General features: G+C 33.9%; 53 protein-coding genes and 4 tRNA genes (1 of these 57 running past the window's edge). 26 read left to right on the forward strand and 31 right to left on the reverse strand.

The annotated features are described in order from the left end of the window. Positions 1 to 17: 17 nt before the first annotated feature. The 5 genes from OM075_RS13535 to OM075_RS13555 form a co-directional block, all read right to left on the reverse strand. Positions 18 to 93: transfer RNA gene (locus tag OM075_RS13535), tRNA-Gly, on the reverse strand. A gap of 41 nt (positions 94 to 134) precedes the next feature. Next, positions 135 to 209, reverse strand: a tRNA-Val gene (locus OM075_RS13540). 25 nt (positions 210 to 234) lie between these two features. After that, positions 235 to 309: transfer RNA gene (locus OM075_RS13545), tRNA-Val, on the reverse strand. Between the two features lie 25 nt (positions 310 to 334). Next, positions 335 to 409 (reverse strand) — tRNA-Val (locus tag OM075_RS13550). Between the two features lie 117 nt (positions 410 to 526). Continuing rightward, positions 527 to 1,816, reverse strand: a complete 1,290-nt coding sequence (locus tag OM075_RS13555) for a bifunctional folylpolyglutamate synthase/dihydrofolate synthase (RefSeq protein WP_301191061.1) — start codon at positions 1,814 to 1,816, stop codon at positions 527 to 529. 100 nt (positions 1,817 to 1,916) lie between these two features. Here OM075_RS13555 and OM075_RS13560 point away from each other — a divergent pair, with 100 nt between their 5' ends. From OM075_RS13560 to OM075_RS13580, 5 genes are all read left to right on the forward strand, one after another. After that, on the forward strand, positions 1,917 to 3,239 hold the full coding sequence (locus OM075_RS13560; protein WP_301191062.1) for a PhoH family protein: 1,323 nt from the start codon (positions 1,917 to 1,919) through the stop codon (positions 3,237 to 3,239). 158 nt (positions 3,240 to 3,397) lie between these two features. Beyond that, positions 3,398 to 4,717 carry a tRNA (N(6)-L-threonylcarbamoyladenosine(37)-C(2))-methylthiotransferase MtaB gene (mtaB, locus tag OM075_RS13565; RefSeq protein ID WP_301191063.1) on the forward strand — a complete coding sequence of 440 codons (1,320 nt, stop codon included), beginning with the start codon at positions 3,398 to 3,400 and terminating at the stop codon, positions 4,715 to 4,717. 19 nt (positions 4,718 to 4,736) lie between these two features. Then, a complete protein-coding gene (locus OM075_RS13570) occupies positions 4,737 to 5,525 on the forward strand; it encodes an inositol monophosphatase family protein (protein WP_301191064.1) in 789 nt (262 codons plus the stop codon). A 94-nt stretch (positions 5,526 to 5,619) separates the two neighbouring features. Further along, positions 5,620 to 6,504: a lysophospholipid acyltransferase family protein gene (locus tag OM075_RS13575; RefSeq protein ID WP_301191065.1), complete on the forward strand. Its 885-nt coding sequence runs from the start codon at positions 5,620 to 5,622 to the stop codon at positions 6,502 to 6,504. Then, positions 6,504 to 7,541: a glycosyltransferase family 2 protein gene (locus tag OM075_RS13580; RefSeq protein WP_301191066.1), complete on the forward strand. Its 1,038-nt coding sequence runs from the start codon at positions 6,504 to 6,506 to the stop codon at positions 7,539 to 7,541. The genes OM075_RS13575 and OM075_RS13580 overlap by 1 nt, the downstream gene beginning before the upstream one ends. A gap of 6 nt (positions 7,542 to 7,547) precedes the next feature. Here the strand turns inward: OM075_RS13580 and OM075_RS13585 are convergent, their stop codons facing one another. Together OM075_RS13585 and gldJ are read right to left on the reverse strand one after the other, a co-directional pair. Next, the gene (locus OM075_RS13585) at positions 7,548 to 8,837 is read right to left on the reverse strand and encodes a UDP-N-acetylmuramoyl-tripeptide--D-alanyl-D-alanine ligase (RefSeq protein WP_301191067.1); all 1,290 of its coding nucleotides are present in this window, start codon (positions 8,835 to 8,837) and stop codon (positions 7,548 to 7,550) included. A 165-nt stretch (positions 8,838 to 9,002) separates the two neighbouring features. Continuing rightward, the gene (gldJ, locus tag OM075_RS13590) at positions 9,003 to 10,490 is read right to left on the reverse strand and encodes a gliding motility lipoprotein GldJ (RefSeq protein WP_301191068.1); all 1,488 of its coding nucleotides are present in this window, start codon (positions 10,488 to 10,490) and stop codon (positions 9,003 to 9,005) included. 317 nt (positions 10,491 to 10,807) lie between these two features. Between gldJ and porU the strand changes: the two genes are divergently transcribed. The 5 genes from porU (at position 10,808) to OM075_RS13615 (ending at position 17,101) form a co-directional block, all read left to right on the forward strand. Next, on the forward strand, positions 10,808 to 14,590 hold the full coding sequence (porU, locus tag OM075_RS13595; RefSeq protein WP_301191069.1) for a type IX secretion system sortase PorU: 3,783 nt from the start codon (positions 10,808 to 10,810) through the stop codon (positions 14,588 to 14,590). A 61-nt stretch (positions 14,591 to 14,651) separates the two neighbouring features. Beyond that, positions 14,652 to 15,761 carry a type IX secretion system outer membrane channel protein PorV gene (gene porV / locus OM075_RS13600; protein WP_301191070.1) on the forward strand — a complete coding sequence of 370 codons (1,110 nt, stop codon included), beginning with the start codon at positions 14,652 to 14,654 and terminating at the stop codon, positions 15,759 to 15,761. A gap of 85 nt (positions 15,762 to 15,846) precedes the next feature. Beyond that, complete coding sequence (gene ispF, locus OM075_RS13605; protein WP_301191071.1) at positions 15,847 to 16,323, forward strand: 2-C-methyl-D-erythritol 2,4-cyclodiphosphate synthase; 477 nt, start codon at positions 15,847 to 15,849, stop codon at positions 16,321 to 16,323. A 78-nt stretch (positions 16,324 to 16,401) separates the two neighbouring features. Then, on the forward strand, positions 16,402 to 16,767 hold the full coding sequence (locus tag OM075_RS13610; protein ID WP_301191072.1) for a CoA-binding protein: 366 nt from the start codon (positions 16,402 to 16,404) through the stop codon (positions 16,765 to 16,767). A 4-nt stretch (positions 16,768 to 16,771) separates the two neighbouring features. Further along, positions 16,772 to 17,101, forward strand: a complete 330-nt coding sequence (locus OM075_RS13615) for a thioredoxin family protein (protein ID WP_301191073.1) — start codon at positions 16,772 to 16,774, stop codon at positions 17,099 to 17,101. A gap of 43 nt (positions 17,102 to 17,144) precedes the next feature. Here the strand turns inward: OM075_RS13615 and OM075_RS13620 are convergent, their stop codons facing one another. Continuing rightward, on the reverse strand, positions 17,145 to 18,467 hold the full coding sequence (locus OM075_RS13620; RefSeq protein WP_301191074.1) for a sensor histidine kinase: 1,323 nt from the start codon (positions 18,465 to 18,467) through the stop codon (positions 17,145 to 17,147). 238 nt (positions 18,468 to 18,705) lie between these two features. Here OM075_RS13620 and OM075_RS13625 point away from each other — a divergent pair, with 238 nt between their 5' ends. Next, on the forward strand, positions 18,706 to 20,541 hold the full coding sequence (locus OM075_RS13625; RefSeq protein WP_301191075.1) for a sensor histidine kinase: 1,836 nt from the start codon (positions 18,706 to 18,708) through the stop codon (positions 20,539 to 20,541). A 1-nt stretch (position 20,542) separates the two neighbouring features. Beyond that, a complete protein-coding gene (locus OM075_RS13630; RefSeq protein WP_301191076.1) occupies positions 20,543 to 21,307 on the forward strand; it encodes a LytR/AlgR family response regulator transcription factor in 765 nt (254 codons plus the stop codon). 78 nt (positions 21,308 to 21,385) lie between these two features. Here OM075_RS13630 and rsgA read toward each other — a convergent pair whose 3' ends face one another. Next, a complete protein-coding gene (rsgA, locus tag OM075_RS13635) occupies positions 21,386 to 22,462 on the reverse strand; it encodes a ribosome small subunit-dependent GTPase A (RefSeq protein WP_301191077.1) in 1,077 nt (358 codons plus the stop codon). A 352-nt stretch (positions 22,463 to 22,814) separates the two neighbouring features. Between rsgA and OM075_RS13640 the strand changes: the two genes are divergently transcribed. After that, on the forward strand, positions 22,815 to 23,966 hold the full coding sequence (locus OM075_RS13640) for a WD40 repeat domain-containing protein (protein ID WP_301191078.1): 1,152 nt from the start codon (positions 22,815 to 22,817) through the stop codon (positions 23,964 to 23,966). 65 nt (positions 23,967 to 24,031) lie between these two features. Here OM075_RS13640 and OM075_RS13645 read toward each other — a convergent pair whose 3' ends face one another. Then, positions 24,032 to 24,274, reverse strand: coding sequence for a hypothetical protein (locus OM075_RS13645; RefSeq protein ID WP_301191079.1), 243 nt, complete (start codon positions 24,272 to 24,274; stop codon positions 24,032 to 24,034). A gap of 216 nt (positions 24,275 to 24,490) precedes the next feature. Between OM075_RS13645 and OM075_RS13650 the strand changes: the two genes are divergently transcribed. Beyond that, complete coding sequence (locus tag OM075_RS13650) at positions 24,491 to 26,911, forward strand: alpha-ketoacid dehydrogenase subunit alpha/beta (RefSeq protein ID WP_301191080.1); 2,421 nt, start codon at positions 24,491 to 24,493, stop codon at positions 26,909 to 26,911. An 80-nt stretch (positions 26,912 to 26,991) separates the two neighbouring features. On the opposite strand, the gene OM075_RS13655 is transcribed toward OM075_RS13650, so the two are convergent. The 10 genes from OM075_RS13655 to OM075_RS13700 form a co-directional block, all read right to left on the reverse strand. Further along, positions 26,992 to 28,017 carry a potassium channel family protein gene (locus OM075_RS13655; RefSeq protein ID WP_301191081.1) on the reverse strand — a complete coding sequence of 342 codons (1,026 nt, stop codon included), beginning with the start codon at positions 28,015 to 28,017 and terminating at the stop codon, positions 26,992 to 26,994. A gap of 13 nt (positions 28,018 to 28,030) precedes the next feature. Continuing rightward, a complete protein-coding gene (locus OM075_RS13660; RefSeq protein ID WP_301191082.1) occupies positions 28,031 to 28,411 on the reverse strand; it encodes a PH domain-containing protein in 381 nt (126 codons plus the stop codon). Positions 28,412 to 28,445: 34 nt separating this feature from the next. After that, entirely contained in the window at positions 28,446 to 28,811 is a 366-nt protein-coding gene (gene speD / locus OM075_RS13665) for an S-adenosylmethionine decarboxylase (protein WP_301191083.1), read from the reverse strand. Between the two features lie 18 nt (positions 28,812 to 28,829). Beyond that, positions 28,830 to 30,383: a polyamine aminopropyltransferase gene (locus OM075_RS13670; RefSeq protein ID WP_301191084.1), complete on the reverse strand. Its 1,554-nt coding sequence runs from the start codon at positions 30,381 to 30,383 to the stop codon at positions 28,830 to 28,832. Between the two features lie 113 nt (positions 30,384 to 30,496). Continuing rightward, a complete protein-coding gene (locus tag OM075_RS13675) occupies positions 30,497 to 31,372 on the reverse strand; it encodes a DUF350 domain-containing protein (protein WP_301191085.1) in 876 nt (291 codons plus the stop codon). Between the two features lie 21 nt (positions 31,373 to 31,393). Beyond that, positions 31,394 to 32,209, reverse strand: coding sequence for a hypothetical protein (locus OM075_RS13680; protein ID WP_301191086.1), 816 nt, complete (start codon positions 32,207 to 32,209; stop codon positions 31,394 to 31,396). Positions 32,210 to 32,227: 18 nt separating this feature from the next. Then, positions 32,228 to 32,770, reverse strand: a complete 543-nt coding sequence (locus OM075_RS13685; RefSeq protein WP_301191087.1) for a DUF4178 domain-containing protein — start codon at positions 32,768 to 32,770, stop codon at positions 32,228 to 32,230. Between the two features lie 12 nt (positions 32,771 to 32,782). Further along, on the reverse strand, positions 32,783 to 33,484 hold the full coding sequence (locus OM075_RS13690) for a PspA/IM30 family protein (RefSeq protein WP_301191088.1): 702 nt from the start codon (positions 33,482 to 33,484) through the stop codon (positions 32,783 to 32,785). Positions 33,485 to 33,496: 12 nt separating this feature from the next. After that, a complete protein-coding gene (locus tag OM075_RS13695; protein ID WP_301191089.1) occupies positions 33,497 to 33,892 on the reverse strand; it encodes a YbjN domain-containing protein in 396 nt (131 codons plus the stop codon). Between the two features lie 179 nt (positions 33,893 to 34,071). Further along, positions 34,072 to 35,526: a sodium:solute symporter gene (locus OM075_RS13700; protein WP_301191090.1), complete on the reverse strand. Its 1,455-nt coding sequence runs from the start codon at positions 35,524 to 35,526 to the stop codon at positions 34,072 to 34,074. A gap of 110 nt (positions 35,527 to 35,636) precedes the next feature. On the opposite strand from OM075_RS13700, the gene recR reads away from it, so the two are divergent. The 7 genes from recR (at position 35,637) to OM075_RS13735 (ending at position 42,629) form a co-directional block, all read left to right on the forward strand. Further along, a complete protein-coding gene (gene recR, locus OM075_RS13705) occupies positions 35,637 to 36,263 on the forward strand; it encodes a recombination mediator RecR (RefSeq protein WP_301191091.1) in 627 nt (208 codons plus the stop codon). A gap of 37 nt (positions 36,264 to 36,300) precedes the next feature. Then, positions 36,301 to 36,774, forward strand: coding sequence for a hypothetical protein (locus tag OM075_RS13710; protein ID WP_301191092.1), 474 nt, complete (start codon positions 36,301 to 36,303; stop codon positions 36,772 to 36,774). Between the two features lie 32 nt (positions 36,775 to 36,806). After that, complete coding sequence (locus OM075_RS13715; RefSeq protein WP_301191093.1) at positions 36,807 to 37,241, forward strand: BT0820 family HAD-type phosphatase; 435 nt, start codon at positions 36,807 to 36,809, stop codon at positions 37,239 to 37,241. A 21-nt stretch (positions 37,242 to 37,262) separates the two neighbouring features. Next, complete coding sequence (locus OM075_RS13720; protein ID WP_301191094.1) at positions 37,263 to 38,405, forward strand: glycosyltransferase family 2 protein; 1,143 nt, start codon at positions 37,263 to 37,265, stop codon at positions 38,403 to 38,405. A gap of 71 nt (positions 38,406 to 38,476) precedes the next feature. Beyond that, a complete protein-coding gene (locus OM075_RS13725) occupies positions 38,477 to 40,066 on the forward strand; it encodes a tetratricopeptide repeat protein (protein ID WP_301191095.1) in 1,590 nt (529 codons plus the stop codon). A 111-nt stretch (positions 40,067 to 40,177) separates the two neighbouring features. Beyond that, a complete protein-coding gene (locus OM075_RS13730; protein ID WP_301191096.1) occupies positions 40,178 to 42,109 on the forward strand; it encodes a tetratricopeptide repeat protein in 1,932 nt (643 codons plus the stop codon). Between the two features lie 4 nt (positions 42,110 to 42,113). Then, entirely contained in the window at positions 42,114 to 42,629 is a 516-nt protein-coding gene (locus OM075_RS13735) for a GNAT family N-acetyltransferase (RefSeq protein ID WP_301191097.1), read from the forward strand. 13 nt (positions 42,630 to 42,642) lie between these two features. On the opposite strand, the gene OM075_RS13740 is transcribed toward OM075_RS13735, so the two are convergent. After that, positions 42,643 to 43,092 (reverse strand): type I restriction enzyme HsdR N-terminal domain-containing protein, encoded by a 450-nt coding sequence (locus OM075_RS13740; protein WP_301191098.1) that lies wholly within the window; start codon positions 43,090 to 43,092, stop codon positions 42,643 to 42,645. Between the two features lie 177 nt (positions 43,093 to 43,269). Between OM075_RS13740 and OM075_RS13745 the strand changes: the two genes are divergently transcribed. Genes OM075_RS13745 through OM075_RS13765 form a run of 5 tightly spaced genes read left to right on the forward strand, consistent with a single transcriptional unit; the run spans position 43,270 to position 47,106 of the window. After that, complete coding sequence (locus tag OM075_RS13745) at positions 43,270 to 44,046, forward strand: AMP nucleosidase (protein ID WP_301191099.1); 777 nt, start codon at positions 43,270 to 43,272, stop codon at positions 44,044 to 44,046. A 36-nt stretch (positions 44,047 to 44,082) separates the two neighbouring features. After that, positions 44,083 to 45,087, forward strand: coding sequence for a DNA polymerase III subunit delta (gene holA / locus OM075_RS13750; protein WP_301191100.1), 1,005 nt, complete (start codon positions 44,083 to 44,085; stop codon positions 45,085 to 45,087). 29 nt (positions 45,088 to 45,116) lie between these two features. After that, positions 45,117 to 45,731, forward strand: coding sequence for a rhomboid family intramembrane serine protease (locus OM075_RS13755; RefSeq protein WP_301191101.1), 615 nt, complete (start codon positions 45,117 to 45,119; stop codon positions 45,729 to 45,731). Between the two features lie 27 nt (positions 45,732 to 45,758). After that, on the forward strand, positions 45,759 to 46,253 hold the full coding sequence (locus OM075_RS13760; protein WP_301191102.1) for a D-glycero-alpha-D-manno-heptose-1,7-bisphosphate 7-phosphatase: 495 nt from the start codon (positions 45,759 to 45,761) through the stop codon (positions 46,251 to 46,253). Positions 46,254 to 46,257: 4 nt separating this feature from the next. Further along, positions 46,258 to 47,106 (forward strand): aminotransferase class IV, encoded by an 849-nt coding sequence (locus OM075_RS13765; protein ID WP_301191103.1) that lies wholly within the window; start codon positions 46,258 to 46,260, stop codon positions 47,104 to 47,106. Between the two features lie 4 nt (positions 47,107 to 47,110). Here OM075_RS13765 and OM075_RS13770 read toward each other — a convergent pair whose 3' ends face one another. The 10 genes from OM075_RS13770 to OM075_RS13815 form a co-directional block, all read right to left on the reverse strand. Next, positions 47,111 to 48,112, reverse strand: coding sequence for an FAD:protein FMN transferase (locus OM075_RS13770; RefSeq protein WP_301191104.1), 1,002 nt, complete (start codon positions 48,110 to 48,112; stop codon positions 47,111 to 47,113). 320 nt (positions 48,113 to 48,432) lie between these two features. Further along, positions 48,433 to 48,831: a hypothetical protein gene (locus OM075_RS13775; protein WP_301191105.1), complete on the reverse strand. Its 399-nt coding sequence runs from the start codon at positions 48,829 to 48,831 to the stop codon at positions 48,433 to 48,435. 2 nt (positions 48,832 to 48,833) lie between these two features. Then, on the reverse strand, positions 48,834 to 49,400 hold the full coding sequence (locus OM075_RS13780; protein ID WP_301191106.1) for a thioredoxin domain-containing protein: 567 nt from the start codon (positions 49,398 to 49,400) through the stop codon (positions 48,834 to 48,836). 87 nt (positions 49,401 to 49,487) lie between these two features. After that, positions 49,488 to 52,520 carry an AsmA family protein gene (locus OM075_RS13785; RefSeq protein ID WP_301191107.1) on the reverse strand — a complete coding sequence of 1,011 codons (3,033 nt, stop codon included), beginning with the start codon at positions 52,518 to 52,520 and terminating at the stop codon, positions 49,488 to 49,490. 153 nt (positions 52,521 to 52,673) lie between these two features. Next, entirely contained in the window at positions 52,674 to 53,933 is a 1,260-nt protein-coding gene (nqrF, locus tag OM075_RS13790; RefSeq protein WP_301191108.1) for an NADH:ubiquinone reductase (Na(+)-transporting) subunit F, read from the reverse strand. Positions 53,934 to 53,955: 22 nt separating this feature from the next. Continuing rightward, on the reverse strand, positions 53,956 to 54,573 hold the full coding sequence (gene nqrE, locus OM075_RS13795) for an NADH:ubiquinone reductase (Na(+)-transporting) subunit E (protein WP_301191109.1): 618 nt from the start codon (positions 54,571 to 54,573) through the stop codon (positions 53,956 to 53,958). Between the two features lie 26 nt (positions 54,574 to 54,599). Continuing rightward, positions 54,600 to 55,256 (reverse strand): NADH:ubiquinone reductase (Na(+)-transporting) subunit D, encoded by a 657-nt coding sequence (locus OM075_RS13800; protein WP_301191110.1) that lies wholly within the window; start codon positions 55,254 to 55,256, stop codon positions 54,600 to 54,602. 11 nt (positions 55,257 to 55,267) lie between these two features. Further along, positions 55,268 to 55,963 (reverse strand): NADH:ubiquinone reductase (Na(+)-transporting) subunit C, encoded by a 696-nt coding sequence (gene nqrC / locus OM075_RS13805; protein WP_301191111.1) that lies wholly within the window; start codon positions 55,961 to 55,963, stop codon positions 55,268 to 55,270. A 12-nt stretch (positions 55,964 to 55,975) separates the two neighbouring features. Then, positions 55,976 to 57,139, reverse strand: coding sequence for an NADH:ubiquinone reductase (Na(+)-transporting) subunit B (locus tag OM075_RS13810; RefSeq protein WP_301191112.1), 1,164 nt, complete (start codon positions 57,137 to 57,139; stop codon positions 55,976 to 55,978). A gap of 39 nt (positions 57,140 to 57,178) precedes the next feature. Then, positions 57,179 to 57,671, reverse strand: the 3' end of a protein-coding gene (locus OM075_RS13815; protein ID WP_301191113.1) for a Na(+)-translocating NADH-quinone reductase subunit A. It continues 857 nt past the right edge of the window; the window shows 493 of its 1,350 coding nt (coding positions 858-1,350); its start codon lies beyond the right edge, outside the window; it ends in the stop codon at positions 57,179 to 57,181.

A 57,671-nucleotide genomic window follows, 5' to 3' on the forward strand; every position in this document is an offset into this window, starting at 1 on the left:
CACCACTCGAGCATCCTTGGAGCGAAAGACGGGGCTCGAACCCGCGACCCCGACCTTGGCAAGGTCGTGCTCTACCAACTGAGCTACTTTCGCATTCTTTCAAAAAAAAACCTCACTACTTTTGTAAGGTTGAGTGGGCGATGAGGGAGTCGAACCCCCGACCCCTTGGGTGTAAACCAAGTGCTCTGAACCAACTGAGCTAATCGCCCGATATATATTTGTTTTCCTTTAAAGTGGGCGATGAGGGAGTCGAACCCCCGACCCCTTGGGTGTAAACCAAGTGCTCTGAACCAACTGAGCTAATCGCCCGATATATATCGGTGTTCCTTTAAAGTGGGCGGTGAGGGAGTCGAACCCCCGACCCCTTGGGTGTAAACCAAGTGCTCTGAACCAACTGAGCTAACCGCCCCACAAAACTACTTTTAACGAAAACTTAACGGCTAACCTTTGTTAGTGTTACTTCTGTTTTCAAAAGCGATGCAAATGTACAGGTCTTTTTTGTATTTGCAAATTTTTTTTGAAAAAATTATACAACATCAGCTACAACAAAGGTGCTTCCACCTATGAATATCAAATCATTAGACGATGCATTTTTTTTTGATTTTTTTATGGCTTCAGATATATCTATGTAATCATTTCCCGATAATCCATATTTTTCGGCTACCTTTTTTAGTTCTTTTGCTTCGAGCCCTCGAGGAATATTTGGCTTCACAAAATAGTATTGTGCATTTTTTGGCAGCAATGCTAATACTGAATTAATATCCTTATCGTTTACCATACCCCAAATAATATGTAGTTTTTTGAATGCAGTATTGCTTAATTGCGCTACAATTTCTTTTACTCCATCTTCATTATGTCCCGTATCACAAATTATTGCCGGATTTGCTCCCAAAATCTGCCATCTACCCAGTAATCCAGTATTTTTTACTACATTTTTCAGCCCTTTAAAAATATCATCCTTTGAAATTGCAAATTTCTTTTCTTTCAACACTTCAATGGTTTGAAGAATCGTTTTTAAGTTCTTTTTTTGATAAATACCCAACAAATCCAACTGCAAATTTTCATATACACACTGATCGTTTTTATAAACCTGAAAAACCTGTTTGTTATCAACACTTCTCATTGCAACAGGAATATCAAACTCATCCGAAGCAAAATAAATGGGTGCATTATTGTTTATCGCAACACTTTCAAATATGGGTTTGGTTACATCATTATGTTCACCAATTACGACATGCACTCCCGCCTTGATAATTCCAGCTTTTTCTCTGGCAATTAAATCTATTGTATTACCTAACAAAGCAATATGATCCAGGCCTATATTTGTAATAACCGAACATTCCGGAAGTATAATATTTGTTGAATCCAACCTCCCTCCTAATCCAACTTCTATCACAGCTATATCAACATTACTTTTAGCAAAATAATCAAATGCCATAGCTACAGTCATTTCAAAAAAAGATGGCTTAACATCTTCTATCATCTTTTGATTTTCTGAAATAAAAGCAATAACATCCGGCTCCGGAATACATGTTCCATTAATTTTTATCCGCTCTCTGAAATCTTTTAAATGAGGCGAAGTATACAATCCTACTTTATAGCCTGCTGTGTGTAAAACTGAAGCCAGTGAATGCGAAACAGAACCTTTTCCATTGGTTCCTGCCACATGAATGGTTTTAAATTTTTGGTGGGGATGGTTAAAATACTCATCAAGTTTTAGCGTATTATCCAGGTTAGCTTTATAGGCAGCTTTACCTGATCGCTGATACATTGGAAGTTGCGAAAACATAAACTCTAAAACCTCTTGATATGTCATATTCTGTTCACTTTAATTTTTTACATAATATTAGTCAAACACTAAGTTTTTTATTTAAAAATAAATAACTTTAAGAATGTTGAACTAAAAACCTCTGAGTATGCCTAAAAAACGTAAGATCTTTATTTTAGATACTAACGTGATTTTACACGATCACAAATGTATATACAACTTCGAAAATAACGATGTGATTTTACCAATTGTTGTACTCGAAGAATTAGATAAATTTAAAAAAGGTAATGACCAGATTAACTATCAGGCCAGAGAATTTGTTCGCGATTTAAATAATATTTCAGGGGAGCAATTATTTAAAGAAGGTGTTTCTCTTGGTAATAAACATGGAAAATTATTTGTTGCTACAGGTAAACCTTTTACGCAAACAATGCAGGATTCTTTTTTTGAAAAATCTCCTGACCACAGAATACTTGCCATCGCACTTCATATTAAAGAAGAGTTTAAAACAAGAATTGTTACTCTGGTTACCAAGGACATTAACCTCAGAATGAAAGCCAAGTCCTTAGGTTTAAACAGTGAAGACTATGAAACTGATAAAGTAAAAAACATTGATGTTCTTGAAAAAGGCGTTCGTATTTATGAAGAGTTTGATGCCGGAACCATAGATAAGCTTTACAATTCCAACGGTATTGCTAAAAATGATTTTCCGATACAGGATATGCCTGCAAATCAATATTTTGTTTTACGAAATGCAAATCAAAGTGTATTGGCAAAATATGATCCGTTTCAGGAAATGATTGTTAGAGTTGAAAAACACAGTTGCTTTGGTATTGACCCCCGTAATGCAGAACAAACTTTTTCATTGGATGCCTTAACAAATCCCGAAATCAAATTGGTTTCTTTAACAGGAAAAGCAGGTACCGGTAAAACATTATTAGCCCTTGCAGCAGCCCTTCAACAAAACAAAAGTTTTAAACAGATATTATTAGCCCGGCCTATAGTTCCTTTATCTAATCGTGATTTAGGTTTTCTTCCTGGCGATGTTAACGATAAGATTGGTCCGTACATGCAACCTTTGTTTGATAATTTAACGGTTATTAAAGGCAGCCATGGAAACAAAAGTCGCGAGAACATTTTAATTGAGGAAATGCAAAGAGATGGTATGCTCATTATAACACCACTGGCATATATCAGAGGACGAAGTTTGTCGGATGTGTATTTCATTGTTGACGAAGCTCAGAACCTTACTCCTCACGAAGTAAAAACCATCATCACCAGAGCCGGTGACGGAACAAAAATTATCTTTACAGGTGATATAGAGCAAATTGATTCACCTTATTTGGATAAAACATCCAACGGACTGGCTTATCTGACTGAAAAAATGAAGGGTCAGGATGTATTTGCACATGTAAATCTGGTTAAAGGAGAACGAAGCTATTTAGCTGAACTTGCAAGTGATTTGTTATAGAACTATTTAAATAATCTTAAATAGAGGGTTGGAATAAGGCATTTCAACCCTTTTCTTTTTAGGGTTAAACTCTTTTAACTATCTTTGAGCGCTTTTTGCAAGACAAACAAACAAGACGAATTACCCCGACATTTATTTTAAAATTTATTAGAGGAGAAATGATCGATAAATCATTGTTTTTAGAGAAGAAGGTGGCCTTTCATACACTGGGGTGTAAATTAAATTTTAGTGAAACATCCACTATTGCAAGGTCTTTGATTAGTGAAGGATTTATAAAGGTTAAATACGATGACTTTGCAGATGTTTATGTAATTAACACTTGTTCTGTTACAGAAATTGCAGATAAAAAATGTCGCCAGGCCATAAAAAAGGCAATAAAGCAAAATCCAAATGCCTTTGTTGTGGTTACAGGTTGTTTTGCACAGCTTAAACCCAAAACAATATCTGAAATGCCAGGTGTTGATTTGGTTTTAGGTTCAAACGAAAAATTCAGAATGTCCGATTACCTGGGAGATCTACAAAAGAAAGCTTCCGGAGAAATTCATGCAGGAAAAATAACTACCAACAAGGAGTTTTTTCCTTCCTATTCCATTGGAGACAGAACACGAACTTTCCTTAAAGTTCAGGATGGTTGTGATTATTTCTGTTCGTATTGTACGATTCCATTAGCCAGAGGAAAGAGTAGAAATGCCGATGTAAAAACTACTGTTGAATTAGCTAAGAAAGCTGTAGCCGAGGGTGCCCAGGAAATTATTCTTACTGGAGTTAACATTGGTGATTTTGGAAAGAGTACAAACGAAACTTTTTTTGATTTAATTAAGGAGCTTGAAAAAGTAGAAGGTGTTAAAAGATACAGAATATCAAGTATAGAGCCCAATCTTTTAACCAATGAGATTATTGATTTTGTTGCAAAATCTGAAAAAATTATGCCGCATTTTCATATACCCCTTCAATCAGGATCAAACAAGGTTTTGGCTCTAATGAAAAGAAAGTACACTCGTGAACTATTTGCTGACAGAATAAAAACAATTAAATCATTAATGCCACATGCTTTTATTGGTGTTGATGTTATTGTTGGTGTTCGTGGAGAAACAGAAGAGCATTTTAACGATGCCATGAACTTTATTAAGGAGCAGGATATTTCACAACTGCATGTGTTTACATATTCTGAACGTCCAAACACCAAAGCGCTTACTATTGAGCATATTGTTCCTGTTAATGATCGCAAAACCCGAAGCCAGATCTTACATGAAGTATCCGATAAAAAGACCAGATTCTTTTATTCAAAATTTGAAGGTACTGAAGGTAAGGTTCTTTTTGAAGGTAGTAACAACAATGGCTTTATGAATGGTTATACCGAAAACTATTTAAAAGTAAGAGTTCCTTATCGTGAAGAATTAAAAAATCAAATTCATTCAGTAAAATTAAATGCATTTATTGCAGATGAATTTGTTTTTGATGCAACTATAATAAACTAGAATTTAAACTATTACTAATATGGATCTTTCAACCCTTTGTCAATCAGTAATCGACCTGGCTAAAAGCACAGGAAAATATATTCTTGAAGAATCATCTAAAAGCAAGAGAATAGAAGCTAAAGGAAAAAACGATTTTGTTACTCACATTGACAAAGGCAGCGAAGAGCGCTTAGTGAAAGGTTTGTCTGAAATGCTTCCTGAAGCAGGTTTTGTTGCCGAAGAAGGAACTTCTGAAAAGGTTGGAGAAGAATACAACTGGATTGTTGATCCTATTGATGGTACCACTAATTTTATTCATGGACTCTCTCCTTTTGCCATTAGTATTGCGCTGGAATACAAAAAAGAGATGGTTCTGGGTGTGGTTTACGAGTTAGGTTTAAACGAGTGCTTTTATAGTTGGAAAGGCGCTCCTGCCTATTTAAACGGCAAGGAAATTGTAACTTCTGAAGCACCTACCATTAGTGATAGTTTAATTGCAACAGGATTTCCTTATTCAAACTTTAGTAAGATTGAAGGGTTCAATAAAACCATGGATTATTTCATGAGAAATTCTCATGGTTTGCGCAGATTAGGTTCTGCAGCAACAGACTTAGCCTATGTTGCCTGCGGCAGATTCGATGGTTTTTACGAGTATGATTTAAAACCTTACGATGTGGCAGCCGGTGCTTTTATTGTTCAACAAGCCGGTGGAAAAAACTGCGATTTAAAGGGTGGTGATGATTATATTTACGGACGTGGTATTATTTCCGGCAATTCGTTAATGTTTGATGAATTTAAAGATGTTGTTACCTCACTCATGAATGAATAAATCTGTCAAACCTTCACACAAATATTTCAGGCTACAAGACACAAATTCTTAAACACATTAAGATCTCTGTCTTATTTAACAAGCAAATTAATAGATGAATAACATAGGTACAAAAATTGGTCTGTTTTTTATTAAACAGTTAGGCTTCTTACCTTTCTGGTTTCTATATCTTTTATCAGATCTGTTTTATTATATCGTATTAGCAATCGGATATCGAAAAAAGCTGGTATACAAAAACCTTCGTAATGCCTTCCCTGAAAAATCAGATCAGGAAATAAAAGATATTGCCCACAAGTTCTATCATAATTTTTGCGATGCGTTTTTTGAAACCTTTAAGCTTTACAGAATAAGTGAAAAGCAAATTCGAAAAAGAATAAGCGTTAAAAACGGTGAGTTGCTCGACAAATATTACGATGAAGGGAAAGACGTTTACGCCATCATGGCTCACTATGGCACATGGGAATGGGTTCCTTCCATCAATTTATTCGTTAAACTCCATGGATGTGCAATTTATCATCCTTTAAAAAGCAAACCTTACGATGAGTTTATGCTTAAACTGAGGTCTAGATGGGGATCCTATAACTTCCCTATGAAAACTTCATTCAGATCAGTAATTCAAATGAAAAAAGAAGGAACACGATTTCTTCTTGGTTTATTAGCTGACCAATCTCCCAGCAAATCAAAAATACAATACCAAACCATGTTTTTAAACCAGATGACTCCAGTTCATTTAGGTGGAGAAAAAATGCCTGCAAAAACCAACGACCCGATTGTTTTTTTAAGGTTTGATAAGATTAAAAGAGGACATTACTGCATTGTTGTGGAACCATTAATCGAAAATCCTAAAGAGTGCAAGGAATATGAAATAACTAAAACACATGTGAAGCACTTGGAAAATATCATCAAGGAAAAACCTGAATACTGGCTTTGGACACACAATCGTTGGAAACACTCTGATCCTAATTTTAAAGTGAAATAATGTCCAAAACAGCCATTGTAATATTAAACTGGAATGGAGAAAAACTCCTGCAAAAATTCCTTCCTCAGGTAGTTGAAAACTCAGCTTATCCGGGAGTAGAAGTAATTGTAGCTGATAATGCATCTTCAGATCAGTCACTCCAACTCATAAAAAGAGATTTCCCTACGGTAAAAACCATAGTTCTGGATAAAAACTATGGTTTTACAGGTGGTTATAACAGAGCATTAAAACAAGTTGATGCAGACTATCTGGTTCTTTTAAATTCTGATGTTGCCCCTGCCAAAAACTGGATAGAGCCATTAATAAAAGAAATGGATGAAAATCCTCAAACCGCAGTTTGTGTACCCAAGATAAAAAGCTATCGTAAACCTGAATTATTTGAGTATGCAGGTGCTGCCGGAGGTTATATTGACAGATATGGATATCCTTTTTGCAAAGGAAGAATCTTCAATGAAGTAGAAGAGGACAATGGACAATACAATCAATCTGCAGATATTTTTTGGGCCAGCGGTGCGGCCATGATGATTAGAAAAGAGCTTTATTTTAACCTCGGAGGTTTAGATGAAGACTTCTTTGCTCATATGGAAGAGATTGATTTATGCTGGCGATTAAAAAACCGTGGATGGAATATTCGCTATGTAGCAAACAGTGAAGTCTTCCATTTAGGAGGAGCCACGCTTGATTACAACAATCCAAGAAAAGTATATTTAAACTTTAGAAACAACTTATATTTACTTACAAAAAACCTGTCTCCTAATCAATTATTTATAAAATTACTTCAGCGTTTATTGTTAGATGGTATTGCTGCTGCTAAATTTCTTATTTCCGGTGAATTCAGAAACTTTTATTCTGTACTAATGGCCCACTTTGTATTTTACAGCAATTTCAGGATAATGTATCACAAGCGAAAAGAGAACCAAAAACTTGCTACAATCTACAATCATAAAGAAATATATCCCCATTCAATTGTAGCACAGTTTTTCATGCATAAAAAGCATCAATTTTCAGACCTTGCGGAATTGAATAAACTGGATTAAAAATAATCACAGCAATTCTTTAATCTTCTCTAAACGATTACTTCTTGAACCTTTAACCAAAATAAATGATTTCAAAAGTGGCTTCTGAGTTAAAAATTCACTAAGCTCATCCACATTTGCCAAATATGTAAATGGTGTACCATCAATTAATTCTTTATAACTCTCACCAACCAAAATAACTTTCAATTGCTTATGATGTAAAAAATTAACCAGTTTTTTATGTTCCTTTACACTATCCTCCCCCAACTCCTTCATTTCACCTAAAATGACCACTTTTTTATCTCCGGCCATTGAAATAAAGTTTCTTAAAGCTACCTCCATACTACTTGGATTTGCATTATATGCATCAAACAACACCTTATTTTTTGAGGTAATTTCCAACTGCGACCTGTTGTTTGTTGGTTTATAATTTGCCAGTGCCTTAGCTATATTTCCTCTGGTAACCTTAAAAAAAGAACCAATGGTTATTGCTGCCAAAACATTTTCAACATTATAATTCCCAACCAAATTGGTATTTATTTCAAGTTCGCTGCAATTAATACTACAAGCGAAAGCTAAAAAATCACTTTGAAACAGTTCGCACAAAACTACTTTATTAAAACTTTCTCTGCCGTAAGTATATAAAGTAGCACCGGTTTTTAACATCTCTTTTAAATGCAGATTATCAGAGTTAACAAACAAACCACCTCGCTTAGCTTCTATATGCCTGTATAGTTCAGATTTGGTACGTTTAACACCATCAAAAGAACCAAAACCCTCTAAATGAGCTTTTCCTACATTGGTAATGATACCATAATCAGGATCAGCTATATTACATAAAAATTCAATCTCACCCGGATGGTTAGCTCCCATTTCCACAATGCCAATCTCAGTATTTTCATCCATTGACAGCAGGGTTAGAGGAACCCCAATATGATTATTCAAATTCCCCTGGGTTGCAAATACTTTATGAGTTGTTTCTAAAACGGCTTTTATAAGTTCTTTTGTAGTTGTTTTCCCGTTTGTACCGGTTATCCCTAAAATAGGTATATTTAATTGTTTTCGATGGTAATGAGCCAATTTCTGAAGCGTTTTAAGCACATCATCAACAACTATTATTTTATCACTCTTATCCCCCTCTATTTCATCAACAATAGCATATGATGCTCCTTGCTCTATGGCCTGGCGGGCAAATGTATTTCCATTAAAATTTGCTCCCTTTAATGCAAAAAATAGGCTATTCTTACTAATAGAACGCGTATCTGTACAAACTCCTGTTGAATTCAGGAATAAACTATATATATCTGAAATATGCATCTGCCTAAAATTTATTTTTCAAAGATATGCTTGAACTCACCTGTTAATGCTATGCTTAATATAAAAGGTGAATTCTTATATACTTGATTCATTCATCATGAAACAAAAATAAAAAAAGGCTAACTTAAAAAGTTAGCCTTCTTGAAAATATTTAATAATTCGCTATTATTTTCCTTGAATCGGACTTCCTACACGAGTCATTGCACATCTAAATCCTAAATCATCTCTTGATTCACGCTCATCTAAATATCTGCGAGTACCAGGACTTAACCAATATGCTCTGTCTCTCCAAGAACCTCCTTTGTAAACACGAGTTCTATCTGAGATAAGTGATCCCATAGTTCCTGTATGAGCACCGTACATATCTTTAGTATCTTGCTCGTTATCCAACCATTCACTGGCAGGATTAATATTTGAACCAGCGTCACCATCTGCAAAGTTTCTGTTATCTGAAGTACGGTAGTTCTTTCTATCTAAGATATCTTTATCAGTTTCTGAACGATATCTGATTCTACCTAAACTATCTTTCTCAACAACATAACCTTCTTCATCAAGAACTTTAGTTTTAAACTCGTTACCACGGAATGGGCTAAACTCATCTACTTCATCAAAAGAAAGTGGACGATAAACATCAGCAACCCACTCATTAACATTACCAGCCATACAGTATAAACCGTAGTCATTTGGATAATATGAATGAACATCTACAGTGATATCACCACCATCGTTTAAGTCTCCAGCCATACCCATATAGTCACCTCGGCTTCTAACAAAGTTGGCCATCATTTTTCCACGCTCTTTTTGATCTGCGTTTCTGGTAATATGACCATCCCAAGGATAGATTCTTCTGTTTGTTAATCTTTCTTCCTGAGAGTTTCCGATTAAACCTAAAGCTGCATATTCCCATTCAGCTTCAGTTGGGAGGCGATAACGTGGTAATAAAATACCATCTTCCCAACGTACTCTACGACTATCTTTGTTTGGATCTAAATCCGGCATTGGTTTTTTACCTGCAATACCATCATATTGTCCTAATAAATAAGCCTCTGTATTAAAGTTATTTTCTCCTTGTTGATTAACATCCATCTCAAGGACACCTAAATCAATCAATATCTTTTCGTTAACACGGTCTGTTCTCCACTGACAAAAATCTGAAGCTTGTAACCAGTTAACTCCTACTACTGGATATTCACTATAAGCAGTATGACGAAGATAATTTTCTACATAAGGTTCATTGTAACCTAGAGGACTACGCCATACCAATGTATCAGGAAGCGCTTTTTTGTATACCTCAGGGTAATCAATAAATACTCTGTTTATCCAATATAAATATTCTCTGTAGTCAACGTTTCTAACCTCAGTTTCATCCATGTAAAATGAAGGAACGGTTACTCTTCTTGGAACATTATTCCAATCGTATAGAACATCTTGTTCCACTCTACCCATGATAAAGGTACCACCTTCAACAAAACGTAAACCGGGACCAACATTTTGCTCGTATCCTGCATAATATTCAAATCCACCATTGTCCGGAGTATTATACTCCCAACCTGTTACTGATGAAACATTACCAGAACCACCTTTACTACAAGATGTTATGGTAAACAAGCTTAATGCAAGTGCAATGTAATAAAATCTAGTTTTAAGCTTCATAGCGAAATATAATCTTAAAGTTTTCTTATTTCAAGGTTTTAAAAAACACATTATTTAATAATGCATCTTGAGCCTTATACTGCAAAAATAGAAAAAGGTTATAATCAAAAAATTATTCTTTAAAGTTTTTTTGTGTTTTATTTGAAAATAACCCGTTTAAAATAACTCATTTTTTACAATAATGTTTCTTTACTAACGTTTAAAAACTTGATTTGGTATTAATAAGTTTTATATTTCGTGTTTTTTTATTTTTGTGAACTTAAAACAAGTTTGGCACAAAATACGTTTAATAAGTGTGTTGGTAAATTATAATGACAATGAATATATATAAGTTAGGGCTGTGGGGATGTCTGCTTCTTTTTTCAATAAATCTTCTGGGACAGGAAAAGTTATCATTCAATCGTAAAATTGAATGGGATACTCCTTTTAAAATCTCTGATGGAGAAAATGACAATCTCATGTTTAATTTTACTGGTATGGATGGCTTTGATGAAGAATCAAATCTGCCTTCATATTTTGAAAGCTTCCCTCTTCCATTAAACGCAGACATTCAGACTATTAAAATTTACCTGACTGATGTAAAGTTTATATGGCCTTTACCAGAAGAACATGCTCATTACAAAGATTCACCTATTTCAGATAGTGTAATCATACATCATAACATTTCACATTCAGGCAATCAGTTTTATACAGATGTAAATATTATTCCGCTTAAGAAAGAGAAGACAGCCTCATCTTTTCAAAAATTAGTCTCCTTTAATATTAATATTGAATATCGATTAAACAATAAAACTACATTAAAAGCTGCATCAACAACAAGTCAGTATGCCATCAATTCTGTTTTGAGTAGTGGAAATTGGAAAAAGATCAGAGTTGATAAAACAGGTATTTATAAAATTACCTATAACCAATTAGAACAATGGGGAATTTCCAATCCTCAAAATGTTGGTATATATGGAAATGGAGGTAAACTGATCCCTCAAAAGAATAATGAATACCGTGAAGATGATTTAGTAGAAAATGCCATTTGGCATTACAATAATGCTGTTTATTTTTTCGCCGAAGGTCCAGTTGTATGGAAATACGACTATACCAGAAGAATGTATACACATACAAAACATCCTTTTAGTAATTATTCCTATTATTTTATTAGCGAAAAGTCAGTTGGCTCAGAAACAATTGAAAATTCTTCATTACAAACCAATTCTTATGATACGGAAATAAACAACTTCGTAGATTATGATTATCATGAAGAGAACAATATCAATTTATTTGGCTCCGGTAATAAATGGTTTGGTGAAAAGTTTGAATATTATGACGCCCCTACTCAGGATTTTTCTTTTTCATTTTCTAATATCGACCCTAGCATCAACGCTCAAGTATACATAGCATTAGCAAGTAAATCAGGTAACAATGCCACTTTTAAAGCATTATACAACAATGCTGAAATAGGTAGCAGAATTATTTCAAGTGTGAATACGTCTGACCACCTGAGCTATTTTGCTCGCGAAGGTATTATTAGTACCAGTTTTACACCTGGCAATGACGATGTTAGTATTGCTTTAAAATATGAAGCTCAAACAACCAACTCTATTGGTTATTTGGATTACATTACAATAAATGCCGTACGTAATTTAAAATTTGAAGCCGATGAGCTTCGCTTCAGATATGCTAATCCTAATCAGTTTGAGGAACATTTGAAATTTAACATTGAAGACGTATCTGGCTCTTTGATAGTTTGGGATGTTACAAATCCTCTTAAACCGTCTAACATTACAACTGAAATAAACAATAACAGTTTAACTTTTAACTATATCACCAAAGAGGCAAAGGAGTTTGTAGCATTTAATCCATCAGGTTCCTTTCCAACACCTACTCTGGTTGGAGATGTTGACAATCAGAATTTGCACGGACTTGAAAATGTAGATTATCTAATTGTTTGTCACCCTGATTTTATAAATGAAGCAGAACGATTAGGAAAAATCCATCAGGAATATAATGGATTAACATACACCGTTGTTACAACGAACCAGATTTACAACGAATTCTCTTCAGGAAAACCGGATGTTACAGCCATCAGAAGTTTTGCAAAAATGTTTTACGACAGAGCCGGGGATGATGAAAATCTTAAGCCTAAAAATTTATTGCTTTTTGGAGATGGTTCTTATGATAACAGACCAGGTTCTGATTTTGGTAAGATTATTACTTATGAATCTGACAACTCTATTCATCAGACCAATTCATATGTAAGTGATGATTATTTTGGTTTATTGGATGATGACGAAGGAAGTTCTATTACTTCAGAAAAGATTGACATAGGTATTGGTCGTTTCCCGGTTAACACATTAACTGAAGCAAAAAATGCTGTGGATAAAACTTACAGATACCTTTATAATCAGGCTTTAGATTCATGGAAAAGTAAAGTAACATTTGTCGGTGACGATGGAGACAGTAATATACACATGGATGATGCCAACAAATTAGCTGAAAAAGTTAATTCATTATATCCGCAATTTAATATCAACAAAGTATATTTTGATGCGTATGAAAAGATTCAATCTTCAACAAATGCAAAATTCCCTGACGTTGAAGAAAAAATAGAGGAAGCTATTCATGAGGGTACTTTAATATTTAATTACACTGGTCATGGTGGCCCTGAAGCTCTTGCTCACGAGAGAGTAATTACCATAGAAAGCATTGAGCAATGGCAGAACTATAACAAGTTACCTGTTTTTGTTACGGCCACATGCGAATTTAGCAGATTTGACAATCACGAAAATAATTCAGCCGGCGAGCTAATTTTTACTCATGAATTAGGTGGAGGTATTGCACTCTTTACAACAACCCGAATTGTATATTCAAGCTTAAATTATAAAGTAAACAATAGTTTTTACGATAATGTGTTTGAATTGGATGAGAATGGGGAACCATTAACGCTAGGTGAAATTATGAAAAGAACCAAGCACAACTCTGGTTCAAGTGTTAACAAACTAAATTTCACTTTACTTGGTGATCCGGCTTTAAAATTGATCTATCCTCATCAATTTGTAAAGACATTATCTCTAAACAACGTTTCTGTTGATGATGACATAGATGAACTAAGTGCGCTTAGTCTTAATACTATTAAAGGAGAAATCACAGATATAAACGGTAATTTCCGTCCTGACTTTAATGGGGAAGTTTACGTATCAATCTATGACAAAAGATCCTTAATATCGACTCTCAACAATACCAATCAGGGCGTTTTCCAATTTGAAGATTATACCACTAAGGTATTTAGTGGAAAATCAGAAGTGGTAAATGGTCTGTTTGAATGTGAGTTTATAGTACCCAAAGATATCAGATACAATTCTGATTATGGAAAAGTGAGTTATTATGCCTCATCTGAAGATAACAATGAAGCCTTTGGATCATTTAATGAAATTACCATAGGTGGATTTAGTGACAATGCAGATCAGGATACAAAAGGTCCGGAAATATCACTTTTTGCAAACCAGGAAGGCCTAACAGAAATGGGTCCTACCCCTGTTTTGTTTATTAATCTGTTTGATGAGAGTGGCATTAATACTACAGGAAATGGTATTGGTCATGATATTACCTGTGTAGTAGATGGAAACAATAGTAATCCTATTATCTTAAATTCTTATTACAATCCTGAAATAAATAATTATCAACGAGGGACTATTACATATCAACTACCTCAACTTGAATCTGGTTCTCATACGATTACTATTAAAGCATGGGATGTTTTCAACAATTCCTCAAGTGCAAGTATTTCAATTAACACTGATAACGAAAGCGCTGTTGTAATCGAAAATTCAAAAGTATATCCTAATCCTGTAACCTCAGGAGAAACAGCATATTTCTATTTTGAACATGATGAACCAAACTCCATATTAAACCTTACTATTAACATCTATTCTAAAAATGGAGATTTAGTTTCTCAAATGGATGAATCTGTTGTATCTTTATTCAATACAATTCCTCCGGTTGAATGGAACGTTGATTTAAGACCGGGAATGTACCTTTATGAAATTATTATTAACTCTGAAACAGGAAGAAAAGGTAAAGTTTCAGGAAAAATTGTTGTAAGCCCATAATAAAATTTATTTTTATGAGTTTACCTTTGTAGTTTATATCAGAAAGAAAACAATTAAATTTATGTATAGAACATCATTAAAGTTTATGGTTGTTGTATCATTAATCATGATACAGTTCAATATTAAAGCTCAAAACACAATAGAAAGAAGTATTGTAATGCCAACTGCAACTCCATTCTTAAATATCACCCCCGAATCGCGTGGTGGTGCTATGGGTGATGCCGGTGTGGCCACTACTCCTGACGTAAACTCTCAGCATTGGAACTCTGCAAAATACGCATTTCTTGATCAGGATATGGGAGCTTCATTGTCGTATACGCCATGGTTAAGAAACCTGGTTAACGATATCAATCTTCTTTATCTTACCTACTTTAAGAGAATTGATAAAATGCAAACAGTAAGTGCATCTTTAAGATATTTCTCTTTAGGAAACATCACTTTTACCGACGAAGCTGGTACTGCTATCTCTACAGGTAAACCTAATGAGTTTGCTATTGATGCAGCTTACTCAAGAAAGCTTTCCGACAATATTTCAGGGTCTGTTGCCTTCAGATATATTCGTTCTGACATTACCAATGGTAGTGGAACAGAAGGCGTTCCTGGAAATGCTTTTGCTGCTGATTTAAATTTCTACTACAGAAATGATGTGAAATGGGGCGGACGAAGAGGCGATATTGCTGCTGGTTTAAACATCACAAATATTGGTTCAAAAATTTCTTATGACGATGGTAATACTCAGGACTTCTTACCTGCAAGATTGCGTTTAGGAGGTGCTTACACAACTGAGGTAGACAGATATAATAAGATTGGTTTTACCATTGATGTATATCGTCAAATGGTTGCTAAACTATCTGAAAACGAAAACAACGAAGACATTTCTGTTCCTGCCTCATTCTTTAAATCTTTTGGAGATTTCGCCGTAGAAGATTTAATGATTTCAGTAGGTGCTGAGTATATTTATTCTGATCAGTTTGCATTAAGAGCAGGATATTATCATGAAGATGAATCTTTAGGCAATGGTAAATTTGCAACTGCCGGAGCTGGTATTAAATTTAATATGCTTACAATTGATGCATCTTATATTATTACTATGGCTTCAAATAATCCATTAGCAAACACAATTCGTTTTACTTTAGGTCTTAATTTTGATGAACTAGGCGGAAGAAGATAAACGCTAATTAATAACTTATATATTTGTAGTCCTGAACTTGATCAAGTTCAGGACTTTTTTTTGCTAAAATTTGAAAGGTTAAATTATGAAATTAAGAGTAGGTTTTGGGTATGATGTACATCAACTAGGTTTTAACGAAGAATTGTGGATTGGAGGTATTCATATTCCTTTTGAAAAAGGATCAATAGGTCATTCGGATGGCGATGTACTCATTCATGCTATTTGCGATGCTTTGTTGGGTGCTGCTAACATGAGAGATATTGGCTTTCATTTTCCGGATACATCCAATGATTTTAAAGGCATTGATAGCAAAATCCTATTAAAAAGAACAGTTGAAATCATAGCAACAAAAGGTTATAAAATAAACAATATTGACTCCACTATTTGCCTCGAAAAACCAAAGCTAAAAGACTTAATTCCTGAAATGCAGAAGGTGCTTGCCAATGTGATGGATATAGATATTGACGATGTTGCCATTAAAGCAACCACAACAGAAAAACTTGGTTTTGTGGGAGAACAAAAAGGTATTGCAGCTTACGCAACAGTTTTAATTCAAAAATAAACATATAGATATCTACATATTATTGTTTAATTACAGAATTATTATATTTGCAAGCTATAAATATTAAATTATTGTGTCATGGTTAAAAAGAAAACTTTGGTAATAGGAGCCAGTGAAAATCCTCAAAGATATTCCAATATGGCGATCAAGAAACTAGCTCTGAACAACCATCCAATTGTTGCTGTTGGTAACAAGGCTGGCATTGTTGATGAAATTCCTATTCAAACAGAGGTATTAGACACGGCAGATATCAATACAGTAACGCTCTATATTGGACCAAAACATCAGGCGAAATACTTTGATATTATAGCTTCTTTGCAACCCAAACGAATTATTTTTAATCCGGGAACTGAAAATAAGGAGTTAGAGCTTTTAGCAGAGAAAAACAATATTGAAGTTGTGCATGGTTGCACTCTTGTAATGTTAAGCACAGGTCAGTTTTAATAAGATGCAAACGGTAAATAATTATAATGAATTTATGGAGGAGGTAAGAAATAACAGATCTGTTATTTTTTACTTCTCTCACGAAAACTGTTCGGTCTGTAAAGTCTTACTGCCTAAGGTTGAGCAATTGGTTCATTCTACGTTCCCTGAAATTAAATTAATCTACTGCAATACGATTTCATCACCAGAAGTTGCAGCTCAAAACAGAATTTTTACAGTTCCTTCTGTTCTAATATATTTTGAGGGAAAACAATACTTTCAGTTCAGCAGAAACTTTTCTATTGATCAGATCAAAGAGGCAATAGAAAGGCCATATAAAATGATATTTGAATAACGCCTTCTCTCCTATTCAATATCTGTTATAAGCTTAAACTTATTTATGACTCTTGATAAATTGGCAAACCAAAACTTATTACGGAACCAACACCTTCAGTACTTTGGATATTAAATGTACCTTTATTTTGTTCTATCATTTCCATTACCAGTTTAATTCCTAGTCCATGTCCTTTTTCTTTATGGGTACCTTTTGAAGTATAATAATCGTAAGGATTTAAAAGGCGCTTCACAGTCTGTTCATCCATTCCCATTCCATTATCAACAATTTCTGTTATAACATAATTATCCTGAGTTTTAATATTAATTTGGATGACTCCACCCTGATGTGAGAATTTAATGGCATTTACAATAAGATTTCGAAAAATAATTTCTACCATATTAACATCTGCCCAAACACAAACATGCTCGCATGTTGTGGCTTTATAAGTAATATTTTTATTGTTCAAAAGTTCGGAATGATAGTCTAATACGCTTTTATAAACGGAACACAATTCACTCTTCTGAGGATCAAACGTAAAAGAATCCAATTGTGATTTTGACCAATTCAGAATCCGATCCAACATATCTGATAAGTTGATTGTAGACTGAAAGATCTTTTTTACGTATATATCATGTTCTTCTTCTGTTATATCTAGTTCTTTAACCTGAAGTAATTCTGAAAATCCCTGGATATTATTTATGGGTTCCATAATATCATGAGCAATAATTGAAAACAACTTATCTTTTGTTGTATTCATTCTTTCAACCTGTTCTTTTTGCTCCAATATAATTGAATTAGCCTCAATTAAATGTTGTGTTTGCGTTTCCAGCTCTTCCTTTTGCTCTGTAATTTCTTTAAACATTGTATCATGAGCAACTATAGCTTTTTCAATAAGTCCTTTAATTAAAAAAACTGTAAATGAGTAAATCATGATAACTACAGCATTCGCAGCATAATTTTTTAATAAATAATCATTATTGGTATAAAGAATACACCACAAAAAATAAAGGTTGATAGCAACAGCAGCAAAAATCACATGGTATTTGCTACCGATAAAACCTATTAAGGAAAGTAATATGAACTGATAAATCAGGTCTGTAACAAAAGCATTATCGTAATTAGCAATATCTCCAGGCGTAGTTACAGCTATATTGATAAAGGCAGCATATGCTATTAATATAAATGCTGTTTCTGTATTGATCTTTTTAAACCCATATAATGTCATTATCACAAGTACTACAATCATACTTGCCAACTCAATTTGGCGTACTAAATAGCTCTCGTGGGTAAATAGAAAGTATGCTTCGAGCAAAAAAATAGTAATAGCAGCAACTATTGTAGTTATTACTTTAATTCTTTGATAAGCATTTCCAATATGAAACATACAATAAGGTTATTCGAATATCACAGACACACATTAATTTTTCAAATATACTATTTATGATGAAATAATTAACTCCTGATTTGATCAACGCAGTATTAACCCATGGTTTAATTAAAATACATTTTCATAAACATAATGGACCATTCGAGTAAAGCATAAACCTGTTGGTCGGAAAATTCTTCTAACAAAGCGCATTAAGAGCTTCTTTTACTGCATGAAACTATTAATTTTACATCAAATGAAAAAAATCTTAACACTCGCAGTCCTGACATTATGCTTAATTAGCCACTGCTTAACAGCTACATGTGAAAATAAGTTACCTGAAGAACCATGGCGTGCCCTCACTATTATGGAACGTTCCAATCCCGGTGTCCGATGGAAAGGTGATATAACCATTAAACTTTATGGAAAACTACAAGACTCAGATTCTCTATTGTTTGAAAATGCAATAACCTTATTCAACAACATGTGCAAAACCATACATCTGAGTATGACGTCTTATGAACCTGGCACTCTTGAATTTTACTTTAGCGATAGCGTTGTTAACAAAAGGTATCACGATATTTTTCCTATTCCCAATGGCGATGAACCCAGATGGTCTTATAATTTTAGTAACTATATCATTAGCTCAATGCGTATGGGTATTAACCCAAGATCTATTGACGACAGCACACGACAAAATTATATCACAAATTCATTAGCATTCGCTTTATTCCCAAAGTTTTTGAGTTCTGATTATTCATTTCGGAATGGCAAAATGAGTACGCCCAGACCTGAAAGTATTTTTAATACAGAAGTTTATTCAAGTCCATCTTACAAACCTGATTTTAATGCTGCATTCAGTGATTTTGATAGCCTTCTTATAAAAACTGTTTACAGTGAAGAATACGCCACACTCCTTCCTTTGGCAAAGGAACAATTTGATCCAATACCCTTATGGCTAAGAGAGTATGCTTATCCAGCACTTATTATTCCTCTGGTATTAATTTTATTTATGATCACCTTTTTAATTATTCTCTTTTATAAAAAGGTTGGTAAACGTATCAAAAACAAACTACTCCAGTTTAATGTAATGGCTGTATTGGCTTTATTAACGGTCAGTTTAGTAGCCATTGGATATTACATCATTGCCGAAAACTTACATGATCTCTATTTTGGTTTTGTTAGTAAAGTTGAAATTTATGCTACTTTACCAATATTACTTGCGATTGGATTGGTTGCAGTAAATATATTCCGTGCTATAGAACTTTGGGTCAATAAAAAAATGCATCAAAAGTACATTAAGGTATTCTTGCATTTTATATCTACAGCGTTTATACCTGCAGCTGTACTTACTTCATTTGTAATAATGGATCCTCCGACCAAGGATGCGATTAAAGGTGTAGTGATTGTTTATGTAATATTTGTAGTTATTGGGGTAATAAGAGCATTTGTTAGTTTTTTTGTATTAACTGAAAAAGAAAATAAGATTGCCAATGAAGTGATGTTGGCGAACTTGAGAGAACTCAAAACAAAAGCTGAATTAAATGCACTACATTCCAAAATTAATCCTCATTTCCTATACAACTCATTAAATTCCATAGCTGGATTGGCAAAAACAGATGCTGAAAAAACTGAACATATGGCCTTATCTTTATCCAAGTTATTTCGATATTCAATAAACAAGCAACAATCAGATTGGTCCACTTTGGAAGAAGAAGTTGAAATGGTAAAAATATACCTTGATATTGAAAAGGTGCGTTTCGATGATCGACTTGAATATTCAATAGATTTACCAGCTGCCATAAAAGACATCAGGATTCCTCGCTTCCTAATCCAACCTCTTGCAGAAAATGCCATAAAGCACGGTATATCAAAACTTGTTGGTAAGGCAGAAATTAAAGTAGGTGTTAAAAAGAATAAAGATTATTTAGAAATTTCTGTACATGATAACGGACCTGAGTTTCCTAACGAACTTGATTCCGGATTTGGATTGCAAAGTATATATGATAAACTGGAGATATTGTATCCGGATAAATTCGAATTACATTTTATAAATTCACCAGAGAAGCAAATTTTAATAAAACTCTTTTAAAATGACCGATTTCAGAACCTTAATTATTGACGACGAGAGTATAGCCCGTCAGCGCCTGATACGTTTATTAAAAGAAAGTTCCGATCAGATAAATATAATTGGAGAAGCAAAAAACGGAATAGAAGGTGCTGAGATGATCAACAATCTGAAACCGGATTTAATTTTTCTGGATATTCAAATGCCAGGGAAAAATGGATTTGCCATGCTTGAAGATTTGATTCATATTCCCAAAGTTGTGTTTTGTACTGCTTACGAGGAATTTGCTCTAAAGGCTTTTAATACGATGGCATTAGATTATCTTGTTAAACCTGTTGAAAAGAAACGATTGGAATTAACAATGAAGAAACTTAGCAACATAGAAAGCCCCAATGCAAATATACAGATCGATGAACTTTTAAAATTAGTTAATCATCAATCGGAACATAAAAAACTTCAATCACTAACTCATAAAATTGGCGATAGAATCTTACTGATAAAAACAGAGAAAATTACCTATTTGTCTGCAACAGAAAAGTATGTGGAGTTTTTTACTAACGATGGCAAAAAATACTTAACCGACCAGAGCCTAAAGAAATTATCGGACCGTTTGCCTGATAATTTTATGCAGGTACAAAGAAGCAAAATTGTAAATCTGGATTTTGTTAAGGAGTATCGAAAATACTTCAGAGGAAAATACATTCTGACTTTAGACGATATTAACGCTACTAAATTAGAAACCGGCAGGGCCTTTTCAGATCATATTAAAACCTATTTAGCTTGCGAATAAAAAATCAAAGTAAACCGGGGCTGTCTTCTACTATGAAAACAACCCCGGTTATTATATTTCTTCTGACATCATAGTTTATTAATGCCAATCTTTTCGATTTTTAAATTGTTTAATGTGTTTTGAAAGCCGCTTACCCTTCTGCTTTTTTTCAATTTCAGAAGATTGATAATGCTGATTCTCTTTAAACATCTTTAAATAATTCTGATAACTATCAGCATCCAATTCTCCTTTATTAAGAGCTTCTATTACTGCACACCCATCCTCATCATGATGTGTGCAATCCCGGTACTTGCATTGATGAGCTAACTCTGTTATGATAAAAAAAGTCTGATCTAACCCTTTGGAAGCATCTGCTATTCCAACTTCTCTCATACCCGGATTATCAATAAGCACACCTCCATTTTCCAATAAAATTAATTCTCTGTGAGTCGTGGTGTGTTTTCCTCTTTGAGTGAGTTCACTAATAACATTTGTTTTTAGGATCTCTTTATGTGATATTAAATTTATTAAGGTTGATTTTCCTACACCTGAAGATCCTAAAAAGCAATAAGTTTTTTCCGGATTGATGAACTTTTCAATTTCTGATATTCCATCATTACTAATACAACTTGATATAATCAATGATACATTTGCAATACGTTGCTTAATCGTATTTTGTATTTCTATTAATTCTTGATCATTGATTAAATCTGATTTATTAAGAACTAGTATAGGTTCAATTCCGGCATCATAACACAGTGTAATATAGCGTTCAAATCGATTAATACTAAAATCACGATTTACAGATTCCACAATAAAAGCATAATCAATATTGGCAGCGATAATCTGCACCTCACTTTCCCTGTTCACTGCCTGACGCCTGAGTATATTTTTTCGCTTGAGTACTTTATGAATCAGCACTTTTCCTTCATCATAACTACTCACCAAAACCCAATCGCCCACCACAGGAAAATCAGCCCTGCTTTCAGCAGCAAACCTTAAATTCCCGATCACCTCTCCTTCTGACTCTCCATACTCAGATTTAACGGTATATCTTTCTTTATGCTCTGATGTAATCCGGGCAATATCTAACCCTAAGTCATTGTTTTCCTTTAATTGTTCTTCGAAAAAGCTTGTAAACCCTAACTGATATAATAAATAATTTCTTTCTGACATTTGTGATCTTTTTAAAATGAACTATACGCCTGTACATAGGCAATTCTAAAAACACTTTACAGAAAGGCAGGTACTCCACATCACTTCAATATTTAAATATTGAAGAAAATGAACAATAGTATCTGCCAATTACACCAATTCCAGATACTGAGTAGAAATAATATTTAATTCAGTTTTAATCATCCAATACAAAGTTACATACAGTTTTTAAATAAGGTCTGTTTTTTTAACCTTTTTCTCTGTACTTATGAATGAATCATATACTGATATGCAAATTACCTACTACCTTAAATTTGATTTATGGTGAATATCTTTATAGTTTTACTTCGAAAATCAAAAAATAAGATTTACCATGAGGATTCTTAATATTACTTTAATTCTGATAACATTAGCATCATCACTATTTTCTCAAAATTCTGAATACCTGAAAGAGGAACTGTTAAAGGTAGATTTTCAACCCAATAGCATTGACATCAATAAAGACAATACCAAACTATTAATTGGGGGGGAAAACAAAATGGTAATGCTTTATAATCTGGAAACTAAAAAAGAAGAGTTTGAAACAGAAGCTCATTATCAGGCCGTGACAGAAGTTTGTTTTTCGAATATATATGATGGCTTTTATACTGTTGGTGATAAAAGTTTTAAGCTTTGGTTATTCGGAAATGATCAACCTGAAAAATTATTTAAAGGGAGTCATACTTTTATTACCGATTTAGATATGACTGCTAAAGAAGATTTCTTTGTAGGAGGTTCATATGAAAAACGTTTCAGATATTGGAAAGACACAGCAATAGAAATGCCAACTGAGATTAATACCTCACAAAAAAAGAGCGTTGTGTCAGTAGCAATAAGTAAAGATGGTAAAAAGATAGCGGCAGGTTCTTTGGATTCTACAATTGAGCTTTGGAATACAGATTCGTTACGCAGAACAGTTAAAATACTAGCACATTCAAATCCTGTTTGTTGCCTGAAATTTATTAACAACGGAAAATATCTTTTATCAGCCTCGCATGATGGCTATGTTAAACTATGGGATGTAGCAACAGGCAATAACATTAAGGTTTATAAACCACATGCTCAACCTATTAGTGAAATAGATGTTAGTCCTGACGAAAAGTTGGTACTAACTGCGGCCTACGACAATACAATCGGTTTGTACAATATAGCCTCTGGCGATTGCATTTACCAGTACCATGCTCATAAAGCACCCGTATTGGATGTTCAGTGGAACAGCAACGGAGATGGTTTTTACTCTTGTGACAGTGAAGGAAATATTTATGAATGGATTGTTTCCAAAAAGATATTTGCTGAATTCTATTTTGGAAAAGAAATGAATGATGAAATTAATTCAAATAAACTATTCTCACCCCGAAGAAAAGGTGAATCAAAAGAGGATTATAAAACCCGAGAAGAAAGAGCTGAAAAATTTAAAAATACACTGATTGACAAGTATTATAAACAATACACCGAATTAGATAAAACACAAAAAATACAACGCTAAAAAAACAAGGTAACACCCATAAAAAAAGGCTTGATGAATCATCAAGCCTTTTCTATTTCTCAAAACTAGCAACTTAGAGTCTGACTCTCGCCTTCCCCCTCTAAATGCAATGGTTTAATTTTTATTGAATCTTTTTGAGCTTGCCTGTCTTGTGTTGTAGCACAAGCAATGCCTCTTTTTTGCATCTCCTTATTGCTGCCAATGTGAAGGTTTGGAAATTTTCCATTTTTTTGAATTAAAATTCTGATGGCCATCAGCACAAACACAATACCAACTAACACAACACTTAATAACAAAACCTTTAACATAGTACTCTTTTTTTTATGAACAGCAAAAATACTGTTTTATTCTTACTTAGTAAACAAAGTAATGCCAAATATGTTTCAAGAATGAGAAATGATCAAAAATAAAAGAGCATAACATCTTTTCGTATCTTAGTATAATGAGTAAATCTTATTAGCTTTGCTCTTTGTTAATATATACATCAAGGATCTTTTATCTATAAATTATTAGTTAGTAAAAGAATGATATCAAATACTGGAATTAGTTTCGACGAGTTTAAAAAAGAAATACTTAGGGATTATAAAATAGGCCATATTAGTCGCAATTTAAGCTTAATTGGCCGAAAAGAAGTGTTAGGCGGTAAAGCTAAGTTTGGCATTTTTGGAGATGGTAAAGAAGTAGCCCAGCTGGCCATGGCCAAACAATTTAAAGCCGGCGACTGGCGTTCGGGGTATTATCGCGACCAAACTTTTATGTTGGCCGCAGAGATGACAACTCCACTTGAGTTTTTCGCATCCCTTTACGGAGAGACTGATACTGATTTAAATCCCGACAATGGAGGCCGTTCTTTCAACAATCACTTTGGTACAAGAACCATTGATGATTCAGGAGAATGGAAAGACATAGCAAATATCAAATGTACCTCATCTGATATTTCCCCAACAGCAGGACAAATGCCCCGTTTAGTAGGGTTAGCCTATGCATCAAAACTATACAGAAACAATCCGGCTCTAAAAAACGCCACAAAGTTCAGCCATAATGGTAACGAGGTTGCTTTTGGAACCATAGGAGATGCAAGTACATCCGAAGGTCATTTTTTTGAAACTTTAAATGCAGCATCTGTTCATCAGATACCAATGGCTATTTCCATTTGGGATGATGGATACGGAATTTCTGTTCCTAAAAAAATACAAACGGTTAAAGAAAGTATTTCAACTGCTTTAAAAGGTTTTGAAAAAGGCCTAAAAGATAAAAACGGCCTTGTCATATACAAGCTAAAAGGATGGGATTATGCCAGTCTTTGTCAGGGATATGAAGAAGGAATAAGAAAATGCAGAAAGGAACATGTTCCTGTGCTTTTTCATGTGGAAGAAATCACACAGCCAGTTGGTCACTCAACTTCCGGTTCGCATGAAAGATATAAATCAGAAGAACGACTGAAATGGGAAAAAGATTTTGACTGTCTCAGCAAAATGAGGGAATGGATTATTGAAAGATCCATTGCATCTGTGGAAGAACTTGATCAGATTGAAAAAGATGCTTTAACAGAAGCTAAGGAAGCGCAATCCCAGGCATGGAAACAAAGGTTAAAAACCTTGGAAACGGAAAGAGATTCTTTGATTCAAGTAATTGAACAAAAAAATTGTGTATGTACGAGCGTTAACGATGATAAAATCAATGAATTGATTCATCAATTGAAAAATGCATACAGTTTAAACAGAAAAGAGATATTATCTACAGCAAGAAAAATACTTCGTCATATTTGTAATACTTGCGCAAAGCCGGATAGTTTAAAAGATAGATTACAAAAATGGATTGCTGATTACAGAGCAGAAGCTCATAAGATGTATAATGACAGATTATATGCTGAAGACCAATATTCAGCATTAAAAGTTCCTGTTGTTCCTCCTCATTACCCGGAATCTTTAGATAAAGTTCCCGGAAGAGAAATTCTTCGTGATAATTTCGATAAATTATTTGAAAAGATACCGGAACTTGTCACTTTTGGAGAAGATACCGGTGTTTTAGGTGGTGTTAATCAATCCATGGAAGGACTTCAAAACAAATACGGTCCGCTCAGAATATGGGATGAAGGTATACGGGAAACTACTATTGTTGGAACAGGTATTGGTCTTGCCTTAAGAGGTTTTCGTCCTATCACCGAGATTCAATATTTCGATTACTTATTATATGGATTACAAACCCTTAGCGATGACTTAGCAACCCTTCGATACAGAACAAAGGGCGGACAGAAAGCTCCGATGATTATCCGAACTCGAGGACATCGCTTAGAGGGTATCTGGCATTCAGGTTCTCCAACAAGCATGGTAATTAATTCAATCAGGGGTATTTATGTATGCGTACCTCGTGATATGACAAGGGCTGCAGGTATGTATAACACACTGCTTCGGTCAGATGACCCTGCATTGGTTATTGAACCCTTAAATGGTTATAGAATCAGGGAGCCACGCCCGGATAATATTGGTGAATACAATATTCCTTTGGGTATTCCGGAAGTTTTGCACGTTGGAAATGATGTTACTTTAGTTACATACGGTTCATGTGTTAGAATTGCTCAGGAAGCCGTAAATCAGCTTGCTGAAATTGGAGTATCAGTTGAACTAATCGATGTTCAGACTTTACTTCCTTTTGATATATACGGAGTCATACTGGAATCGGTTAAAAAGACAAATAGAGTAGTATTTTTTGACGAAGACGTGCCAGGTGGAACAACAGCATACATGATGCAACAAGTTCTGGAAAAACACCGCGGATATAAATATTTAGATTCATCTCCTAAAACTGTTACCGCCAAAGATCACAGACCTGCTTTTGGAACTGATGGTGATTATTTTTCTAATCCAAGTGCGGAGGATGTATATGAAACTATTTATGATTTAATGAGTGAATCAAATCCGGAAAGTTTTCCTGCTATATACTAGCAGCTTAAATTATAATATAAACAACAAAGCCCGGGGCGATTGAATCATCCCGGGCTTTATTATTTTTAAATATTTCTTTATTAATACCCTTCTTTAACTCCAAAAGTCTTTTCAAGTTTCACCTTGCAATTACCTCTGGAAATTAAAATCATATAATCACCTACATTTAAAGTCTGATTATCTGCAGGATCTTTTTCCAATACACCATTGATCACCAAACCTATTAATATCACATTTAAATCTTTTTTCAATTCAATAAAGGCCTCCAGATACGTTTTCCCGATATATGGATTACTTTCAATAAGTTTAAATTGCTGAATATCCTGATCCTGCTCAACTACACTGGTTGATATTAAGTCATTTGTATACTCAGCAACATGTGGTTCAAACAGATAACTGGCCACCATTCTTGAGGCTACTTCATGACGAGCAACAACATGCGATACCCCTGTATTTTCAAGAGTTTCCTTTAAATCAGGGTTTGTACAATTGATGATAATATTCAGATCCGGGTATTCCTTTTTAATGTTTAAAACAAATACCAAAGTATCCGTATCCTCTTTAAAATTTACAAATACAGCTTTACTTCTCTGAATATTTACCTTTTCGTAGGCCTGCATGTTTTTATAGTCAGCAAACAATACAAATGAATTATAGTTTTCGTACAAATCATTAAACAACTCTAAATCATTTTTTGAATTGGTAACCAAGGCGATTTTATGCCCTGCGTTATATACTTGGTTGGCAACCTGACGAGCAAATTCACTCCAGCCAATAATCACATAATGGTCTTCGAACTTAGTTCCGAAAAAACCTTGTTGCTTCTTTTCCATATAAGTGTTGATTCTATAGGTAATTTCTCCAATCAGATATCCCAAAATACCCAAACTACCTAAAATGATAAATAATCCTAATATCTTACCTCCAAATGTAACCGGAAAGTAATCTCCATATCCAACGGTTGTTAATGTCACTACACTATACCAGAGTGCATCTGTAAATGACTGAATATTTGCATTTGGATCAGAACTCTCAAGAATTGAGATAATGTAAATTAGAATGAAATAGACGACCACACCGGCCCCAAAGAGTTTTTTGTTTTTCATCCGTTATTCTTTTTTAGCCCAGAACATATTTTGCCAGGATCTTTTGCACATCGTAAACATTTACTGATTTATTAAACTTCTTTACAACACTGGGATTCTGCTCACTCGAAATCCAGAGTTTCAACTCTGCATCCAGATCAAATGTACCTGCCGTTTCAATACTAAAACGAGAAATACTCTTATAGGGAATTGAAAGATATTCCATTTTTCGTCCGGTAACACCCTGTTTATCTATGATAACCAATCGTTTATTGGTAAAAATGAAAGTATCACGAATTAACTTAAATCCAATTTCTACCAATTCATTTTCAGCAAACAAAGCACCATACTCTTTTTGGATTTTTTCCTGATCTACAGCGCCTGCATTTCCTAATAAAGAAGATAATAATCCCATTATTTCAGTTTTTAAGATAGGTATATTTGAAATGTTATATTGTCTTTATCAATATGGGTTCACTTGATGCAATCTCTTCATCCCAATTTACATCAAACTTTAATTCTTCTGTTAATTTTTTAAAGTTTTTTGCCTTCCCCTGATTACAGCTTGATAGTTCAATGTAAGTATATCCATTTTCTGTGAATGTATGCAGAGCCAAATGAGACTCGGCCAATAACCAAAATGCAGTAAAACCATTTACAGGAAATTGATGCGAAGTATAATTTAATATTTTAAAATCAGATTGATTAAGGAGTGCATCAAAGATATCTTTAAGCTTAATTTCATCCACTAACTCAATCCACCCTTTTAAATTATATACTATAGGGGGCAATTGTTTATGTTGAATATTTTCCATATCTATTTGATTTTAGATCTAATACAAATCCCAATTTCCTTTTAAATAATATTTATAAAGAACCGGATCATGAATCTTATTAATTTTTACAGAATCCCCCTGTCCCGGGTAAACATCTTTCCCAAAAGAAGTAATTAACTGCATAGCCTCGTTTGTGAGCCATCTTGTTTCTAAATCTTTGAATTCAAGTTTCTGAAGTGCTTTCTTTAATGGAAAACCATCAGGTTGCTTGGTTCCCATACTCCATCCCCACTCGCCAAGTGAAATAATATGGTTATGCAAAGGAATGGTTACAAAACCAGCACTCTGCATGGTTTTAACAATACAATTAAATGCTTTTGTTGCAAAATAAGGACTCCCGGCCTGAGTTATAATAATTCCCCCTGGCCTTAAGTGCTTATAGGCAATCCTATAAAACTCTTCAGAGTATAAACGACCTAATTCAACTGTTCTTGGATCAGGCAGGTCAACAATAATTACATCATAAAAAGCATTATTGTTGCTTAAAAATGTAAACCCATCCTGATTTAAAACATTTACTCTGGGATCGTTTAATGCACCTTTATTTAAATTGGTTAACAATGGATATTCCTGCCCCAGTTTAGTCATGGCCGGATCCAAATCTACCAATGTAATATTTTTAGCTACTTCATACTTCAATATTTCGCGCACGGCACAACCGTCTCCACCTCCTAAAACTAATACTTCGCTTGGGTTGGGATGTAATGTCATAGCAGGATGAACCAATGGTTCATGATACATCATTTCATCCATTGTACACAATTGTTCATTACCATTCAGGTACAACCAAAAATCATTTTTCCATTGCGTAATGACAATACGCTGATATTTTGTTTGCTCAGCATAAATAACTTTGTCCTTATATTTTTGCTGTTCCCCATAAGTAATAATAGGCTCTGCTAAAAATACCCCACCTACTAACAGCACTGTTATTAAGCCTATTGAAATATTAAATGGTATTTTATATGATGATGAAATAAATCGCTTTAAGAATATATAAACACCAATAGCAACGCTAAAATTGATTAACCCTAAAACAAATGGTGTATAATTTAATCCTAAAAAAGGAATCCCTACAAAAGCAAAAAATATACCTCCCAGTAAACTTCCATAGTAATCATTCTCAAGAACATTGGAAATATTCACTCTTAAATCTTCATACTGATCATTGATTCGTGTTACCAGAGGAATTTCCATACCAATCAATACCCCAATAAGTATGCTACAAGCATAAATTATAATGGCCAACGAAGCAGTATAAGCTGATGATATGTATACGATTAAAGGAACAAATGAAACAACTATTGAAAGAATAAATTCAAGAATAAGGAATTTCTCGGTTAAATGAGTTAAAAAGGATTTACTGATTCTACTTCCCAAGCCCATTGAAAACATCATGGTAGACACAATCAATGCCCACTGAACTGTTGAATCACCTAAAAAATGCGTTGCTAATGTTGATAATAAGTATTCCGCAACAATACCACTGAATCCTGTGGCAAAAATAGCCGCCATTAGTATGGCTGAATATCGGTTCTTTATTTTAAACATTTAAAATACAGAAAAATAATAATGTCAAGAACTGACAAAAATGAATAAATGAAGCAAAGAAAAAGTACCAGAAATCCATTCTGATACTTCATCCTTCTATCTTAAGATCTTGTTTACAAACACCAGGTAATAAGAACCGAACCTCCTATATATGCAAAGGCTTCAATTATTGCAGCTCCTACATTAGGTTTTTCCTGATTAACAATTTCGTCTGTTAATCGCTGTCCTGGCAAAAGAATTTTATCGGTTAAGAATCGCATTACCGGTAGCAAAATAATTCCTAGTACCAGTTCAAAACCAGCTTCAGAGAATGTTACACCCCAGCCTTCAAAATCACCTGCAATTCCATAACGTATTAGGTTAGCAATAGCAATTAAAGCTCCAGCAAAACCTACACCAACAGCTACATTATCCTTTTCAATATGCTCATGCACATCATAAGGTGTAATCAATTGATAAATAGCTGCTGCTATAATAATCGCAATTTGTCCGGCAGCCCAGAATACAGTTGCTGAAAGAAAACCAAATCCCCAACCTCCAAGTTCTGATTCACCGCTTACTGCTCCAAAAATAATCAGACCAGAAGCAATTGAAACAGCTCCTTCAATAACTCCGGTTCCTGAATTTCTATCCTTTATAATTTCTTTCTTTACCGAAAACTTACGTAAAATGATTTTATCATTAATCCATATAGAAAGGTTTAAAAGAATAATTGCCAATACTCCATAGGCCAATATGTCAATCATATCATTCACCAAACCTCTGGTAGGTCCTACGATTGCACTACCTACAGCCAATAGCAATCCAATAAAGTAACCTGTATGTGCAAAAGCAAAAGCCAAATTATCTTTCTCAACCAATTCTTCTTTTACGTTGAAGCTTTTATTAACCAGTTGATAAACTAATTTACCAAGAAAAAATATTACAAATCCTGCGGCAATGTAAGCTATTGCATCATATAATATTGTTGAAATATCTGAAAAATTCATATTTATAATTTTAGGATTAGACTATTTTCCAAAACCACCACTTCTGCTTCTCGAAGACGAACTACTGTAACGAGACGAACTTCGCGATTTTTGTGAATAGCTTGAACCTGATGAATAGCTTCTGGATTGACTGGTAGAACTGGATCTGGATACCTGACTTCGTACCTGACTTTTAAAATTAGATGGTTTTGAGCCCCAGGTAGTTGATTTGCCGGTTTTTGAAGTGTATGATTTTGTTCCATACATATTTGATCCCGATGGACCATAATATGAACGTCGGCCATAATAACCTCCGCCATAATAATCATCGTAATATGAACGACGAACCGGATAAGTCATTAAATTAAACATGGACGACATAAATGCATATTGTCCGTAAAACTCCCAGAAAGAAGTTCCGTTTCTTTGAGTCCAGTGACCATATTTTTCGTTACCAATATAGTGGTTATAACCAGCAGGACTGGCTACTTTAGAAAGTTTACCATCCTTTTTAGAGGCTATTTCCATTCCCATGTTATTGATATTTTCAGCAAAAAAAGATTCGCTTACCTTTTCCCAGCCAGTTTGCTGAGTTAATATGGTATCCGGCTTTTCTATTAAAACATTATACTGATGAAAATAACCATCTGAGCGTGAGTCCATATCCAACAGAATAATAGAAAAGTTATTTTCATTGGACAATGAACGAACTAATTTATCAACTGGAGACTTTTCCCAACTACTTACTGTTGGATTGGAGGAATAATAATTTCTGCTTGAGCGGCAGGTACTACAGGTTTTCAACATAAAAAAACCAATAACTACCGCTATTATAATCTTTGCTAATTTGTTATCCATACATTAGATTGTTAGGTGTTATTTACTAGAGGGTAATATGTTAGAAATTTCAAACTCCTTAATTGTCTTTCCTATTGAAGCTTCAAATTCCTTTTCATCCCATTGTTCAATACACAGGATATTTACGCCTTCTTCATCTTCAAAATCCCACGACCTGAACTCTTCCCACGTATCACCTTTGGCAATATCATGAAAATATCCCGGCGCTTCATTTTCCATATAATAAGTAACACCTTCGTAACTTATCTTTTTAGGCGGTTTTTGTTGCTCGTGCAAAATTTCTGTTAGATTTTCGTCGAGAACTCTGATTTTTATCTTTTTAGTGATAGATAATTCCAACTCATCATCTTCCTCAATGGAAAGAAAACGGGTTTTCGATCCGTCACTAATTTTAAATTCCCTTGTAAAATAATTATCACCCCAATCGTATTCATAAATGGCCTGAACCTCCCATGTAGAAAGGTCGTACTCAAAAACAAAACCAACATCCAGATCTTTAACCTGGATATTGGTGCTATCATAATGAGGTTCTTTATTTTTAAAAATATCAAAGATACCCATATCTGTATGTGTCTATTTTTGTTTTAGTTTGGCTTTCAGTTCTTCCAATGAATTAGATGCCTTGATGTTTTTATCAGACAAAACATCATCAATTTCATCGTCAACACTTCTGTTTTCCAAAGCAATTTCGCCATAAGCCTCACTCATAGCTTCTTGTTGAGCCACTTTTTCTTTCATCTTTTCAAGCATAGAAACAGTACCAGAACTGTCAATTCCACTCAACTGCTTATTTATTTTTTGAGTTGCACTGCTCACTCTTGCTCTTGCTTTAAGTGTTCTCAATTCGTTTTCGTAGCTGGTAATAGTGCTTTTTAGCTTTTTAATATTCTTATCTAAATTAGCAATATTCGCATCAAAACGAGTTACTTCTTCCTGTGCGCGAGATGCTGCTTCCACAGCTTCCTCCTTACGTGCAAGTGCTTCAGTAGCTAACCTGTCAGCTTCTTCAACTGCCAAATCTCCTTTTTCAGCTTTTTGAATCAATAAAATGGCTTTTTGCTCATAGTTTTTAGCCATTTCCTTATTGGTTGTTAAATCCTTTTTACTACGGATAGCCAAAGCTTTTACTTCTGCTAAAGCTTGTAAACTCTTATCTAAATCCTTTTTTAAATCACGAATTCCTTGTTCCGTCATTTTAATAGGATCTTCTAACTTGTCAACTATAGCATGTGCTTCTGCTTGTCCTACTCTAAATATTCTATTAAAAATACTCATTACTTACAATTTTTAGGCTTTTGAAAATTCAATTAATTCTTCAGAATACTCTGACAACAATAGTTTTAAAGAGTTTAGAGTGGCTTCCAACTCATTTAAATCCAAATTCTCTAATTGCAGTGTATCTCTAAAAATAACTTTCTTACCACTCTCATCAATAGTAAAGGCTCCATGAATTACTTCACGATTTTTTTGAAGAAGTGATTTGTAAATTTCTTCAGAACCTGTGTTCATTTCAAAAAGAAGACCTTCAATAATTAAAAGACTGTCTTCACAATCGATTACAACATTACTGATTCCTTCTTCCTCTTTTTCAATAACAAATAACTCTTCGTTAATATCCTCATATACAATTCTGTATTCCAGGTCTAAAAGGTAATCTTTCACCTTATTAAAATTTTCGCTCATAGCAATTTTAATGTTGATAAAGGTTTATAATAATTATGAAATATTTTGGAAAGAACAGACCATTTCACACATCTTTTGTGTAAAACTTTACTGATTTAAATCTGCCCTTTGTCAGGCTTAAATAAAAACAAGAAGTTTACAATTATATAAAAAATAAAACGAATTATCAATAAAAGGGATTATAGAATTTTCTTTGCGGGTTTTTCCATTAATAAAATCAGCCCCAAAATCATTAGTCCCCCATTAATAATCAGCTTTTCGTATCCCAACGAAAAACCAAGCCATTTAACTGCATTATAATCCAGAACACCCGTTACAACCGGGGCTAAAATAGCTAACAAAGGAATCCATTTATCTTTTACACGAATCTTGCTAAACAAACCAAAGGCATACATCCCTAATAAAGGTCCATAGGTATAGCCAGCTAAAATAAAAATAGTACTGATGATACTATCTGCTTTTAAAACCCGGAATAAGATAATCACTAACATTAAAATAATAGAAAATGACAAGTGAACCAGAATTCGGGTTTTCTTCGACAAGACCTCACCATGCTGTGTCCCTAAAATGTCAACAGAAAATGAAGTAGTCAGTGATGTTAATGCGGAATCAGCACTACTATAAGCTGCGGCTACCAATCCAATAATAAAAAACACGCCAACAATAGCCGGGAGTTTACCACTATTTACAATCATTGGAAATAAATCATCGGAACGTTCGGGTAAAGTTAAACCTTGCTGATTGGCAAAAATATATAAAAGCGCACCCAACGACAGGAACAAAATATTAGCAGGAATAAATGCCAATCCATACCATTTCATATTCTTCTGTGCATCCTTTATATTTTTACACGAAAGGTTTTTCTGCATCATATCCTGATCAAGTCCTGTCATTACAATTGTAATAAAAGCACCTGAAATAAACTGTTTGAAAAAATTCTGTTTCGATTGCCAGTCATCAAAAACAAAAACCTTACTAAGTTCACTCTGACTAATCATATCAATCAATCCACCTGCATCAAGTTGCATGGTTTTTGCTATATAAACTATTGTTATAATCACAGAACTCAATAAAAACAAAGTCTGTAATGTATCTGTCCAGATAATTGTTTTTATACCTCCCCTAAAAGTATATAACCAAATAAGCGCAATTGTAATGATAACTGTCACAGCAAAAGGAATCCCCAAGGCATTAAACAAACTCAACTGCAACACATTGGCCATTAAATACAATCTTGCCGAGGCTCCAATGGTTCTGGATATTAGAAACAACCAGGCTCCGGTTTTGTAACCGAACTTTCCAAAGCGCTCTTCCAGATAGGTATAAATTGAAGTAAGATTTAGCTTATAATATACAGGCAACAATACATGAGCAATTACCAAATAACCCACAAAATACCCTGCCACCATTTGCAGGTATGTAAACTGTGTTGATTTCACCCATCCTGGCACCGAAATAAAAGTGACTCCCGATAAGCTAGCTCCTATCATGCCAATAGATACAATATACCATGGCGATTGACGATTACCCAGAAAAAAGCTGTTGTTATCAGACTTTTTTCCTGTTATATAAGAAATCACCATTAAAATGATAAAGTACAGCGCAACCAGTAATCCTGTGTGTAAAGGCTTCATATATTTTTACTAACAATTTAAAAACGGGTAAATTTAAAGGAGTACACACTTTAATCCAAGTGATACCTTGATAATTTTTTTAACTTTGAGCGTTTAAATTTTTAAGGTTGATGAACTCAGGAAACTACCCATCTCAAATACTTGAAAATGCAGTAAAAGAATTTTCTCAACTACCGGGAGTAGGCAGAAAAAGTGCATTGCGTTTGGTTTTATATTTATTAAAACAAGAAAAAAACGATGTGTTGCGGTTTGCCGATGCTCTGAAAAGATTAAGTGAAGAAATTGTGTACTGCACACAATGCTTCAATATATCAGATACTGAAGTTTGTGATATTTGTGCTAACAACAAAAGAGACCACTCTACTGTTTGTGTTGTAGAAAACATTAAAGATGTAATGGCAATTGAAAACACTCAACAGTATTTTGGTGTTTATCATGTACTTGGAGGTATCATTTCTCCTATGGATGGTATTGGACCGGATGATTTAACCATCAAACCACTTGAAGACAGAGTTAATTCAGGAGAGATAAAAGAATTAATATTTGCCTTACCAACAACAATGGAAGGTGATACGACAAACTTTTATTTGTATAGAAAATTCGCAAAACTCGACATTAATATAACAACTTTAGCAAGGGGTGTTTCTATTGGTGATGAATTAGAATATACAGATGAAGTAACATTAGGCCGTTCATTAATAAACAGACTTCCTTTTGAATCAAGCATGAATATTTAATAATACACATTATTAACATCTTAATACAGACAAAACGATGCAACCAGAAGTAAAAAAACAATATAAAAGCCTTAATTTTATTTATGCCATCATATTAATATCAATGTCAATAGCTGCATTGGTATCTGTTTTTCTAATTTCTAAAATGGGCCAGGTTCCTGTTTTTAAACCGGAAGATCAGGCAACCATTAAATCCATTGTTATTATTGCATTATTGGTAGGTATTCCTGTTAGTCATATCTTTTTCTTCAAAAAAATAAAACATATTGATCAATCATTAAATCTGATAAATAAGATCAGAATGTATCAATCTGCATTTATTGCACGTATAGCCATACTTGAAGGAATAGGTATTTTAGCATCTATAGGATATTTAGTTACTGCGGACCATTCATACTTATATATGTTTGGTGTGGTATTTATTTTGTTTCTTGTTCATGCTCCAACTAAGAGCAGGATTAGTAACGACCTAAATCTTTCTGAGGACGAAGAAGAATTATTTTTAAACTAAATAAGAAATTTCAAAAACATTCGTTATTACATATGATTATAGCTGTTGATTTTGACGGGACTATTGTAGAGCATAAATATCCGGCCATTGGTAAGGAAATGCTATTTGCTTTTGAAACTTTAAAAGCCATGCAACGAGAAGGGCATTTACTTATTTTATGGACTTACAGAGCAGGTAAGGAATTGGAAGAAGCTGTTGAGTACTGTAAAAAAAAGGGAATTGAATTTTATGCGGTAAACAAAAGCTACCCGGAAGAGGTGTTGGATGAAAAAACAACCAGTAGAAAAATTAACGCCGATATGTTTATTGATGATAGAAATATTGGTGGTTTTTATGGTTGGGGAGAAATCTATCAGGAGCTGCAATTAGGTGGAAAAGAAGAAGCCGAACGAATGAAATACCGAATGGAAAAAGCTTCAGGAAATCCACTTTGCAAATTTTTTAGATCATTATTTTGCGGCAGATAAATAGCCGCAAATAAAACAAAATTGAATTTGGACCTTTCTGTAATTATTGTTAGCTACAATGCTGTAGATTTTTTAAAATTATGCCTGCATTCTGTATTTTCAGCATGCAAATCACTACAAGCAGAAGTTTTTGTTGTTGATAACAACTCTTCTGACAAGTCGGCTGAAATGGTTGCAAAAGATTTCCCTCAATGTAACCTGATTGCCAACAAAAACAACCCCGGATTTTCAGTTGCTAACAACCAGGCCATTAAAAAAGCCAACGGAAAATATATTCTTATTCTTAATCCCGATACCATTGTTGCTGAAGATACATTTACAAAGCTGATTGCTTTTATGGATGCCAATAGCAATGTTGGAAGTTCCGGAATTAAGATGATAGATGGTTCAGGCTCATTCCTTCCTGAATCAAAAAGAGGGATACCAACTCCGTGGACATCTTTTTGCAAGATGTCAGGTTTATCTGCATTTTTTAAAAAGAGTAAATTATTCAACGAATACCACAAAGGTTATATCCCGGAAAACAAAACTCATGAAACTGAGATTTTAGCAGGGGCTTTCATGTTTATAAGAAAAAAAGCATTGGATAAATCCGGATTATTTGATGAATCGTTTTTCATGTATGGAGAAGACATCGATCTGTCATACAGAATCATCCAGTCCGGATACAAAAATTATTATTTTGCCGATTCTACCATCATACACTTCAAGGGAGAAAGTACAAATAAAGATAAAATATACAGAGATCGTTTTTACAAAGCTATGATTCAATTTGCCAACAAGCATTTTAGTCGTAGTTATGGATTTATATTTAATATACTTATCACTATTGGTATATATTTTATAAAGTTTATATCATCCATCAAACCAAATAAAATAGAAGAGGTTGAAATCTTAAACGATAAAAACTTATTAATTACAAATAAGCTTTCCAACTCCAATCTAAACTTGCCATTCCCTATCATTCCCGTTTCGGATAACGACCTGTGCAAATTCAATGAGGGCACTCTAATATTTAACATTCAAGACCTTCAATTTAAACATATCATACAAGTCATGGATCAATATAAATCGCAGTATAAATACAGATTCTTGTTTGATCATCATAAAATATTGATAGGTAGTGATAAAAAAAATCACAAAGGTCAAGTTCAACACCTATAATTGTTGTGGAATAAAAACATTTGCATACTTTTATAGTCAATTCTTTTAATGGAATATATAAAGGTTCTACAATGAGAAATCAACTTCTAACTACATTACTTTTCATACTTATTTGCAGCATTTCATTTGCGCAAAATAAAGCTTACAAAAAACAAATCAGTCAGGCTGATGGTTTAGTAATTTTTGAAAACTACAACAAAGCATCTCTTATATATGATGATTTACTAAAAGAATTTCCTGATGATCCGTTTATCTTGTTTAAGGCAGGAGAATGTTTTCTGTTTTCAGAAGGAAGAATTAAAGAAGCCGTTGAGATTCTTGAAAGAGTAGTAAAATTATATCCTCTGGAAAACAAAAACAGTATTGAAGCTATAGAATGCAGATATTATCTAGGTCAGGCATATCATTTAGATTATCAGTTTGAAAAAGCATTAAAGGTATATGAACAATTAAAAAAGCAAGTTCCTGCAAAAAGAAAAGATGCCCTAGACAAAATAGATCGTGAAATGACCTATTGTAAAAATTCTATTGATCTTAAAAAGAATCCTGTAGAATTTAAAATATCTAATCTTGGTCCCCTGATTAATACAGAATTTGATGAACACAGCCCGGTTGTTAATCTTACAGAAGACATGCTATTATTTACTTCTAACAGAGAGACTGAAGAATCATTAAAATTAGCATCAGGTCTTGGTGATGAAAATGTATACTTTTCTTTGTGGCGTGAAGGAAGATGGATTACATCCAGAGCCATTGACATTAACACAAGAGGAAATAATGCAACTATTGGAATTTCACCTGATGGCAAAACACTTTTAATTTATCAAAACAATGGTTCTATTGGTAATATATATTACAGTGAACTAAAAAATGATAAGTGGGGTGATTTGATAAAGTTCCCATCTCCAATTAATTCTATGGGTAACGAAACGCATGCTTCCTTTTCAATGGATGGCAACACCTTATTTTTCAGTAGTGACCGTATGGGAGGGTTTGGTGGTAAAGACCTTTATAAAGTTACCAAATTACCAAATGGAGATTGGGGTACAGTTATAAACCTGGGACCTGCAATCAATACTGAATTCGACGAAGAAAGTCCTTATATTCATCCCAATGGAAAAACACTTTATTTTAGTTCCGAAGGTCACAAATCTATGGGTGGATTTGATATTTTTGCAGCGCAATTAGATAGTTCCGGAATCTGGAGTAATGTAACAAACATAGGTTACCCAATCAATACACCATATGACGATTTGTTTTTTGCCCCTACAATTGATGAGCAAAGGGTTTATTATGCATCAAAACGAAATGATGGATTTGGTGGATCTGATATATATCTTATTGAGTTTCCTGATGACAATCCTAATTCATTAACCCTGGTTGGTGGTTTTCTTTTTACTCCTGAAGGTGATCCTGCTCAAGATTCAAAAATTACAATTATTGACAAAAAGGATGGTAAAATTGAAGGCGTTTACAGACCTTCTCCAACTACCGGTAAATACATATTTATTATTCCAGCTGACACAGAATATAAAATGGAGATAAATACCAATGGTTACAAATCAATTATAAATAATTTTACAGTTCCTTCTGGTAATGCTTTTGCCAGAAAAGGTCATACCTTCTTTCTTGACCCGATAGTTCTTGAAAAGGATAAATAAAATTAAGAATCAATACTACTTATCAAGGAAGTTCTAATGTTCGTCAAAGATTTAAAACCTTTGTTGTAGTATTTTTGCATTTTTAATCCTTAAACGTTAAACAATCTAATGATGATTCGATTTTTTGTTCCTATATTTTTAGTGCTATTAACTACAAACATTGTTGCTCAAACAAAAAACAGCAATAATGAAAAAATATATAATGCCGCTGTTGCTTTATCCGAAGCCGGTGATTGCGAAAAAGCTATTGAACAATTTAAAAGAGTTGCTCAGTCTGAGCCAGACAACGTTAATGTATTATTTAACATTGGTTACTGTTATCTAAACATCAATAATGGTGCAGATTCAGCCTCAGTATATTTTAACAAAACTATAGATCAGCTTAGTAAAGAACAATACAATACAGAAATTGGTTATGATGCTTTTATGTCTTTAGCGAAAGCCTACCAGCTTCAATATCGATTTCAGGATGGTATAGATACCTACAACAGAATTCTGGAATTCATTAGTGATGATTATGTTGATTTAAAGGCTGATATTAACAGACAGATTGAAATATGCAACAACGGAATCATCTTAATGAATAATCCGGTTAAGTTAGAAGTACACAACTTAGGAAAAAACATTAACTCTAAGTACGATGATCACAGTCCTCTGGTAAGTGCAGATGAATCTGTTATGATTTTTACCTCAAAAAGAATTTCTTCTTACTCTACAGTTATGGATGATGGACAGTTCTCGGAGAAGGTATTTACAAGTACAAAAAAAGATGAATGGAGCAAAAGTGAAGTAATTAAATCCATAGTAAAAAAGAATAGCCACGAAGCCGGGGTTTGTTTATCTGCTGATGGAACAGAACTTTATATGCTGGTTAGTAACATTGACGGACAAAATCTTTACGTAAGTAATTTTGATGGCGAAACATGGAGCGAACCATACAAATTACCTTCAGGAATCAACAGTCGTTACAATGAAACGCACGCTTCAATCAATTCAGACAAATCTGTTTTGTTTTTTACAAGCGACCGCAAAGGTGGATACGGTGGTTTAGATATATACATGGTTCGAAAATTACCCAATGGAGAATGGGGGACACCTAAAAACCTGGGTGATAAAATCAACACACCCTACGATGAAGAAACACCTATGATCTATTTAGATGGTAAAACACTTTATTTTAGTTCTGAGGGTCATAATACAATGGGTAACTTTGATATTTTCTACAGTAAAATGGCCGCAGACAGCACATGGTCACAACCTGTAAACATGGGATATCCAATCAACACCCCAGATGATGATTTCTTCTTTGTACCAACTGCAGCCGAGAACAAAGCCTACATGGCATCATCAAGGTTTGAAGACAACTATGGCGGATCTGATTTATATTTAATTGAATACGAAGAACCATTTGAAAACCGTTTAGCAGTTATTAAAGGGCAACTTAAAAACGATAAAGAAACAGCCTGGGACAATGTTCGTATTCTTGTAAAAGAACATAACGACGATAAACTACTGGGAGAATATCGCCCACACCCGGAAACTGGTAAATACATTATGATACTGGAATGTGGAAAATCATACGATATTAATTTTGAAGGTAAAGGTGTTACGCCTCAAAATATCACATATGATGTGAATAATGAATTGGCTTACCATAAAACTTCTGAATCAGTTGAAATGAAAGATGTTTGGTTGGCTGTTGAAACAGATAAACCTGAAACCACAGAAACTAATGCATCTATAGCATCTGGTATACCTAATGCAACATCAGATCAAATGGAGGTAAACAGCGAAGAATATCCTTATACTGTGCAGTTCATAACTTTAAAAAGAGTACTTAAAGATCTGGAACAATTTTCTCTGGACTTAAGTCAGATTAAAATTTATGAATGTACTGACGGTAACGTAAGGTATGTTTTTGGTCAGTTTAAAAATTTCAAGGACGCTAAAAAAGCGAAACAAGAAGTGATTAAAGCAACCGGATATGACGATCCTTTTGTTAGATTTTTCTGGCAATTAAATAAATTGAAATCAGAAAAATAAAGAAGTGGAAGTAAGCGTAGCTTTAAGAGCAATTGAACCGGAAGATATTGACATTTTATATCAGTGGGAAAACGACATGGAACTTTGGGTGGTATCAGACACCCAAAAACCATTTTCCCGTCATCAGTTAAAGCAATATATACAAGGTATTAATCTGGATATCTATCAATCAAAAGAACTTAGGTTAATGATAGAAACCGAAGAGGACAAGCCTGTTGTTGTGGGAATGATTGATTTATTTGATTTTGATCCCTATCACAACCGTGCCGGTGTTGGTGTCATGCTGAATAAGGAGTTTGAAGGTAAAGGTTTCGCATCACAAGCTTTAGAACTCTTTATTGATTACTGCTTTAATACGCTTGGCATTTTTCAACTATACAGTTCCATTACTTCGAGCAACACCAAAAGCATCAAATTATTCGAAAAGCTTGGTTTTGAAAAATCAGGAGTTCGTAAAAAGTGGAGAAAAATAGGGCGAACATATTATGACGAATTGTTTTATCAGCTAATTAACGAATAAGCTCCCTCCTACTTTAAAGTTGTTTGTAAGAAGGAATGTCCTCCAAAAAATTATATTGCCTGCCATCCTGGTTCAGTAAAGCGCAGTAATGATTCATTCCATTTGTAACACAAATCAACCTTGTTTTTAGCATGATATTATATCGCGCTACCTGATCAAAAACCTGGTTGGTAATTTTAATATGTGGGGCTTTACATTCCACAACAAAAACAGGCTTACGTTGTTTGTTATATGAAACAATATCGGCCCGTTGAGCCAAACCATTAATATTTACTTTTGTTTCAACAGCCATTAAGGATGCAGGGAAATCCTTACATTCAATTAAGTACGATAGAAAATTCTGACGCACCCACTCTTCAGGAGTTAGTGCAACCATCTTTTTTCGAATGGTATCAAAAATCATTTTTTTACCATCAATCTCTTTAATTGAAAATTCAAATGTGGGTAAATTTAAAGGCTGCATAAACTAATTTTGCGCAAATATAACTCAATTTATGGCACAACTTTTATCATTAGGCTTTTGAATTCAGATATACTCACTCAAGAAAACAAGTAATCCTAAACACTGTATTAATAAATGTTTTTTAATACTTGCTTTTTGTTATTTTTATCAACATTTTAAACTAAAACGTTCGAAAATATGAAAACAAAAAAAGATATAGTTAATAACTGGCTTCCTCGATATACTGGAAGAAAACTTGAAGATTTTACATCTCACATATTATTAACAAACTTTCAGCATTATGTGGAATTATTTGCAGAGTGGCATAATGTTCCAATAGTTGGTGAAGATCATAATATGCCGAATGCCAGTGCTGATGGTATCACAATCATTAACTTTGGTATGGGTAGTCCTAATGCCGCAACCATTATGGATCTTTTAAGTGCCATTGAGCCCAAAGCTGTTTTATTCCTTGGTAAATGCGGTGGACTAAAGAAGAAAAATCAACTTGGTGATTTAATCATCCCTATTGCTGCTATCAGAAATGAAGGTACCTCAGATGATTATTTACCAGCAGAGGTTCCTGCTTTACCAGCATTTAGTCTGCAAAGAGCAGTCTCAACTACCATTAGAGATAATGCTCGTGATTATTGGACTGGTACAGTATTTACCACCAACAAAAGAGTATGGGAATATGATGAACGCTTTAAAAGATATTTAGAGAAAACCCGTGCTATGGCCATAGACATGGAAACTGCAACCATTTTTACCGTGGGTTTTGCCAATGAAATACCGACCGGTGCTTTATTACTGGTATCAGATCAACCTATGATTTCGGCTGGTATAAAAACTGCCGCCAGCGACAGAAAAGTAACCAAAGAATACGTAAATCAACACATTCAAATTGGGATCGACTCCCTAAAAGAAATTATAAATGGAGGAAAATCTGTTAAACACCTGTTATTTGATAATTAGTGATTAATTGTATTTTTGCAGCAAAGTAATTTTAGTATGACCGAGTTTCAACAAATAATGGCTGGACTAAAAAACCGCCAGTTTAAACCCATATATTTTTTAATGGGTGAAGAAACCTATTACATTGATGAAATCACCAATTATATTATTGATAATGTTTTAACCGAAGAAGAAAAAGGTTTCAACCAAACAATATATTACGGTAAGGATGTCGATGCAGCCACTGTTATTATGGCAGCCCGAAGATATCCAATGATGTCGCAACATCAGGTAGTAGTGGTTAAAGAAGCTCAATATATTGACAAGATAGAAGACCTTCAGCATTACGCTGCAGCTCCTCTGTCATCCACGATATTGGTAATTAACTATAAGTACAAAACTTTAGATAAAAGAAAGAAACTAGGGACCATACTAAAAAAATCGAACTGCATTTTTGAATTCAAAAAACTTTATGACAACCAGATATCTGCATGGATTACTGGTTATCTTAAAGAAAAAGGAATGACCATTGATATGAAAGCAAGTATGTTACTTGCCGAATCACTTGGAACAGACCTTTCTAAAATTGTAAAGGAGCTTGATAAACTCCAGGTTGCCATAGGTAAAGAAGTAACGCAGATTACTTCTGAACACATTGAAAAAAACATTGGCCTTAGTAAAGATTATAATAGCTTTGAGTTACAAAAGGCTGTAATCAATAAGGATATTTTAAAAGCTAACAAAATCATTAAGGTGTTTGCTAAAAATCCCAAAGAGCATCCCATTCAGGCCACAATTACCGTGTTGTTCAATTACTTTTCAAAGCTGATGGTCTATTATTATTTGGCTGACAAAGGAAAGGCAAACGTAGCCAAAGAACTAGGCATAAATCCTTTTTTTGTTCAGGATTATACACTTGGAGCCCGTAACTATTCAGCACGTAAAGTTGTGTCTGTTATATCTATTCTTCGAGATTATGATATGAAAAGTAAAGGTTTCAACAATGTTTCTGCAGACATGGGAGATCTTCTGAAAGAAATGGTTTTTAAAATCACACATTAACATTTACAACAAAACAAAAACCTCTTAAAATGAATATATTATTAATATTAATTGGTGCTATTGTAGTTTTTAGTGTAATGGCTTTTAGTCAAAGCACACTGCTATACAGATACCAATTCAATGCCTACCAGATTATTCACAGAAAGCAATATATACGATTAATTTCGCACGGATTTTTACATGGAAGCTGGACACATCTTTTAGTAAATATGTTTGTTCTGTATTCGTTTGGTAGAGCAGTGATTTACCATTTTAATTATGCTTTCACGGGAAGAGGAACCGTTATGTTTCTTTTACTCTTCTTTTCATCGTTAATATTCTCAAGTCTTTACTCCTTATTTAAAGAAAAAGACAATCCTCATTATAATGCTATTGGAGCATCCGGAGCTGTATCTGCTGTTGTTTTTGCATCCATATTTTTTAGCCCTTACAGCATGTTATATTTATTCATGGTAGTACCTGTTCCAGGAATTGTATTTGGAATTGGATATTTGATCTATTCAAGAGTGATGGCTCAAAAAAACATTGATAATGTAGGGCATGATGCTCACTTTTGGGGTGCTGTTTTTGGTTTTATTTTCCCTTTATTATACAAACCTTCTTTATTTCTTGACTTTATTCATGAACTCATTCCTTTTTTGTAAAAAGCAGATTAAAGCAACAACAAACCAATGAATAAAGCAGTTTTTATAGACAGAGATGGAGTGATTAACAGTGATGAAGGCCATTACTATGTGTACAGAGTTGAGGACTTTGTTTTTAATCCACAAGTAGAAGAGTCCCTTTCAACCTTAAAGCAAAATGGTTTTATGCTTATCATGATCACCAATCAAGGAGGCGTTGCGAAAGGAGAATATACCGAAGAGGATATTCAGAAAGTACATCTGTTTATGCAGAACAAATTATTGGAAAATAAGGCAAATTTTGATGCTATTTATTATTGCCCTCATCATGATTCGGTAGCGCCATGCGACTGCCGAAAACCAAAACCAGGTATGATTTTGCAGGCCATAAAAGATTTGGATATTGATCCTAAAGAATCCTTTTTAATAGGCGATTCAAAAAGAGATATTGAAGCAGGAAATGCTGCTGGATTAAAACAATGTTTTCAGGTTCCTAAAAACACCTCCATATACCCTATTGCCAAGCAAATTATCGATTTATAAACAGATGGATTCTTTTGTAAACTATAACGGAAAAATATACGCTGAAAACATAGTGCCTGTTTCCTATAAAAACAGGGCATTTAAATATGGAGATTCGTTTTTTGAAACGATCAGAACCAACGGTCAACACCCTATTTCTTTTCCGTTACATTATAAGCGAATCAGAAAGGCAATGATCAGCCTTAAATTGGATCTGGCTTCAATACCAACAGAAAAAGAACTGTATGACCAGATTGTTAAGCTGATTCAAAAACATAAAATATTTGAAGCTTGCAGGGTTAGAATTGAGTTTTTTAGAGCTGGTGAAGGTTTATATACTCCAACCGAAAACAAGGCTAATTACCTTATTGAAATATCAAAATTAGGGTATCAACAATACGAACTTAATAAAAAAGGTTTATTTGTTTCTGTTTATACCGAAATGAAAAAAACGTACTCTCCAATTTCATTTTTTAAATGTGGCAATGCGCTACACTATGTTTTAGCTGCTTTGCAAAAAAAAGAAGATCACGTTGATGACTGTTTATTAATTAATGACCAGGATAAAGTTATTGAAGCCTCAAGTTCAAACCTTTTTTGGATTAAAAATCATATTGTATATACGGCTTCTGTTTTTTCGGGATGTGTGGATGGTACCATGCGTCAAACTGTTATTGACCTGATCAAGCAATCGAAACACCTGCAGCTAGAAGAATGTACAGGTGCTTCAACTGACGACTTATTAAATGCCGACGAAATCTTTATCACTAATGCCATTCAAGGCATTCAATGGGTGGTTGGATTTAAAGAAAGACGCTATTTTAATTACCAGTCCAAAGAACTGGTAAAACAACTCAACCAATCTGTTTTTTAATCAACTATTTTACAACATAGTCTTTAAATCCCTCTGTGTATTTTACCTGATTATTACCTTCATCATCCACATATATAAAATACCCTTCAATTCCCGGTAAAGCACTGATTACTTCCATACTCTTCTCTACCCCCATTACCATACATGCGGTTGCATAACCATCTGCAACCATACATTCAGGTGCTATAATAGAAGCGCTTAATAAAGAGTGCTGAACCGGATAACCGGTTTTAGGATCAATGGTATGCGCATATTTTTGACCATCTTTTATATAGAAATTTCTATAATTACCGCTTGTTGCCAATCCTACATTTGTTAGCGATAAAACATCCTGAATTTCTCTGTTAACAGCAGCTCTGTCATCAATTGGTTTATCAATACCAACTCTCCAGGCAATGCCTTTATTATTTACACCATGCACTCTAATCTCCCCTCCTATTTCAACCATATAATTATCAATCCCCTGCGATCCCAAATAATCTGCAACAACATCAACACCATAACCTTTTGCAATAGCGCTTGCATCAAACATGATTCCAGGCTTGGATTTGGATAAGAAGTTTTCTTTTAACTGAATTTTCTCCATACCTACATTCATTAGCAAAGAATCGATCAACAAACTGGTAATACTATCCTTCTTTTTAAAACCAAACCCCCAGGCATTAACTAAGGGTGCCACAGTCATATCAAAAGCACCTTCTGTATTTCTATTGATTTCAACTCCTGATTGATATACATACTTGAGCATTGAATCAACATAACTTCCCTTTTCACTAACATTGAACCTGCTTATGGTAGAGGTATCCTTAAAAGTTGAAAGCGCCCAATCTACTTTGCTTAACTCGTTAGCAACACCTTTATTTATTAAATCATTTTCTTTAACCGGTTGGTAAATGATATGATAAAATGTTCCAAAAATCATTCCTTCCATTTTTAAATAGTCATGAGTTTTTGGAGTACACGAAATTAATAGTACCAAACAAAAAGAAAATAATGCTTTTTTCATTGTATAAAATTTATATTCAACGATCAGATGGAACGTTTAAGTAAATTTGACTGTCCATCGGAGAGTAAATTTATATAGCAAATTTACACGATCGTTTCTTGTGTTATTGTTTATTGTGGTGCAAATGTAATGCAAATTTTAAATAGGGAGATAATAGTAATATTAATAAACTCCTTATAGCCAATAAACCTTTATTTGAAAGATTATTAAACCTATTCTCAAATGTAACTTTAATATCAAAACCAAAATAAATCCACATTTAGGATCAATGAAAAAGCCACCTTTTTGGGGTGGCTTTACAATATTTTAATTTGTGTTGATTAGTTACATCCAGCAGCTTCTTTAGCCTGTGCTTTCACTTCAATCATTGCATTCAGAACAAAAGAAGTATAAGAAGACATTGCTGACTTTAGCTCCATACCACTACTTGCAGAAACAGCACAACCTGAATCTATAACAATTTGCTCTGACGCCCCTGAACATTCATTGGCATCTCCTGCGGTGTAATAATCTGAACAATAATACTTATCTCCTTCATATAAGTAATAATCTCCATTATCATCACTACAAGCACTAAAGCTTAAATCAACACAAGTTGGAGAGTCAAATCTAACACAACTATCTTCACCTGTTGTATCATCATTGTCATCCTCACAGCTCCATGTCAACAACGATAAAATCATTAACAAGCTAATTGGTAATAAAACAACTTTTTTCATAATCAATCTTTTAAACTATTATTTATTATTTCTTCAAACTTTTTAATATCCAAATATCCCGATAATATTTTATGATCTACAATAAAAGTTGGAGTTCCTTTTAGTTTTAAATCTTTAAACAAACTCCTGTTACGCTCAATATACAACCTTGTTTCATCATCTAAAAAATTATCTGCAATTGCTTGATTTAAATTCATAATCTCAAGAATGTATTCCTGATAATTTTTATCATAAATGACATTAGAATCCTTTAATAGTAATTCATGAAAGGATTCATAATTTCCATATTTAAAGACAGACACAGCCATCTGTAAAGCATCCATTTCTTCTTTTGTATCTGAAAAAGGAACTGGTTTTAAAACAAATTTTATTCCATCCTTATATTCCTTTAATAGGACTGGCAAAACTTCTTTAAAAAATTTACTACAAAACTTACAACTATAATTTCCAAATACAATTACGGATAGTTCAGCTTTGGGATTACCAAATATGATATCATTTTCATTTCTTAATTCAATATCAGTTGATAAAACTTCAACTCCCGACTTCTTTTCTCTCTTAGTAAACAACTCATATGATTTTATAGCTATGAGTATGAACAATACAAGAGAAACAACATAAATATAAATGTGACTTTTATTTTTCATCTTAACCATCTACTCAACACCTGTATCATACACTATTAAATTTGGAGCAAACAAAACCTGCAAACCTCTTTTATTCATTCGTATTCGAGTATCCATTACCTTTCTGTCATTTTTATTATCAAACCAGGCCTTACTCTTTCCATCTAAATAACTGGTTTTATAATATCTACCCTTATCATCAGGATCAAATCCACTTTCCAATTCTTCTTTTGAGCGTTTTTTTACTTTGCCGGCAAGAATCTGTCCCAATAATACCCTAACGTGAAAATCATATTCTCCATTAAAACTATACATTCCCAAAAATGATGCCTCTAATGAGTTGGAGAAAATATCTGTTTTAGGAATAAATATATTATTGCGATAAATAAACAAATTACTTGTTAAGGTATAAAAGCGCATATTATCGAGGTTGGGAATATTATTGCCTGGAATATCCTTTAAATCAGTTATTGCTTTAATATCAATTAATGCTCCGTTTTCCAGTTTTAAATTTCCTGACATCATAATAGAATCCAATGCTGGTTCATAGTTCAATAAAACAATTCTACCATCCATCTTTGAAGATAATAAACCCTGAACATTTTCCTTGGTAATATCATATTCTGACAAATAGACTTGTAAATCATCAATCATTCGGGATACATCAATACTATCGGCACTTAACCTAAACTTCAATACATCTCTCAACACAGTATCCGTTGGTAAATCAGTCATTGTATACCTTAAACCACCTTTTATTTCACCCCCAAACACATCACAATCCAGATCTTCTGCTACATAGGTTCCGTTACTGATATCTGCTAAAAATTTTGAATCAATATGCTCGGCCAGAATATCTCCATATTTGAAGCTTTTTATATTAACATTACCATTAACTTTGTAGGTAAATTTCATTTCATATGGCTCTTCATTCTTTTTGGCTTCCATTAGTGCCTCCATTTCCTCTTCAGGCATAAGCACTGTATCTGTATCATTTAATAGGCTTTCGATTAAAGCATAATCAAAATCTCCTGCCGTAAAATTACCAAACACATGCATTTCTTCCGGCTGATTTAAAATGGCAGCACTATAAACCTTACTGATATATGTTGAATCAGCAGTAAAATCCAATCCGGAATAACTTCCAGATAATTGATTTACAAACACAGAATCATCACGGTAAGCAATTAATCCATTTAAAGCACTTACATTAATTGTGGTATCTTTCATGTCGACCGTTACATCCTGAGCTTTTACCTTAAATTCTGATTTTTTAAACATTAATGCCATAGCCTCATCAGCAATAGAATCTATCTTAAAATCTCCTTCTGAATGAATCTGAGCAGTAATCAAACCACTCATATAATTTGCAAGCGAATCGGGCAACATAGAATATATTTCATGCATATCAAGTTGAATATTTGATTTCAACTGATACTTAACCTGATCTAATCCATTAATATTTCCTGAAGCAGAAATATAGGTTTGATTGTCAAGAGCCAGCAATAAGCTATCCAATTTCACAGATAGATTCTTATAATTGGATATATTCCCCTTAAATGAGCTCTTAAAATATCCATTGGTAAGATTTACCTTATAATCCGGAACTTTAACCTTTAAACCCTGCAATTTTACATTTCCTGGCGCATATGCTAAATTTCCACTCAACGCATCAACAGATGGTAAAGAATCCATTTTAAAATTAACTCCCGCAAGATTTACAGAAAGCTTTGTGCGATTTAAAGCATAATCATAAAAAGCTTCGTTAATAGAATCGGGTAATACTCCTGAGGTTGAAATCTTCGCAGAAACCAAACCTCCTAAACTTTGTATTAGAGAATTGGGAACATATGGTTTTATCTCTTGCAAATTGGCACTTACATCTGCAACTAAATCATATTGTAAATGCTGAAAATTTTGCACCAAAGCAGATACATTTACTTTACTATGATCCGTTTCAGCATGAAATTTTTTAACATTAACAGATGCTGATTCTAATCGTGATGCATATCCGTTTACTAAATTAACCGAGAGCTCAATATTTTTTACGGCCGGATAAATGTCATACTGAACATTCCCCTGATTTAAATCGATATTAAAATCGAACTGAGGAAGTGTTTTGGGACTAAGATACCCTTGAGTAGTTCCTGAAACATTAAGAATACCTGCTAAATCATTTAAGGCTAATTCTTTTTTAATTTTTTCAGGCAAGAATCTAAAGCTTTTGGATAAATCAATATCCGTTCCTGAAATAGATAGATTTTGAAACAGGCTATCACCCTGAATCACATAACCCTTTCCTTTAAATATAGCACCTGCAGCATCAAGAGTCAGTTCTTTAACGTCCAATGTATCATTCATGGCACTAACATCAAAAATCAATCTGCTTTTTTGAAGATCTTCCAGCTGAAAATCATCATACTCAATAGATTTTACCATCACTTCGCCTTCGGTATGCGCTAAAAAACCTTGTGGCTTTACTTCGCCTTTTACTGTAACTTCAGGAATAGTCAATGAAGTTTTGAACTTCATAAAATCATCAAAGTACTCAACATTGATATCAGTAAGAGTTAATTTTTCAAGAGAATAAACACCTTGTATCACTGTTGTATCAGCCTCCTCCGCTTGAATTGAGTCTGCATCAACTCCAAATAGAAAATCAAAATTAGTTTTACCAAGTGAGTCCACTAAATATTTAAAATTAGCATCTTCAATATCTATCTTTTTTACATAAATATTTCCATGTATTAATTCCCAAAGATCAACCGATGCATATAAATTCTTAATACTTGCCAAGGTATCAGGAGCAATGGTAACAGAGTCATTTATTCCTGCATCGGAAGTCATAATCAAATCTTCAAATTCAATAGTAGCAAGAGGAAAACGATAAATCAAACTAAAGTCTACATCTCCAACACTAAGTGGTACATCAAAGGTTTTCGCTCCACGTTGAATGGCAAGTTTTACAATATCATTTTTAAATATTTCGGCAAGAATAACCAACAATAGAATAAATCCGCCAATGATGATAATAAGATTTCGTAAAAGATGCTTCTTCTTCATTATGTAATGTTTGTATTGATTGTATATCGTAAATTGATTAACGAATGTATAAAAAAATAGAGCATTATGTTGAAATTCGGCCATAAAAAAAGGCTCCTTAAAGGAGCCTTTTTGTTGTTTCAGACTGAAGTCTGAATATATGTTTCATTTAGATTAAGATCCAAAATCATCAAATGCAATCATTTCATCAGGTACACCTAAATCATAAAGCATTTTATTCACAGATGAGTTCATCATTGGAGGTCCACATAAGTAATATTCGATTTCTTCTGGCTCCTCATGCTTAATTAAATACTCATCATGAATAACCTGGTGAATAAATCCTGTAGGTCCTGTCCAATTATCTTCAGGTAAAGCATCACTTAAAGCAATAGTAAACTTAAAGTTAGGGAATTGCTTTTCGATCTCTTCAAACTGCTCTTTATAGAAAATTTCTTTCACTGAACGAGCACCATACCAGAATGTAGCCTTACGACCAGTTTTGATTGTATGGAACATATGGAAGATGTGAGAACGCATCGGAGCCATACCAGCACCACCACCAATAAACATCATCTCACGCTCAGTATCCTTAATAAAGAACTCTCCATAAGGTCCTGAAACGGTAACTTTATCACCTGGTTTACGAGAGAAAATATAAGAAGAACAAACTCCTGGATTCACTTTCATAAATCCACCATTTACTCTGTCGAATGGAGGTGTAGCAATACGAATGTTTAACATTACGATATTACCTTCTGCAGGGTGGTTAGCCATTGAGTAAGCACGGAAAGTCTCTTCTGGGTTAACCATCTTAAGATCAAAGATTCCATACTTTTCATATTCGTCTCTATATTCTTCACCAATTTCCATATCCTTGAAATCAACAGTGATTTTAGGTACGTCAATCTGAATATATCCACCTGATTTAAAGTCTAAAGTTTCACCTTCAGGTAATTTAACCACAAACTCTTTAATATAAGTAGCAACGTTGTCGTTTGATACAACAGTACATTCCCATTTCTTAATACCAAGAATCTCTTGTGGAATATGCATTTTAAGATCTTCTTTCACTTTTACCTGACAAGCTAAACGCCAGTTATTTGCTTGCTCTTTACGAGTAAAATAACCAGTTTCTGTAGGTAAAATAGAACCAGCTCCTTCATTTACCTGACAACGGCACATGGCACAAGTACCACCACCCCCACAAGCTGAAGGAAGGAAGATTTTATTAGTTCCTAAAGCAGACAATAATGTTTGACCAGGAGAAACTTCCAAAGCTTTCTCTCCGTCATTAATGTCTATAGTAACGGTTCCTGCAGGTGTTAACTTTTGTTTTACCCATAAAAGTATTGACACCAACAGTAGGATAACAAGTAAGAAAACTACCACACTGGTAGTGATTACCGTACCCTGACTTGCTAAAAATATCATAGTATATCTGTTTTCTTACTTTTTATAGTTGAATACCCATAAAACTCATAAATGCAATACCCATTAAACCGGTTACGATAAATGTAATACCTAAACCTCTTAATGGAGCAGGAATGTCTGAGTATTTTAATTTTTCACGAATAGCAGCAATACCTACAATAGCAAGTAACCAACCGATTCCAGAACCTAATCCGAAAGATGTTGCTTCAGCTAAAGATGCATACTGACGCTCTTGCATAAATAATGATCCTCCAAGAATAGCACAGTTTACTGCAATAAGTGGTAAGAAAATACCTAACTGACTATATAATGCCGGAGCAAATTTTTCTACAATCATTTCTACTAATTGTACCATAGAAGCAATTACAGCAATAAACATGATAAAGCTTAAGAAACTTAAATCAACTTCTGCAAATCCTTCTCCTAACCATTTAAGAGCACCTTCTTTAAGTACATACTCATTTAAAAGGTAATCTACAGGTACTGTAATTAATAGTACAAAAACTACTGCGATACCAAGTCCAAACGATGTTTTTACAGTTTTTGATACAGCTAAGTATGAACACATACCTAAGAAGTAAGCAAATACCATGTTATCGATAAAAATAGACTTGATGAATATATTAATTATATTTTCCATTGAAATTTTATTTTCCAGTTAATAAATTAAGATTCAATCAAATCTTTATTACGTGAACGTTGCACCCAAATAATAACAGCAACAGTAACAAGTGCCATTGGAGGTAAGATCATCAAACCATTATTTTGGTATCCTAAATCGTAAATAAATTGAGGAATGATGTGTAGTGTACCTAAACCTGGTAATGTTAATGTACCTGATCCAAGTAATTCTCTGAAGAATGCTACAATAACCAAAATGATTCCATAACCAGCGGCATTACCTACACCATCTAAAGCTGACTGCCAAGGTTTGTTACCTAAAGCAAATGCTTCTAAACGTCCCATGATAATACAGTTGGTAATAATCAGACCTACAAATACAGATAATTGCTTACTTACTTCGTATGCAAAAGCCTGCAATATTTGATCTACAATAATTACAAGAGCCGCAACTATTACTAGCTGAACAATAATTCTAATACGAGCAGGAATTGTATTACGCAATAACGAGATGATTACGTTTGCAAAAACTACCACAAACATCACCGAAATAGACATTACAATTGCTGGCTCTAATTTTGCCGTAACCGCTAATGCAGAACAAATACCTAATACCTGAATAGTAATTGGGTTTTGAGCATTTAACGGGTTTGTCATCAGTTTTCGGTTTTTCGCTGAAAACAAAGGTTCTTTGTCACTCATTTCTTAACCGTTTAATTTTTTAAATATTTTTCGTAACCAGACAGACAGTCTTGAAGCATGGCAGAAACACCTTTACTGGTAATAGTACCACCAGAAATAGCATCTACTGCGTGAGGATTATTCTCTGTACCTCCACCTTTAACAACGTCAATTGAAGTAAAGTCTCCAGCTTCGTTGTAAATAGTTTTTCCTTTAAATGGTGTTTGGAAAAAGTCTTTTGAAATTTCAGCACCTAATCCGGGAGTTTCTCCTTTATGATCGAATGTTGCACCATAAACAGTATTTCTATCTGCATTTAATGAAATATAACCCCAGATTGGGCCCCAAAGACCAGCACCTCTTAAAGGAATAATCAACTTCTCTTCACCATTATCTAATTTACAGATATATAAAGGATAGCTTCTTTCTTTAAGATCTTTGCGCACTTCCTTACTTAGATCGATATCAAAAGCATTTCCGTCAACTTCATTACCTTCGATATTTAATACTTTTGTATTTGATCCAATGTGTTCTTCGTATAACTTTTCTGCTGTACTTGCATCACTGGCAATTCCAACTGATTTTAAAATATCAATCTTTTTTGCCACAGCTACATTTTTGCTTTGAATTGGCTTTAAAGAAACTGAGATAAAAGCTAATATCGCAGCAACCCCAATAACCATTATTGATGCGTACAGAAATGTATATGTATTTCCTTGTTTGTCCATTTTTCTATTTTATTAAGCGTTTACTTTTACTCGTTTTAAACGGCGTTTAATATTTTGTTGAACAATTACATGGTCAATTAATGGAGCAAATGTATTCATCAATAATATAGCTAACATTACTCCTTCCGGATAAGCAGGGTTAAATACACGAATCATAATGGCAAATACACCAATTAAAAATCCGTAAATATATTTTCCTGTTTCTGTACGTGATCCTGATACTGGGTCTGTTGCCATAAATACAGCACCAAAAGCAAATCCACCTAAGCATAATTGTTGAAGTGCATCAACATTCATTGCATCGGTAGTACCAATTGCATTAAAACCTAATGCCATTAAATAACCACCAGCAAAAACGCTTACCATAATTTTCCAGTTTGCGATACCAGTTGCAAGTAAAATAACTGCACCTATCAAAATAGCCAATGTACTTGTTTCACCAATTGATCCTGGAATAGTACCAATAAAACTTTGTAATGTAGATGGTAATAAATCCAGTTTTCCGGTAATTACATTACCAAGAGGTGTTGCTCCTGAAAATCCATCAACGATACCTTCACCTTTAGATAATCCGGAAACCCAAATTAAATCTCCAGACATTTTTGATGGGTATGCAAAGAATAAGAAGGCCCTTGCAACTAATGCAGGGTTCCAGATATTCATTCCGGTACCACCAAAAACTTCTTTACCAATTACAACGGCAAATGCAGTTGCTACAGCTACCATCCACAATGGTACATCTGCAGGTAAAACTAAAGGAATTAACATCCCTGAAACAAGAAATCCCTCAGCCACTTCGTGACCTTTCATTTGAGCAAACATAAACTCAATGCCGAGACCTACTACATAAGATACCACAACAATAGGAAGTACTTTTAAAGCACCATAACCTATCATCTGCCAAAAATCGGCATCTGCCTGACCTAATGACAAGAAATGTTGATATCCTGTATTCCAAATACCAAATAATAAAGCAGGAATTAAAGCCAATACCACAACAGACATTGTTCTTTTTGAATCAATGGCATCGTGAATATGTACTCCTGTTTTAGAAGTAGTTTTTGGAGTAAACAAAAAGGTCTCAAAAGCATCAAATGTTGAGTGCAATTTTTCAAACTTTCCACCTTTTTCAAAGTTGGGTTTGATTTTATCCAAATATTGTCTTAATGCTTTCAATTTATTATATTTTTAATATTTACTAATTGATTAAACGGACTAGCTCATCTCTTTAATCATTACATCAATACCTTTACGAAGGATATGTTGAACCTCAAGTTTTGATGTACATACAAATTCACAAAGTGCCAAATCTTCTTCTGCCACTTCATAAATTCCAAGCTGTTCCATTTTGTCGATATCTTCTGTGATAATAGCTTTTATTAAATGCTCAGGTAAAATATCCATTGGCAATACTTTATCGTACTGACCTGACATAATAATTGCTCTTGGACCTCCATTAAGGTTTGCATTTAATGCATATTCCTTTTTAGGACATAACCATGAGAAGAAAGATTTAGAAACACTAAACTTCTTTAATCCTGGTGCAGCCCATCCCATAAATTCATGTGAATCACCTTCAGGGATAACAGTAATTTGTGAATGATAGCTACCTAAATATCCATCTTTAGAAATTTTATCACCAGATAAAACATTACCACTGATATAACGAAGACTTCCTTCTTCTACATTGTTTTCAACATAAGACTTG

This window comes from Plebeiibacterium sediminum (assembly GCF_026013605.1).
GTDB classification, from domain to species: domain Bacteria; phylum Bacteroidota; class Bacteroidia; order Bacteroidales; family Marinilabiliaceae; genus Saccharicrinis; species Saccharicrinis sediminus.

Excerpts from the sequence above, each read along its gene's own strand:
- speD (WP_301191083.1), bottom strand. The coding sequence starts at position 28,811 with ATGGAAAATATTCAACATAAACAATTGCCCCCTATAGTATATAATTTA.
- nqrE (WP_301191109.1), bottom strand. The coding sequence starts at position 54,573 with ATGGAAAATATAATTAATATATTCATCAAGTCTATTTTTATCGATAAC.
- OM075_RS13620 (WP_301191074.1), bottom strand. The coding sequence starts at position 18,467 with ATGTTTCATATTGGAAATGCTTATCAAAGAATTAAAGTAATAACTACA.
- OM075_RS13685 (WP_301191087.1), bottom strand. The coding sequence starts at position 32,770 with ATGGGTATCTTTGATATTTTTAAAAATAAAGAACCTCATTATGATAGC.
- OM075_RS13700 (WP_301191090.1), bottom strand. The coding sequence starts at position 35,526 with ATGAAGCCTTTACACACAGGATTACTGGTTGCGCTGTACTTTATCATT.
- OM075_RS13725 (WP_301191095.1), top strand. The coding sequence starts at position 38,477 with ATGAGAAATCAACTTCTAACTACATTACTTTTCATACTTATTTGCAGC.
- ispF (WP_301191071.1), top strand. The coding sequence starts at position 15,847 with ATGAAATTAAGAGTAGGTTTTGGGTATGATGTACATCAACTAGGTTTT.
- OM075_RS13695 (WP_301191089.1), bottom strand. The coding sequence starts at position 33,892 with ATGAGCGAAAATTTTAATAAGGTGAAAGATTACCTTTTAGACCTGGAA.
- nqrF (WP_301191108.1), bottom strand. The coding sequence starts at position 53,933 with ATGATATTTTTAGCAAGTCAGGGTACGGTAATCACTACCAGTGTGGTA.
- OM075_RS13555 (WP_301191061.1), bottom strand. The coding sequence starts at position 1,816 with ATGACATATCAAGAGGTTTTAGAGTTTATGTTTTCGCAACTTCCAATG.
- OM075_RS13765 (WP_301191103.1), top strand. The coding sequence starts at position 46,258 with ATGGATTCTTTTGTAAACTATAACGGAAAAATATACGCTGAAAACATA.
- holA (WP_301191100.1), top strand. The coding sequence starts at position 44,083 with ATGACCGAGTTTCAACAAATAATGGCTGGACTAAAAAACCGCCAGTTT.
- OM075_RS13570 (WP_301191064.1), top strand. The coding sequence starts at position 4,737 with ATGGATCTTTCAACCCTTTGTCAATCAGTAATCGACCTGGCTAAAAGC.
- OM075_RS13625 (WP_301191075.1), top strand. The coding sequence starts at position 18,706 with ATGAAAAAAATCTTAACACTCGCAGTCCTGACATTATGCTTAATTAGC.
- rsgA (WP_301191077.1), bottom strand. The coding sequence starts at position 22,462 with ATGTCAGAAAGAAATTATTTATTATATCAGTTAGGGTTTACAAGCTTT.
- OM075_RS13745 (WP_301191099.1), top strand. The coding sequence starts at position 43,270 with ATGAAAACAAAAAAAGATATAGTTAATAACTGGCTTCCTCGATATACT.
- OM075_RS13610 (WP_301191072.1), top strand. The coding sequence starts at position 16,402 with ATGGTTAAAAAGAAAACTTTGGTAATAGGAGCCAGTGAAAATCCTCAA.
- OM075_RS13785 (WP_301191107.1), bottom strand. The coding sequence starts at position 52,520 with ATGAAGAAGAAGCATCTTTTACGAAATCTTATTATCATCATTGGCGGA.
- OM075_RS13630 (WP_301191076.1), top strand. The coding sequence starts at position 20,543 with ATGACCGATTTCAGAACCTTAATTATTGACGACGAGAGTATAGCCCGT.
- porU (WP_301191069.1), top strand. The coding sequence starts at position 10,808 with ATGAATATATATAAGTTAGGGCTGTGGGGATGTCTGCTTCTTTTTTCA.
- OM075_RS13650 (WP_301191080.1), top strand. The coding sequence starts at position 24,491 with ATGATATCAAATACTGGAATTAGTTTCGACGAGTTTAAAAAAGAAATA.
- porV (WP_301191070.1), top strand. The coding sequence starts at position 14,652 with ATGTATAGAACATCATTAAAGTTTATGGTTGTTGTATCATTAATCATG.
- OM075_RS13670 (WP_301191084.1), bottom strand. The coding sequence starts at position 30,383 with ATGTTTAAAATAAAGAACCGATATTCAGCCATACTAATGGCGGCTATT.
- OM075_RS13775 (WP_301191105.1), bottom strand. The coding sequence starts at position 48,831 with ATGAAAAAAGTTGTTTTATTACCAATTAGCTTGTTAATGATTTTATCG.
- OM075_RS13675 (WP_301191085.1), bottom strand. The coding sequence starts at position 31,372 with ATGAATTTTTCAGATATTTCAACAATATTATATGATGCAATAGCTTAC.
- OM075_RS13680 (WP_301191086.1), bottom strand. The coding sequence starts at position 32,209 with ATGGATAACAAATTAGCAAAGATTATAATAGCGGTAGTTATTGGTTTT.
- gldJ (WP_301191068.1), bottom strand. The coding sequence starts at position 10,490 with ATGAAGCTTAAAACTAGATTTTATTACATTGCACTTGCATTAAGCTTG.
- OM075_RS13640 (WP_301191078.1), top strand. The coding sequence starts at position 22,815 with ATGAGGATTCTTAATATTACTTTAATTCTGATAACATTAGCATCATCA.
- OM075_RS13740 (WP_301191098.1), bottom strand. The coding sequence starts at position 43,092 with ATGCAGCCTTTAAATTTACCCACATTTGAATTTTCAATTAAAGAGATT.
- OM075_RS13770 (WP_301191104.1), bottom strand. The coding sequence starts at position 48,112 with ATGAAAAAAGCATTATTTTCTTTTTGTTTGGTACTATTAATTTCGTGT.
- recR (WP_301191091.1), top strand. The coding sequence starts at position 35,637 with ATGAACTCAGGAAACTACCCATCTCAAATACTTGAAAATGCAGTAAAA.
- OM075_RS13560 (WP_301191062.1), top strand. The coding sequence starts at position 1,917 with ATGCCTAAAAAACGTAAGATCTTTATTTTAGATACTAACGTGATTTTA.
- OM075_RS13710 (WP_301191092.1), top strand. The coding sequence starts at position 36,301 with ATGCAACCAGAAGTAAAAAAACAATATAAAAGCCTTAATTTTATTTAT.
- nqrC (WP_301191111.1), bottom strand. The coding sequence starts at position 55,963 with ATGGACAAACAAGGAAATACATATACATTTCTGTACGCATCAATAATG.
- OM075_RS13690 (WP_301191088.1), bottom strand. The coding sequence starts at position 33,484 with ATGAGTATTTTTAATAGAATATTTAGAGTAGGACAAGCAGAAGCACAT.
- OM075_RS13615 (WP_301191073.1), top strand. The coding sequence starts at position 16,772 with ATGCAAACGGTAAATAATTATAATGAATTTATGGAGGAGGTAAGAAAT.
- OM075_RS13800 (WP_301191110.1), bottom strand. The coding sequence starts at position 55,256 with ATGAGTGACAAAGAACCTTTGTTTTCAGCGAAAAACCGAAAACTGATG.
- OM075_RS13755 (WP_301191101.1), top strand. The coding sequence starts at position 45,117 with ATGAATATATTATTAATATTAATTGGTGCTATTGTAGTTTTTAGTGTA.
- OM075_RS13645 (WP_301191079.1), bottom strand. The coding sequence starts at position 24,274 with ATGTTAAAGGTTTTGTTATTAAGTGTTGTGTTAGTTGGTATTGTGTTT.
- OM075_RS13655 (WP_301191081.1), bottom strand. The coding sequence starts at position 28,017 with ATGAAAAACAAAAAACTCTTTGGGGCCGGTGTGGTCGTCTATTTCATT.
- OM075_RS13585 (WP_301191067.1), bottom strand. The coding sequence starts at position 8,837 with ATGCATATTTCAGATATATATAGTTTATTCCTGAATTCAACAGGAGTT.
- OM075_RS13660 (WP_301191082.1), bottom strand. The coding sequence starts at position 28,411 with ATGGGATTATTATCTTCTTTATTAGGAAATGCAGGCGCTGTAGATCAG.
- OM075_RS13715 (WP_301191093.1), top strand. The coding sequence starts at position 36,807 with ATGATTATAGCTGTTGATTTTGACGGGACTATTGTAGAGCATAAATAT.
- OM075_RS13580 (WP_301191066.1), top strand. The coding sequence starts at position 6,504 with ATGTCCAAAACAGCCATTGTAATATTAAACTGGAATGGAGAAAAACTC.
- OM075_RS13730 (WP_301191096.1), top strand. The coding sequence starts at position 40,178 with ATGATTCGATTTTTTGTTCCTATATTTTTAGTGCTATTAACTACAAAC.
- mtaB (WP_301191063.1), top strand. The coding sequence starts at position 3,398 with ATGATCGATAAATCATTGTTTTTAGAGAAGAAGGTGGCCTTTCATACA.
- OM075_RS13575 (WP_301191065.1), top strand. The coding sequence starts at position 5,620 with ATGAATAACATAGGTACAAAAATTGGTCTGTTTTTTATTAAACAGTTA.
- OM075_RS13760 (WP_301191102.1), top strand. The coding sequence starts at position 45,759 with ATGAATAAAGCAGTTTTTATAGACAGAGATGGAGTGATTAACAGTGAT.